Raw genomic sequence first — 56569 nt, 5'->3', positions numbered from 1 at the left:
CACCGATCTCTGAGCGAAAGTTTTTCACGTCATCGATGATCTCCCAAGTCCTCGTCTCGCGTAAAAAGAGCTCATAGCGGCTCATATCGATGCCCTTGAGCAAAGAGACAAAGGCGTTGACCACAAAAGCGTAGTGCTGCGAGGACACACTAAAGAGTTCACGGGTCTTGGTGTGACTCTTGTAGCGCTCTTCCAAAAGAGTGGTCTGTTCGATTACTTGTCTAGCGTAGGAAAGAAACTCCACCCCGTCCTTGGTCAGGGTGATACCTTTTGGGTTTCGGATGAAAATCTCTATGCCCATTTCTTTTTCCAATTCACGCACAGCGTGTGAAAGACTGGGTTGGGTGATGAAGAGCTGTTTGGCGGCTTCGTTGATGCTGCCGGTTTCGACAATTTTGATAATATAGTGTAGTTGTTGAATGCGCATGTTTTCATTTTAACATAAAAGCCGACCCCTAACATTGAAAAAAAGCTGTTTTTATGGTAAAATTGATAAAAAATAATAGACAAAGTGAAGAAAAAAAGGAAATTAATATGGCAAATAGACGGGGACAAAGACAGTCCCAAAAAGGTGTTCTAGGCATCGCCAATCTCTTGCTGCTTTTAGTCTATACAGTTTTGGCGGCCATTACCCTAGTCACCATGTACTCTTACCAGTTTTTAAATTTTCGTCATCTCAATCTGATTTTCACCGTGGTTTTGGGCGTGGTATTTGTCCTTTCGGTGCTGCTTTTGCTGATGAAAAAAGCGCAGAAAACCTTGGTTGCTCTGCTTTTCGTTTTTATAACGCTTTTAGGGGGGACTTTGTTTGTCTTTCGCTCCACCATTGATGTGACTGGAAAGCTCAATAGAACCGCTGCTTTTTCTGAAGTAGAGATGAGTATTGTGGTGCCAAAAGACAGTCAGATCTCTAGGCTTTCTCAGGTCAAGAAGCTGGCAGCGCCCTTGGATTTGGATAATAGCAATATCTCAACCCTGTTGGCACAGGCTAAAAAAGACCAATCTTTTGAGGTTCAACCAGATAAGGTATCCTCTTATGAGGTGGCTTATGACAGCATGATGAAGGGGGAGACGCAGGCCATGGTGCTAAGCAGTGGCTATGCCAGTCTCTTGGAGGTCAAGGATCCAGACTTTAGTCAAAAGACCAAGACGCTCTATCGCTACACCATTACCAAGCAGGTGGCAGAAGCCCCTAAAAATATCGGGGATAGTTTTAACGTTTATATCAGTGGGATTGATACTTATGGTCCGATCTCATCGGTGTCACGATCAGATGTTAATATCATCATGACGGTCAACCAAAAGACCAAGAAGATTCTTTTGACAACCACACCACGTGATGCTTATGTGCCGATCGCAGATGGGGGAAACAACCAAAACGATAAACTGACCCATGCAGGGATTTATGGTGTCGAGTCGTCCATGCATACCCTAGAAAATCTCTATGGTACTAAGATGGACTACTACGCCCGCATTAACTTTACCACTTTCTTAAATCTCATTGATGCCCTTGGTGGTATCGAGGTGGACAATGATCAAGCCTTTACAGTTGGGGAGACTTCATTCCCAGTTGGAAAAATTCAACTCAACTCCAGTCAGGCGCTTACCTTTGTCAGAGAGCGCTACTCTCTTGAAGGGGGAGATAATGACCGCGGTAAAAACCAAGAAAAGGTGATTGCAGCTATCATCAATAAGCTGGCGTCTGTGCAGTCTCTCTCTAACTACACAACCATCATTGACAATGTCGGCTCGTCCATTCAGACCAATGTGCCTTTGTCTAAGATGATGGACTTGGCAAATGCTCAGCTGGCCTCTCACGACCACTATCAAGTAACTTCTCAAGCTGTGATCGGAACAGGGTCAACAGGGGAGCTGCCGTCCTACGCTATGCCGGGGGCTAGTCTTTACATGATGTCGCTCAATCAAGAGAGTGTCGATCAAGCCAAAGCAGCCATTCAGGCAACCTTGGAGGGGCGCTAATCATGATTGATATTCACTCGCACATCATCTATGGTGTGGACGATGGCCCAAAAACTTTACAAGAAAGCCTAGATTTGATTGGTGAGAGCTACGCCCAAGGCGTACGAACCATTGTTGCGACTTCACATCGCAGAAAAGGCATGTTTGAAACACCCGAAGAAACGATTGCAGAGCATTTTGCTCAGGTAAAAAGAAAAGTCAAAGAACGCTTTTCTGATTTAACCTTGGTTTATGGGGGAGAACTCTTTTATTCCAGCCAAGTCCAAAAAGGTTTGGAACAAAAAAAGATGCCCACCATGGGAGAAACGCGCTTTGTCTTGTTGGAATTTAGCTCAGTCACTCCTTGGAAGGACATGCAACGTTCTGTCCAGCAGATTTTACTGCTCGGTTTGACCCCGATTATTGCGCATATTGAACGCTATGAGGTTCTAGCTTTTCAAAAAGAGCGGGTCAAAGAATTGACAGACCTTGGTTGTTATATGCAGGTCAATGCCACGCATCTTTTAAAGATTGGCTTTCTAGGAGATAGATACAAGGTCTTTAAAAAACGCGCACAATATTTTATGAAAGAAAATTTAGTGCATGTCATCGCTAGCGATATGCACAATCTGACCAAGCGCCCTCCACACATGAAAGAGGCTTATGAACTGGTCAAGAAACAATATGGTCACAGACGGGCAAAGCGCTTGTTTGAAATCAACCCTCGCATCTTATTAGAAAATGAATGGATATAGGAGACATTATGAAGACAGAATCTCAAATGGTAGAAGTCGATGTGCTTCACTTGTTTAAAAAACTGTGGAGCAGCAAATTTCTGATTACTTTGATTACCGTGATTGGGGCGACCCTGGGCTTAGTGACGAGCTTATTTCTCATCACGCCAGAGTATAGCTCAACAACACGGATCTATGTAATCAACCAAAATTCAAACGAAAATAATATTACCACCCAAGACCTCCAAGCCGGAAGTTACCTTGTAAAGGACTATAAGGAAGTCATCACCTCTAATGATGTGCTCTCAACCGTTATCTCTCAGAATAAACTCTCTGGGGAAGATGCCAAAGCTCTGCTTAAAAAGGTCAAGGTCACAACCCCGACGGATACCCGTGTCATCTCTATTACAGTGGAAAATAAGGATCCCAAAAAAGCTAGCCAACTTGCTAACTCGATTCGTGAAGTGGCAGCAGACAAGATCAAGTCTGTCATGAAGGTGCAAGAAGTCACGACCCTCGAAGTCGCCGAACCAGCTAACTCCCCATCTTCTCCAAATGTGAGACGAAATGTCCTCTTAGGGGCTCTTGCGGGTGCCGTTTTAGCGATTGTAGGCGTTGTAGTGGCTGAAATCATAGATGACCGTGTGAAACGTCCAGAAGACGTCGAAGAAGTCCTTGGATTAACTCTACTTGGAATTGTTCCAGACGACAAGAAACTGTAAGGATAAGGAGAAAAGATGGCAACCTTAGAACTTGTAAGAGATAAAGCCCTTGAAATAAAAAAATCAGAAGAATATTACAACTCGATTCGTACCAATATCCAGTTTAGTGGCACAGACTTGAAAACTGTTGTGGTTACTTCCGTTCAGCCTAATGAAGGGAAATCCACCATTTCGACTAACTTGTCGGTTTCTTTTGCGCGTGCTGGATTTAAAACCTTGTTAGTCGATGCAGATATGCGTAATTCCATCCTAACAGGGACTTTTAAGGCTAATCAGCGTGTGTCTGGTTTATCTAGCTACCTATCTGGAAAAAACCAGTTGTCCGATGTGATTTGTGAAACCAATGTGGATAACCTCATGGTCATCCCAGCTGGAAATATGTCTCCAAACCCAACCAGCCTTCTTCAAAATAATAATTTCAAAGTGATGATGGACACGGTGAGAGACTTGTTTGACTATGTTATCATCGACTCACCGCCGATTGGTCTGGTGATTGATGCTGCCATTATTGCTCGTCAAGCAGATGGTAGCCTTTTAGTCACGGCTACTGGTGAGATTAAGCGCAAATTTATCCAAAAAGCAAAAGAGCAACTGGATCAAGCCGGTGCACCGTTTTTGGGTGTCATCTTGAACAAGGTCGATCCAAAACAAGAGAGCTACGGCGCTTATGGCAATTACGGTGACTATGGCAAAGATAAGCCGAAAAAAGAAAAAAGTAAGAAAAAACGCAGCCGCAAGAAACAGTAGGGGAGAATTATGCACATCAGCAGGGCAAAAAAGAGACTCATTCTTATTATTTTAGACATGGTATTGATTGCCTTGAGTCAGGGATTAGCTTATTTCTTTATTGAGCAGTATGCGAATGTGACCGTTGTTATGGCTCTTGTGATCTATGGCTTGTCGCTTAGCATTTACTTGCTCTTGGCGAGCTATTTTAAGATTTTTTCCATCATCAATCGTTACACCGATTATCGGACTTTAAGTCGTATCGGTCTTGCTTTTTTGGTGGGGTATTTTTTAACCGATTTGGTTTGTGAAGTGGTTTTTCAAGACATTAGTCAACGATTTTTGCTGCTTAGTGGTCTATTTTCCATTCTTTTGACCATTTCTGCTCGTCTGTCTTGGCGGATGATTTATGAGTTGCAAGGCACGAGTGAGAAAACTTCCGAAAAAGAGCAAGTGAGAACCTTGGTGGTGGGTGCTGGTGACGGTGGTCACCTCTTTGTGCAAACTGCTCAAACGGACTTTCCAGAACTGCAGGTTATTGGGATTGTTGATCAAGACTTAAGAAAAAAGGGCTCCTACCTACATGGTGTCAAGGTTCTCGGATCAGATGAGGCTATTCCACATTTGGTAAGAGAGTACGAGATTGAAGAAGTGGTCATCGCCATCCCCTCCCTTTCTCCAGAAAATTATGAGCGGATTTTAGGTCTTTGTAAGGAAGCAGGGGTCAAGGTGCGGGTCATGCCTTACTATGAAGATGTCATCTCTGGTCATCTCAAGGTGGAAAAACTCCGTGAAATTGACATCGCAGACCTCTTAGGACGCAAGGAAGTTTTACTTGATCAAGCCAGCATCGCTAAAAATCTCAAAGACAAGATCATTATGGTTACAGGAGCAGGTGGCTCGATTGGTTCTGAAATTTGCCGTCAGGTCGCTCGATTTTCACCAAAAAGATTATTGCTTTTGGGACACGGAGAAAATTCTATCTACCTCATTCATAAAGAATTGGTAGGACTTTATGGGACCAACATTGAAATTATCCCAGTCATTGCAGATATTCAAGATAGAGAGCGCATATTCCATCTGATGGATAGCTATCGTCCTCATGTGGTCTATCATGCGGCGGCTCATAAGCATGTCCCCCTCATGGAGTACAATCCAACGGAAGCGGTAAAAAATAACATTTACGGAACTAAAAATGTAGCTGAAGCAGCGAAAGCTGCTGGTGTGCTCAAATTTGTCATGGTTTCTACGGACAAAGCAGTCAACCCACCAAATGTTATGGGGGCAACTAAGCGGATTGCTGAGATGATTGTGACCAGCCTCAATGAAGAAGGAAAAACGCGCTTTGCTGCCGTACGCTTTGGGAATGTCCTTGGTAGTCGCGGGAGCGTTGTGCCGCTTTTTAAAGAGCAATTAGCCAAAGGTGGTCCTCTTACCGTCACAGATTTTCGCATGACCAGGTATTTCATGACCATCCCAGAAGCCAGTCGCTTGGTCATCCAAGCTGGAGCATTGATGAAAGGGGGCGAGATTTTCGTCCTTGATATGGGAGAGTCAGTGAAAATTGTTGATTTGGCTAAGAAAATGGTCACTCTTAGTGGCTACAACGAGGGAGAAATCGAGATTGTTGAAAGCGGTATCAGACCAGGAGAAAAACTCTACGAGGAGTTGCTGTCTTCGTCTGAAAACACTAAAGAGCAAGTCTATGAAAAGATTTTTGTTGGCAAAGTCCATCCCAAATCCCCTCAAGAAGTCTCTGATTTTATCACGAGCATTCAGCACCTAGATGGTCAATCACTAAAAGAAGCCTTGGTTACTTTTGCAAGGCAGGAGGGGTAAAAACGTGAAGGAACAAGGATTTCAGATCACAACTGAAATGAAACCCTATGCAGATATCGTAGTGAGAAAAAAAGGATCATTACTCTTGAAAGCGATTTTCGATCGTTTACTGGCATTAGTGCTCTTAATTCTCTTTTCTCCACTCTTACTTTTTTTTGCCATTTGGATCAAGCTAGATTCTAAAGGAACGGTCTTTTATCGGCAGGAGCGCGTGACCAGATATGGCAAGGTTTTCCGGATTTTTAAGTTCCGTACCATGGTCATGGATGCTGATAAAAAAGGTAGCCTTGTGACCACCTCAAATGATAGTCGCATTACCAAGGTAGGTAAAGTCATCAGAGATTATCGCTTAGATGAAATCCCACAACTCATTAATGTTCTTTTAGGTGATATGAGCTTTGTAGGGGTTCGTCCTGAGGTGCCTAGGTATGTAGCTCATTACACTGATGAGATGAAAGCGACTTTGCTCCTTCCAGCTGGTGTGACTTCTCCAGCTAGCATTGCTTTTAAGGACGAAGATGAGCTTGTAGATAAATACCGCAAAGAAGGCCTGTCCACCGACGAGGCTTATGTGGAGAAAGTCTTACCTGAGAAAATGCGCTATAACCTTGACTATATCAAACATTTCTCCTTTTTAGGAGACATGAAAATTATGATAGAAACAGTTATTACAGTCATTAGATAGGAACGATTATGAAACAAATGAATATCCCTTTTTCACCACCAGATATTACAGAAAAAGAAATTGCAGAAGTTGTTGACACCTTACGTTCTGGTTGGATTACCACAGGACCTAAGACAAAAGAGCTAGAAAGGCGTCTGTCTGCCTATAACGGTACTCCAAAAACAGTCTGTCTCAATTCAGCAACAGCTGCACTTGAGCTGATTTTACGTGTCCTTGGGATTGGTGAGGGAGATGAGGTCATTGTACCTGCTATGACTTACACTGCTTCTTGTAGTGTGATTGTCCATGTCGGAGCGACACCTGTCATGGTGGATCTTCAAAAAGACTCTTTTGAAATGGATTATACCGCTTTAGAAAAAGCTATCACACCTCGTACCAAGGCGATTATCCCTGTGGATTTAGCTGGGATTATGTGTGATTACGACCGAATTTTTGCTATCGTAGAGGAAAAAAGAGATTTATTTAAAGCTAGGACTCCATTGCAGGAATTATTCTCAAGAATCATTGTGATTGCAGATAGCGCCCACGCTATGGGGGCGACTTATCATGGGTTAAAAGCTGGTCAGGTAGCTGACTTTACCTCTTTTTCTTTTCATGCAGTGAAAAATTTCACCACAGCAGAAGGTGGTGCGGCCACTTGGAAAAAAAGACAAGGGCTAGATGATGAGGCGCTTTATAAGGAGTTTCAAATTCTCTCCCTACACGGTCAGACCAAGGATGCGCTGTCTAAGACCAAGTTAGGCGCTTGGGAGTATGACATCTTAACCCCAGCATATAAGTGCAATATGACGGACATTATGGCAAGTATTGGCTTGGTGCAACTAGAGCGTTACCCAGAACTTCTTGAGAGAAGACGTGAGATAGTTAGTCTGTATGATGAGGCTTTTCGTGGGACGAAAATTAAGCCCCTCATTCATCTCAGTGAGGACAAGACGTCATCTTGCCACCTTTATATCACACATATCGAAGGGGCTAGTCTGGAGGAGAGAAATGCCATGATTGAGAAAATGGCAGAAAAAGGCATAGCAACTAATGTCCACTACAAACCCCTGCCTTTGCTTACAGCCTATAAACATCTAGGATTTGACATCAAAGACTATCCTAATGCTTATCACTATTATGAAAATGAGATGACCTTACCTTTGCACACGAAACTGAGTGATGAAGACGTTCATTTTATCGCAGAAAGTTTGAAAGGTCTTGTAGGATGAAAGAGCAAATCAGTGTACTTTTGTCCGTCTATAAAAAAGAAAATCCAAAGTATTTAGTAGAGGCAATAGAAAGTGTCATCAATCAGACCTATGCCCCAAGTGAACTTGTGATTGTCGAAGACGGTCCTTTAACGGATGCTCTTTATGAGATCTTGGATACTTTAGAAAAAACGTATCCAAAGCTCATTAAGCGGTATCCTTTAGCTGAAAATCAAGGCTTGGGTCTAGCGCTGAGGTATGGTGTAACCAAGTGCCAGTATCCTTTAATCGCTCGCATGGATACAGATGATCTTTCTGTCAAAGAGCGTTTCAAATGGCAAGTGGATGCATTTCAAGAAGACCCCAATTTAGCTATTGTAGGAGGGCACATTGCAGAGTTTGCTACGGATAAGGAGGATATTATTTCTTATCGAAAAGTCCCCTTGGAGCATCAGGCTATTGTGCAGTACCAAAGGATGCGTTCTAGCTTTAACCATATGACCGTGATGTTTAAAAAAGAAAATGTTCTAAAAGCTGGAAACTATGAACATGGGCTTTATATGGAAGATGATTTGCTTTGGCACAATCTGATTAGTGCGGGAGCTAAGATGAAGAATCTTGACGAAATTCTCTGTTTGGTAAGGGTTGGAAATGGAATGTATGAGAGACGAGGAGGTCTTGACTACTTTAGACACTATAAAGCAGCGAGAAAGACCATGTACCAGCGCCATCAAATTACCTATCTAGATTACCTGCTTAGTCTAGCGGCTCAGTCTGCTGTGGTTATTGTCCCAAATAAGCTAAGACAATGGATTTTTATGACAGTATTGAGAAAATAAAAAGGAAAAGCTGGATGAATCATTAAAAAAATGTAATCTTAAAAGATTTATTTGCTGCTCTAAAATTTATGGTAGATTTGCTTCCTTATGGTAGTTTGAAACACTAGATTTACTATTTGACAGCACAGGCCAATATCAGCTCACAAAAAAGCAGAAAACGAATACAGCTGTCTGCTATGTTTTGGAAGTGTTCGGTATTTTGAAAAATCACAGTTTTTTCTACAATACGGCATAATCCTAGATTTTTACATTACGATTAGTAGAAGATGAGCTCTTCCGCTATTGGAACAAATCTTGGATATCAATATGTTACAGAAGATTTTGGTGTTATGGAATTACTAAAAGGTTTTTATTGGAAAGATTGTTCTTATTTATAAAGAGATTGAAATGAAAGAAGAGTAGTTGATGAAGATATTACATATTGCTGCTATTAAAGATGATCCTCATAATGGCGTCTGTGTGGTAGTCCCTCAGCATATTCAAGCTCAGGTAGAGTTTACAGATACAAGTATTACTTTTATGAATATAAATGATGAAATAATTACCTCAGTCAAAAAGTATCAAATAGCGTATAAGCAGCCTTTTGATATGGAAGGTATAGATAAACCTGACTTGGTTGTTTTTCATGAAGTGTATCGACCAGAGTATTTACCTCTTGCCAAGCAATTTAAAAAACGCCAGATTCCCTATATCATCGTTCCTCACGGGGAATTAGGAAAGGAAGCCCAGCAAAAAAAGTGGTTGAAAAAGAAAGTAGCTAATATCTTGTTGTTTAATTCCTTTATAAAGAATGCTCTTGCCATTCAGTGCCTTTCTCAAAGAGAGGCAGATTATACAGCCTTTGGAAATAAGAAAATTGTTGCACCAAATGGAATGATGATTCCTGCTTTGCAAAAAGAGCATTTTCATCAAGAAACCACTTCGTTTGTCTATATCGGTCGCTTGGACGCCTATCATAAAGGCTTGGATTTGCTGATAGAGGCAATTGGTCAAAAGGCTTCCTTTCTTAGACAACACCAGTGTCAATTTCATATTTTTGGTCCAGATATTTTAGGGAGGGCTGAGCATTTACAGGTTTTGGTGAAAGAAGCGGGCGTTGAAGATTTGGTGCGGCAGCATGGAGTTATTTCTGGAAAGGAAAAAGAGGACGTATTACTCAAACAAGATCTATTTATTCAGACTTCTCGGTTTGAAGGATTACCTTTAGGGATATTAGAGGCATTAAGCTATGGTTTGCCTTGTCTTGTCACAAGAGGAACCACACTTGGAGAAGATATTTTGCAAGCAGAAGCAGGATGGATGGCAGAAACTAGTGCTAGCAGTATTGCAGAATGTTTAGAAAGAGCTGTTAATGAAAAGAACGCATATATTCGCATGGGAGCGAATGGAAGAAAATTAGTATCAGAGCGCTTTTCTTGGGAAAAGGTTGCTGTGGATACAATCCAAATTTACTGTGATTTGGTGACGGCAGATATTAAAGGACACTAACTATGTTTTTATACTTTATGTTAATGACAACACTAATCTTGTTTAGCATTGCCAATATCAAAGGACTTAATTCTAAAATCATTTTGATTGTTTTGATGTTTATGCTATGGTGTTTGTCTACTTTTAGAGCACTCACGGTAGGAAATGATACGCAAACCTATTACCGTTTGTTTACACATATATCAGAAACGCATCAAATAGCCTTGTATTCTTATCGATATGAGATAGGCTATTTGTGGTTGAATAATATCATTTCTTATCTGACTCATAATTTTTGGATTTTTTTATCCATTGTTAATACTGTAATTTATTATGCCTACTATCGATTTATTGAGCGGTATTCTAAGAATTATGGGTTATCAGTCTTTTTATTTTTCTGTTTAGGATTTTGGGGACATACTTTAAATATTATTCGTGTCCAGTTGGCTCTCTCCATGATGATATTTGCATTTTTATCAAAAGAGAAAAAACGTTGGTTTTGGTGTATAGTATTTACACTGTTAGCTGTAAGTTTTCAGCGTATCGCCATTTTCTATATATTAGGCATTTTCATTCCTAAATATATTTCTAAAAAAGTTTATCTGATAGCTATTTCGTTGGCGGTTTTCTTAACCTTTTTCTTTGGGAAAATTATGGTTTTGTGGGCAGGTTATTTTCCTTATTTTGGAGTATATTTAAAGAGTTCTAATTATGTCTTAGGAGATGCGAAACTAGCTACAGTGTTAGATTTTTTTGTTAAGGCATTTGTATTTTTACTTGCGATGTATATTTACTATAACAAGAAACAATTTGAGAACAAGGAAAAAAACAGTGACATGACGCTTCAGATTAACATGGTTTTTGTCTCAATGTTGGTTGTTTTATCATCTCTTCAGTTTAATTTATTAGATAGATGTGCTTACTTTTTCTGGATATTTTCTTTGGCATTACTTCCTAATATATTGAGTCATTTATCATTGAAAAGTAATAGGAGGATATTGTTGTTTACTATTTTGAGCTTATCAGCTGCATACTTTCTGGTGATTACTATTTTTCGGTCAAATTGGAATCACATTTATCCCTATGCCTCCATATTATTTCAGTAAGGTGGTCAGATTAAGTGGATAAATATAAAGTTTTAGTCAAAGATACAATTATTTTTGCGATTGGAAACATAGGATCAAAACTTATATTGTTTTTAATGGTTCCGATTTATACTGCCTACATGACCTCTGAGGAGTATGGTATCTCAGATTTGATATTTACTGTATCGCAGTTGCTTTTGCCTATCATATCCTTAGTGATATTTGATGGTGTCATTCGATTTGGTTTATCGAAAGATGCCAATAAACCCAACGTCTTGCTATGTGGCTATATCTCTGTTGTGTGTGGAAGCCTTATTTTGCTGCTTACTTCTCCGTTGTTGTCACTATATGCCTCTATTGCGCCGTGGAAGTGGTATTTGATTGCTTATACAATAGTGACATTTGCTTTATCTGTCCAGATGAATTATCTAAAAGTCAAAGATTTAAATAAACTATATTCTTTGATAAGCATTATACAAACCTTTGTTATGGCTATGATGAATATTCTCTTTTTAGTCATCTTTAGGACAGGCGTTGAAGGATTTTTATGGTCCAATATCATTGCTGTATTAGTTTCTCTGATTCTATCCTTTTTCTTTGGAAAACTGGGAAAAGAGTTACAAGCAGCTAGGTTTGATAAAGCTCTATATAAAGAAATGCTCTTGTTTTCAGCACCTTTAGTTTTAAATAATATTTCATGGTGGGTTGTCCAAGCCTCAGACAAGATAATGGTGGAGTCTTTTTTGGGAGCAGCAGCTTTAGGAATTTATACGGTATCATCTAAGATTCCTTCTCTTATTAATGTAGTCATCAATATTTTTTCACAAGCATGGGGACTCTCTTCTATAAGGGAGATTGAATCTTCGAATGATGGCACTTTTTATAGTCGAGTCTTTGATGTTTATGTTTTTTTCTCATTTGGACTTTGTATTGCGATTGTCTCTATCATTAAGCCTTTTATGAATGTGTATGTTGGGGAGAGGTTCATGAGTGCTTGGCAGTATGTTCCCTTACTTTTATGTGCCTCTACTTTTGCTTCGGTTGCTTATTTTTTTGGTTCGCTATATGGAGCATTGAAAAAATCCGTGAACAATATGTTAACGACCTTATCTGCTGCAGCCGTGAACATTCTTGTTAATTTATTGTTGTTAAATTATATTGGAATTTACGGAGCGGTGGTTGGGACCTTGGTTTCTTATATAGTCATGTCCACTGCCAGAATGTTTAATGTGAGAAGGTTTATTCCGATTCATATCGGATTAGGAAGATATGTATTGAATTGTAGCTTGATTTTAGCGCAGGCTCTAGTAGTGACATTTGATTATCACAGTTATAGTTGGTCTTTGCTGACGATAGTGGTTTACCTTTTTGTCAATAGGGTTAACCTCCAAAGAGTAGGTCAGTTGAAAAATGCATTCAAAGAAAGGGGAAAGTATGAAACGGATTGAGATAGATGAAATGAGAACCTTACAATTAGCTATTTTGCAAGATGTTGCTTCTTTTTGTGAGCAACAGGAGATTCGTTATTTTTTGACTGGTGGTTCTATGTTAGGGGCTGTTCGGCATAAAGGTTTCATTCCTTGGGATGATGATATTGATATTGCTATGCCGCGTCCGGATTATAACCGCTTTATCAAAGAATATACTCATAAGAACTATAAGGCATTGTGTTGGGAGAATAATAAAAATTTTATTTGTACCTATACTAAAGTAGCAGATCCTAGAACGATTGTGACAGAAAATGTTGATTTTGGTTTGGAGGTAGGTGTCAATATAGATGTTTTTCCAATTGATGGTTTGCCAGATGATCCGAAGAAAAGAGAAGCTTTTGTCAAGCATATGAAATTATTGTGGCGACTGGTTTCAAGCGCCTCAATCAAAGATTCATCAAAACGAAATTGGATGAGAAGGATTCAGATAGGTGTGATGAAATATTTTTATAAAATGAGTCACCTCCAAAGTTTTATGACGGGTTACACCATTCGAAAAGCACAAACCTATTCTTTTGATAGTACTCAATATGTTGCAGCTGTTGTTTGGGGCTATGGATTAAAAGAAATCACGGAAAAATCGGTAGTTTCGACTTATCAACTTGTCGATTTTGAAGGTCATCAGTTTCCTATTCTTGAATCGTATGATATTTACTTGTCCAACCTATATGGGGATTACATGAGTTATCCGCCAGAGAGTGAACAGGTTAATAAACATGATATGCTTGCTTTTTGGAAGTAGGTAGGAGGATTAGAAATAATTCACTAATATGGCGCATATTATAGACATATTAAAGCATACGTAAATCTTTTGGATTATCTTATTGTGTAGCTATCTTGATAGATGTGCTAAAAATTGGACGAAAAAGTTAAAAAGTTGCTTTACTAATGAACAACGTAATATATTAGTTAAGCTGATTCGCTATGTGGATTTGCTTACTCCAGAATAATCTTGTGAAAAAAGAAATTAGCTGTTCATGAATATTATGTTGATTTTCTAAAAGATGAAGGAGCAGAGATTTTCTCTCCTAAGCGAACTTTCGAGTTAGTACTACAAAGACTAAGAAAGATTTAACTCAAAGACCACTTAGATAGACTGCGAGTTTGTGATAATAAAAAGACTGATGTGAAAGGGAATAAGTTATATCAATGAAGTCTAGTAAAGAACTCTATTCAAAATGTTTTGCAGAGTATAGATTGAATGAAAATCAGATTCAACATTTGCAACGTGAATTATTACAGATGTTTTTAGATGTGAAGAAAGTATGTGACGAACATCATATTCAATATATGATGGCAGGAGGGTCATTGCTAGGAACGATTCGTCATAAAGGATTTATTCCTTGGGATGATGATATTGATATTATGATGTTACGATCCGAGTATGAGAAATTGAAAGTGATTCTTCAACAAGAATATTCAGCTGATTATTTATTGGCAGAACCTTTGTTTGATAAGAATTATTTTTACAAATCTCCTAAAATTTATAAAAAAGGAACTACTTATTTAGAAGTTGCTAATGCTGGTATGAATGCGTTTAGTATGTTGTTTATAGATGTGTTTATTGTAGAAGATATGCCTCAGAATGCTTTTGTTAGAAAAATTCAAGGTTTCATATATAATATGGCTTATAAATGTTCCAGCACTTGTATTGATTATCTATATCCATCACCTGTCATTGAACATGCAGCCAAAAAAGACAAGGAATTACATCGTTATTATCAATTAAGAAAACGACTCGGAAAGCTATTTAGCCATTTAGGTGGTATTCACTTTTATTTGTGGATGTGTGAGCGTTTATCTCATACTAGAAAACAGTCAAGTTTGTTAGGAATTCCTTCAGGAACTAGTTATGAGAAAGAAATATTTACTAGAGAAGTTTTTACAGAGCTAACGACAGGAATATTTTGTGGTTATGAGGTTTCTATACCTAAACATTATGATCGTTATTTGTCCAATCTTTATGGTGATTATATGATGATACCACCAGAAGATAAAAGAGAATTTCATGCAGCCTATAAAATAGAATTGTAGTGAATGAAGAGAGGAAATAATAATGAATATAGCAGTGATATTTGCAGGCGGATCAGGTACTAGAATGAATTCCAAAGATAAGCCTAAACAGTTTTTATTAGTACATGGTAAACCAATTATTGTGCATACAATTGAATTATTTGAGCGGCATCCAAATATAGATGGGATTGTGGTGGTTTGCATTGAAGAATGGATTCCATATATGGAAGAGATGAAATATCGTCATCGTTTAGATAAAATTGTGAAGATTGTTCCAGGAGGAAAGACGGGACAGTTATCGATTTACAACGGTCTACTAGCTGCTGAGGAACATTATGGACTCAACGACAACCTTGTCTTAATACATGATGGCGTACGTCCTCTTATAAATAGTGAGACGATTTCAGATAATATTTCATCTGTTTGTTTAAAAGGAAATGCAATTACTTGTACAGTTGCTAAGGAAACTGTGGTGTTAGTAAATGATACGGATAAAATCAATGAAGTTCCTAGTCGTGAACACTCTCGCTTTGCGAAAGCACCTCAGAGTTTTTGGTTAGCTGATATTTTAAATGCCCATAAAAAAGCACTTGATGAAGGAATAGATAATTTTATCGATTCTTGTACCATGATGAGACATTATGGACACTCCTTGCACGTGGTTAATGGACCGTATGAAAATATAAAAATAACTACACCAGATGATTTTTTCATATTTAGAGCTCTATACGATGCTAGAGAAAATCATCAGATAGATTTTTAAGCGCGCGATGGGGGAGGAATTGCTTGTCAAATTGCTTTATGATGGTAATTCTAGTTTAGTCCGAGCTTAGAAATGAGAAAGCGGGGTCCGTTTTATAATGGGAATGTAACTGATAGACATATCCACCGTGATAACTTTGACCTGTTTGCGAATCTTTATCGGGTACTTGTAGAAGTGGTTCTTGATGGAGGTTTGGCGGTTGTTTTGGAAGATGGCGATGATTTTCTTGGTTTCAAAATCTTGTGCAATGAAACTCATTTCCCCCTTCTTGAAGCTGTACTTGTCCCGAGACATTTTTTCTGGAATCCAGTTCAGGTCTATCTTAAATTGGAACTCTTTTAACTTTCGGATGACGGTTGATGTTGATACGGCTAGGCTTTCAGCGATAGCAGGAATTTGGTGATTTTTCTTAACCAGAGATGTTTCAGCAACCGTCATTTTCCCGCAGTCACGACAGCGAAAGCGACGCTTTCTGGCAGTCAGATTTAACCATTTGAGCTTGGTAATGTTGGCGTTTTGGAGCAGGATAGTTCAATTTAGCGATGATTTCCTTGTGCCTGCCAGTATCGAAAAGTTTTAAAATAGTGACGGTAGTGTCTTTTATTCCGAGTAGGTCTGTGATAAAATTGAATTGTTCCATGGTCGTCTTTCTAATGATGGTTTGGTTGCTTTCATTATAGATGATATGGGACTTTTTTCTACACTCAAAAGGCCCTATAATCTCCAGAGAGTGGGGTTACCCACTACAGGAATTATAGGACCGAATTTCTGCAGTATTGTGTCAAATATTGATGTGTATTATGCTATAATAATACCAACAGACACAGGAGGTTGGCATGCAGATTTTTGATACCCATACCCACTTGAATGTGGAAGAGTTTAGCAAAAGAGAACAAGAAGAGATTGCCTTTGCGCGTGAGATGGACGTGACACGTATGAATATCGTGGGGTTTGATGAGCCAACGATTGAGCGTGCCTTGTCTTTGGTGGAGACTTATCCTGAGCTTTATGCTACGATTGGCTGGCATCCGACCGAGGCAGGCACTTATGACGATAGGGTGGAGCGCTACCTTTTAGAGAAGCTCTGTCATCCTAAGGTGGTGGCGCTAGGCGAGATTGGGCTAGACTACCACTGGATGACAGCGGATAAGGCGACACAAGAGCGCGTGTTTCGCCGTCAAATAGCGCTTTCTAAAGAGTTGAATCTACCCTTTGTGGTGCATACGAGAGAGGCTCTTGAAGACACCTATGACATCATCAAAAGCGAAGGCGTGGGGCCTCGTGGTGGCATTATGCACTCTTTTTCAGGTTCTTTAGAAATGGCAGAGCGCTTTATAGAGCTTGGCATGCTGATTTCGTTTTCAGGTGTCGTCACTTTTAAAAAAGCCCTTGATGTGCAAGAGGCAGCAACTCATCTGCCTTTGGATAAAATCTTGGTCGAAACAGACGCCCCGTACCTAGCCCCCGTTCCTAAACGGGGACGTGAGAACCGTCCTGCCTATACTAGATATGTGGTGGAAAAAATCGCAGATTTACGAGCTTTACCGGTAGAAACTGTGGCAGTTGCCACTTATCAAAATGCGCTAGAGGTGTTTGGTCTTGGCAAATAAACCGAAAATTTCTCAAATCATCGTGGTGGAAGGAAAAGACGATACCATAAATCTCAAGCGTTTCTACGATGTGGAGACCTATGAGACGAGGGGGTCTGCCATTTCTGAGGAGGATTTGGAGAGGATCGAAAGACTCCATGACTTGCGAGGGGTCATCGTTTTTACCGATCCAGACTATAATGGCGAGCGTATTCGTAAGAAAATCATGCAGGCAGTGCCAAGTGTTCAGCATGCTTTTTTAAGGCAAGACGAGGCAGTGCCTAAGTCTAAGACCAAGGGTCGTTCTTTGGGGGTGGAGCATGCTTCTTTTCATGATTTGGAAAAAGCCTTGAGTGGCGTGACCGTACCTTTTGAGGAAGAGGACGTTTTTGACATCACACAAAGCGATCTGATCCGTCTAGGCTTGGTGTTAGCAGAAGATAGCAGAAAGCGTAGGGAATTTCTAGGAGAAACCTTACGCATCGGCTACTGTAACGGCAAAAATCTCCTTAAACGGCTCAAACTCTTTGGTATGACCTTAGAGGAAGTTGAAAGCGTGATGGAAGGATACCGAGCATGAAAAAAATTGCACTCTTGCGTGGTGTGACCCCAACTGGGAAAAATCGCATCCCTAAGATGTCCTACTTGGTGGAGATTTTGACTCAAGCAGGTCTAGAAAACGTAAAAACCTATATTCAAAGTGGCAATGTTGTTTGTGAAACGGATTTAGACGATGACGGTCTTTCTCGCTTGATTCATGATACCATTCAAGAAAAAATTGGGGCAGATTTGGCGGTGATTGTAAAAAGCCCAGCGCAGCTGGAAAGAGCTCTCTTTGAAAATCCTTTTGGGGAGTCTTACGATGTTTCTCGGGTTCATTTGGTATTTACGAATGCTTGTCTTGATAAAGACAAGCTAAATGAGCTAGCTAAGTCCGATTTTGGTGAGGAAGAGTTTCACACAGGTAGTGAGTGCCTCTACCTCTATCTGCCAAAAGAAGCTAAGAAAAAACGGCTTAATACTAATTTTTTGGAAAAGAAACTTCAAATCACGGCAACCATGCGAAAGGCTAGCAGTATTTTACGCTTGAAGCAGATGTAAAGAGAAAAAGAAAGATAAAGGAAAAACATGCGGATTTCAGATATGACAAGAACCCGAGCGATTTTAGAGCGTCATGGGTTCACGTTTAAAAAGTCCTTCGGGCAGAATTTTTTGACCGATGGCAATATTTTAGCAAAGATTGTAGAAACAGCTGAGATTGACGAGAAAGTCAACGTCATTGAGATTGGACCAGGTATCGGAGCTTTGACGGAGTTTCTAGCAGAAAAAGCAGCTGAGGTCATGGCTTTTGAGATTGATGACCGTTTGCTTCCCATTTTATCAGAGACACTGGGGCATTTTGACAATGTGCGTGTCGTTAATGAGGATATTTTAAAAGCAGACCTCAAAAGTCGGATAAACGAGTTTAAACAGCCAGACCTTCCCATCAAGGTGGTGGCGAATTTGCCTTACTACATTACGACACCGATTCTCATGCACCTTTTAGAAAGTGGTGTGGCTTTTAGTGAGTTTGTCGTCATGATGCAAAAGGAAGTGGCAGATCGCATCTCAGCCCATCCTAAAACAAAGGCTTACGGCAGTCTTTCCATTGCTGTGCAGTATTTCATGGAGGCAAAAGTCGCTTTTATCGTGCCACGCACGGTCTTTGTTCCAGCGCCAAATGTGGATTCTGCTATTTTAAAAATGACCAGAAGAGCCGAGCCTTTGGTCTTTGTCAAGGACGAGGATTTCTTTTTCAAGGTGACAAAGGCAGCTTTTGCGCAACGTAGAAAAACTCTTTGGAATAACCTTCTAGCCCTTTTTGGAAAGAGCGATGAGGTCAAAGAAAAGTTGACGCAGGCTTTAAAGAAGGCTGGGATTGCTGCCACAGCAAGGGGTGAAGCCTTGTCAATTGAGGAATTTGGATGTTTGGCAGATGCTCTTTTAGAGCAAGGATTGAGCTAAAATATATAGCCTAGTCAGTTTACAGTCGTGTAGGCTGGCTTTTTTGATGGACTTTCCAACTCTTTCAAGAGGGAAATGTGCGGAAAATATGATATAATGAAGCTATGAGAGCGCTAAAGAAGGTCGGAAAAAAAGTAAGATTTTATCCTTTAAAAGATCAAAGTCGCTTATTTTCTTTCTCGTGTAATACGGAGTTAATTACTTCAAAAAAAGATAGATTTTTTAACAGTCTTTGGGACTTTTTCAAAACCTCCTATTTTTCTTTTGAAGTTTTTGGGAATGCGAAACGCTCTCTTGTATCTTATTGTAACTGAACACGGGCTAAAATCCTAGAGAAAAAGAGTTCAGCTCTTAGACGCCAGTCGTCTTCATCGCTGCCCCTATTTTCTTACGGATTCCTTAACGCCCTTTGTATCTTATGAATTGAACACGTCGCTATTTTCTTCGAGAAAAAGATAAGTTTTCCTTTGAACTTGTGGTTTCGTCGTTAAACTTCCTTTTTTCTCATCGAAAATTTTGCTGACGCAAATCGCGACTTTGCATCTTAGAAAGGAAATGGACACGCCCTACGGTCTTTGAAAAATAGATAAATCATCCTAGAACGTCAGTCGTTCTTGGTCTGATTTCCTAATTTTTCTTTGTCCGTTAGCTGGGCTTTGTATCTTATGAGGGGAAAGATTATTCAGGCTTTGGCTGGTTTTTATGATGTAGAATGTGAGGGGGTCATTTACCGCACGCGTGCCAGAGGAAATTTTAGAAAGAAGGGGAAAACTCCTTATGTAGGGGATTTGGTGGAGTTTTCTGCGGAAAATCCGCAAGAAGGCTACATTCTTGCCATTCATGAGCGAAAGAATGCTTTGGTGCGACCTCCTATTGTCAATGTCGATCAGGCAGTGGTCATTATGAGTGCTAGAGAGCCTGATTTTAATGCCAATCTTTTGGATCGTTTTTTGGTCTTGTTGGAGTACAAGGACATTCACCCCATCATCTACATCAGTAAGATGGATTTGCTGGAAGATGAAGAGGTTCTTTTGGCTTATGCGGCGGTCTATGAGGCTATGGGCTATCCTTTTATCACCCAGATGTCGGATTTACTGCCTTATCTCAAGGATAAGATCACCGTTTTCATGGGGCAAACAGGGGTGGGAAAATCGACTCTGCTCAACAAAATAGCGCCAGATTTGGCGCTTGAAACAGGAGAGATTTCAGATAGTCTGGGACGCGGGCGTCACACTACACGGATGGTGAAGCTCTATCATGTGCATGGTGGTTTGATTGCCGACACACCGGGCTTTAGCGCCCTAGACTATGAGGTCAAAACAGCCCCTGATCTGAATAGCGCTTTTGTGGATATTGAAAAAGTATCCGCTAATTGCAAGTTTAGGTCTTGCACCCACACGCATGAGCCAGCTTGTGCGGTCAAGTCCGCAGCAGAGGCTGGAGAGATTGCTGCTTTTCGTTATGATGACTATCTCCAACTCTTGAGTGAAATTGAAAATCGTAGGGAAACCTATAAAAAAGTATTAAAAAGAAAGTAGGTCAGCTTATGGGAAATAAAATTGCACCCTCTATTCTTGCCGCCGATTATGCGCATTTTGCCGAAGAATTGCACCGCATCGAAGAAACTGGAGCAGAGTATGTCCATATCGATCTGATGGACGGGCAGTTTGTGCCCAATATCAGTTTTGGAGCAGATGTGGTAGCTAGTATGCGCAAGCACAGCAAGTTGGTCTTTGACTGCCATTTGATGGTGGTGGATCCGGAGCGTTATGTGGAGGCTTTGGCTCAAGCTGGGGCAGATATTATGACCATTCACGTTGAGGCGACGCGTCACATTCACGGGGCTTTGCAAAAAATCAAAAAAGCTGGCATGAAGGCTGGCGTGGTCATCAATCCAGGGACACCTGTTGCCATGCTAGAGCCTGTCTTAGACTTGGTGGATCAGGTCTTGATCATGACGGTCAATCCTGGCTTTGGTGGGCAGGCCTTTATCCCAGAAACGCTAGATAAGGTGAGACGGGTTGCGGCTTTGAGGAAAGAAAGAAATCTTTCCTTTGACATCGAGGTCGATGGTGGCATTGACCATGAAACTATTAAGCTGGCTAAGGCTGCTGGAGCCAACGTTTTTGTGGCGGGCTCTTATGTCTTTAAGGGCGATCTCAATGCTCAGGTGGCGCGCTTGAGAGAGGCGCTACATGATTAGAGTGGCGGTGGTCGCTGGCGGTACCTTTCAAGCCCCTGATGGCGCTTTTGATGTCATGGTTGGGGTTGACCGAGGGGGGCTTCGTCTTTTAGAGGCGGGGCTTCCCTTGGATTTGGCTGTGGGAGACTTTGACTCTGTGACAAAGGACGAGTGGGCTTTGTTGCAAGAAAAAGCAGGTGAAGTTTTGACCTCGCCTGCTGAAAAGGCAGATACGGACACGGAGTTGGCGCTTCAAATCGTTTTTGAGCGTTTTCCGACAGCCCAAGTGACGGTATTTTCCGCCTTTGGTGGCCGGTTAGACCATTTGTTGTCCAATCTTTTTTTGCCGAGCCATGAGGGGCTATTTCCTTATCTGGAGCAAATCGAGTTGGTTGACCAGCAAAATCATGTGACTTTTAAACCCAGAGGGCAGCACAGCATTTTGCCTATTTCTGGGATGACCTATGTCTCTTTTATGCCAGAAGGGGGCAAGGTCTTTATCAAAGGCGCCAAGTATGAGATGGATGAGCGTAATTTTTTTAGTCGCAAATCCTATGGTAGTAATGAATTTATCAATCAGCCCATCGACTTAGAGGTGATGGCGGATTATGTGGTCATCATTCAAAGTAAGGATAGGAGATAGGAAATGCTGTGGCTTATTTTTCTATTGGTCTTGGTGGGACTAGGAGGGATATTTGTTCTCTTTCAGGAGCAAAAAGAAACGAGAAAAGCTCTGTCTGATATTCTCGATAATCATGCCGACAATTTGTCTGAACAGTTGACCTATCAACTAGAAAAAGGCAACAAAGAGCAGGAGCTGGCGATTTTGACTCAGTTGAACCACTTACAACGCGATGTCTATCAAGAAGTCTCTGATTTGAAAGAGACCCTGCAAGAGCAGCTGACCAAGCAGCGTGACGTGAGTGATCAGCGCTTGGACCGTATCCAGCAAAGCCTTATGGAAGCGGTGGATCGCTTGCAGACCAGCAATGAAAAGCGCCTTGAGGAGATGAGGCGAACGGTGGAAGAAAAGCTAGAAGAAAGTCTAGAACGGCGCCTTCAGACCTCGTTTGAAACCGTTTCTAAGCAACTTGAAAGTGTCAATAAGGGGCTGGGTGAGATGCAGGTCGTGGCGCGTGATGTTGGCTCGCTCAACAAGGTCTTGTCTGGCAGTAAAACCCGAGGCATCTTGGGTGAAATCCAGTTGGGACAAATCATCGAAGATATGCTGGCACCTAACCAATATGAGCGAGAATTTTCAACCGTGACCGGATCTAGAGAGCGGGTGGAGTATGCCATCAAACTCCCTGGGGAAAACAAGGAAGGGCCAGTCTATCTGCCCATTGATGCTAAGTTTCCCATGGATCCCTATTACCGCTTAGAAGAGGCCTATGAGGACGGGGATAAAGATAGAATTGCGAAAGAGCGCAAGGTTTTGCTGTCTAGGGTCAAACAGTTTGCTAAGGATATTCAAAAGAAATACCTCAATCCTCCAGAAACGACGACTTTTGGGATTTTGTTTTTGCCGACGGAAAGCCTCTACGCTGAGGTGGTGAGGGATGCTGCCTTTATGGACGGGCTTAGACGTGAGGAGCAGATCGTGGTGGCAGGGCCGTCCACTTTAGCGGCACTCCTAAATGCGCTGTCTCTTGGTTTTAAGACCCTGACCATTCAAAAAAATGCGGCGGATATTAGCCAGCTGTTAGGGCAGGTCAAGACAGAGTTTGGAAAATTTGGCGGTCTCTTGGCTAAGACCCAAAAGCAACTCCAGACTGCTAGCACTAGCCTTGATAGCCTTATGACGACAAGAACCACGGCTATTCTTCGAGCGCTGGAACAAGCAGAAGACTACCAAGGAGAGGACTGGAGACAACTACGCGCTCTAGGTCAGATGGGAGAGGACGATGAAGATTAAACAAATGAAAAAAGATGAGCTGTTTGAAGGATTTTACCTGATCAAGTCAGCTGAAGTGAGAAAGACCAGAGCAGGTAAGGATTACCTCGCTCTAACATTTCAAGATAGGACGGGGGAAATCAACGGCAACCTCTGGGACGCTCAGCCGCATAATATTGAGAGTTTTACGGCGGGTCGAGTGGTCTTTATGAAGGGACGAAGAGAAACCTATAACGGCACTCCTCAGGTCAATCAGATTAGCCTGCGTTTGCCAAGAGAGGGCGAGCCGTCTGATCCGAGTGATTTTAAGGAAAAACCTCCTGTCAATCCCAAAGAGGTGCGTGACTATCTGGAACAGATGTTGTTTCGGATTGAGAATGCCACCCTGCAACGGATTGTGCGTTACCTCTATCGTGAGCATGAGGCGGCCTTTTTCACCTATCCAGCTGCAAAGACCAACCATCATGCTTTTGAGGCAGGTCTAGCCTATCACACAGCGACCATGGTGCGCCTAGCAGATAGCATCGGAGATATTTATCCAGACCTCAATAAAAGCCTGCTCTTTGCTGGGATTATGATTCATGATTTGGCCAAGGTCTTGGAACTTTCTGGCCCAGATCAGACCGAGTACACCCTAAAGGGCAATCTGCTTGGTCATATTTCCTTGGTCAATGAAGAAATCACCAAGGCTGTTTTAGCCCTTGGTCTGGATGAAGATAAGGAAGAAATCTTACTACTCCGACACATGGTTCTCAGCCATCATGGGCAGCTCGAGTATGGGAGTCCAGTGCGTCCTCATGTGATGGAAGCCGAGATTCTTCACATGATTGATAACATCGATGCGGAAATGATGATGATGACGACAGCCCTTTCACGGGTGGATGAAGGCGAGATGACCCCACGGGTCTTTCCACTAGACAACCGTTTCTTCTACAAGCCAAAGATGGATAAATAAAACGAAAAATTTTAGTTTTTTCAGAAAAAATGTTCGCTTTTTGTGGAGAATATGGTATAATAACAAGAAAAGAACTAGAAAGTGATTGCTTGTTATGAAATTAAGAAGAAGCGAACGGATGGTCGTTATCTCCCATTACCTCATCAACCATCCTTACCAGTTGACCAGTTTAAGTTATTTTGCTGAACGCTATGAATCCGCCAAGTCATCGATTTCAGAGGACGTGAGCATTATCAAAAAAGCCTTTGAAGAAGGTGGCATCGGTCATATCGAAACGGTGACAGGTGCTAGTGGCGGGGTAGTTTTTACCCCAACCATCTCAAAAGAAGAGGCCTATGATGTGCTAGAGGATTTGCGCAAGCGCTTATCTGAGAGTGATCGGATCTTGCCTGGGGGATATATTTATCTCTCGGATTTGTTGAGTACCCCGACCATTTTGAAGCAGGTGGGACGGATTATCGCTCGGAGTTTTCGTCATGAAACCATCGATGCCGTGATGACCGTTGCAACTAAGGGCGTACCGCTTGCTAATGCCGTGGCAGATGTGCTCAATGTGCCTTTTGTCATTGTGCGTCGTGACCTCAAGATTACAGAAGGCTCAACGGTTTCCGTTAACTATGCCAGTGGCTCTGCTGGGGATCGCATTGAAAAGATGTTTCTAGCTAAGCGCAGTCTCAAACCGGGCAGTCGCGTCTTGATTGTGGACGATTTCCTAAAAGGTGGAGGGACCATCACAGGGATGACCAGTCTTTTAAAGGAGTTTGATAGCTCACTAGCTGGAGTCGCTGTCTTTGCGGTCAATACGCTAGAAGAACATGGGGATTTGGATTATCAAGCTCTCTTGAAGGTGTCACAAATCGATGTGAAAACCAACCATGTTCAGGTTGAGATCGGCAATATCTTTGATAGCCTGTAAAGAAAAACGCAAATTCCCTTGAAAGACCGAGGGAATTTTGATATATTAGAAGCTAGAAGTCTTTGCCGTTTATCTTTTATAACGTTGTTCACTCGCCTTGTTTAACTTCAAGTTATGCCTGCTGTGAGTTGCTTCGTTCTAAAAGTAAACCGTGAAGATGACAGATATCGAGGAGGATACTATGAATTTAATGACATTGGTGATGTTTGGTTTTGTCGTCGTGATGATTGTCGTGATGCAACGTCAACAAAAGAAACAAGCTGAAAAAGCGCAAGAAGAACGCAGTAAACTGGGCAAAGGCGATGAGATCGTGACCATCGGTGGGATGTATGCGACTGTTGATGCGGTGAATTTGGAGAATAACACGGTTGACCTTGACGTGGACGGGGTTTACCTCACCTTTGAACTCGGAGCCATTAAGCGCGTGGTGAAAAAAGCTGAGGCTGTTGAAGTCATCGAGGAAGCAGTTGTCACAGATGCTGGTGAAGTCGAAGAAGCAGTCGTTGTTGAAGAAGTGGCAGATAAAAAAGAATAAGGAAAAAAGGTAGCTAGCACGTGTTAGCTTCTTTTTTGGTCTGTGGAAGGGCTTAATCATAAAAAAGCTACTCATTGGGAGTGGAAAAATTCTACATCGCTTATAACCTCTCTATGCCGGTTATTCTGTTCATCACATGCTGAGAAAGGGCTACTTCCTGAAATGGTGAGTCTCATTGATACATGTATCAGATTGAAAAGCCTAACCCTAAAATCAACCGCTAAAAACAGTTTAACGACAACTACTAAGCAAGATTTGACTCAGTTTTTCAAACATAAAAGACGAAGGAAAAGAAGTGGAAACCTTGCTGGAACTTTTCATTCAAGGAGAAAGCTGATAAAACTAGTCAAAAAGGGGTCATCTATGGTAAAATAAAAGGAATAGGAACAATTGTTAGGAAATATTATGATACCATTAACGAGACAAAAAATACAAAATCCGTTGATTCCCGTTCATGTTGGGATTATCATGGATGGCAACGGCAGATGGGCTAAGAAGCGCTTGAAACCTCGTGTGTTTGGGCATAAGGCAGGGATGGATGCTCTGCAAAAGGTCACGATTGAGGCGGCTAATCAAGGTGTCAAGGTCTTGACGGTCTATGCTTTTTCAACGGAAAACTGGAAACGTCCCAAGGATGAGGTGTCCTTTATCATGAATTTACCGGTCGAGTTTTTTGACCGCTATGTGCCGGAACTTCATAAAAATGGGGTGAAGATTGCAGTCATTGGTGATCGTTCAGCTCTTCCTAAAGCGACTTTGTCTGCTCTTGAGAGGGCTATGGAGGTGACCAAGGACAATACTGGCTTGGTGCTGAACTTTGCCCTTAACTACGGCGGACGTGCGGAGCTGGTGACGGCTATCCATAAAATCGTCCGTGAAGTGCAAGAAGGTGCTTTGAACGTTAATCAAATCGATGAGGATCTGGTGGGAGATTATCTCGAAACCGCTACTTTGTCAAAGGATTACCGTGATCCTGACTTGATTATCAGGACCAGTGGTGAGTTGCGTTTGAGTAACTTTTTGCCTTGGCAGTCAGCTTATAGCGAGTTGTATTTCACAGACACCTTGTGGCCGGACTTTGATGAGGCGGCTTTTAGAGAGGCTCTTGTGGCTTTTGGTCAGAGAAAGCGCCGTTTTGGTGGGGTGTAAAAGGAGGTTAAATTGTGAGAGAACGTGTGATTTATGGAACCATAGCTGGTGTGATTTTTCTTGCTTTTTTAGGACTTGGTGGGATTTTCTTCCATCTTTTAGCAGGGATTTTAGCGGTTATTGGGGTGTTTGAACTCTTTCGGATGAAGGGGCTGGAGCCCTTTACTTTTGAGGGAATACTAGCCATGCTAGGGGCTTTTGTCTTGACCCTTCCCTTGTCATCTTATCTTGCCTTTTTGCCCGTGGATGGGAGCTTAGCGACCTATACCTTGGTGGTCTTTCTCCTGCTTATGGGAACGGTCTTTAACCATGAGACTTACTCTTTTGAGGATGCGACCTTTGCGATTGCTGGCAGTTTTTATGTGGGTATTGGTTTTCAAAATCTCGTTTTGGCGCGTATGGCTGGTTTTGACAAGGTTTTGTTGGTCCTCTTCATCGTTTGGGCGACTGACATCGGCGCTTACGCGGTTGGACGTAGAATCGGCAAGCGCCACCTGATGCCTGCGGTTTCGCCGAATAAAACCATCGAAGGAAGTCTTGGCGGCATGGTGTCTGCCCTAGTGGTGTCTTTGATTTTTATGCTGATTGACCCATCCGTTTATGCGCCTTATCCTTTCTTTGTGATGCTATTATTGGTGCTGTTCTTTAGCATGTCAGCTCAGATGGGGGACTTGGTTGAAAGTGCTTTGAAGCGTCATTTTGGCGTCAAAGACTCTGGCCGCTTCATTCCTGGTCATGGTGGGGTTTTGGACCGCTTTGACAGCATGATTTTTGTTTTTCCTATCATGCATTTCTTTGGCTTGTTTTAGGAAAAGGAGAAGGATATGCTTGGAGTATTAACCTTTATTATCATTTTTGGGCTGGTGGTTGTGGTGCATGAATTTGGTCACTTCTACTTTGCCAAACGTTCAGGAATCTTGGTGCGTGAATTTGCCATTGGAATGGGTCCCAAGATTTTTTCCCATAGGGACAAGGACGGCACGCTCTACACCATTCGTATCCTGCCTTTGGGCGGTTATGTGCGCATGGCTGGCTGGGGCGATGACAAGGTCGAGATTAAGACGGGAACACCAGCGAGTCTGACCTTAAATGACGCTGGTGTGGTCACACGAATCAATCTGTCTCAAAAACAGGTCGATCAACGTAGCCTTCCCATGTCTGTCTTGCATTATGACCTAGAGGACAAGCTCACCATTACTGGACTGGTCCTTGATGAAGAAAAGACCTACTCAGTTGACCACGCTGCCACTATCGTCGAGGAGGACGGCACGGAGCTTCGGATTGCGCCGCTTGATGTGCAGTATCAAAATGCCAGTGTCGCAGGTAGGCTCATCACCAACTTTGCAGGGCCTCTGAATAACTTTATTTTAGGGATTGTGATCTTTATCCTCCTCGCCTTTGTGCAAGGTGGTGTGCAGGATTTTTCGACCAATCAGATTCGAGTGACACCAGACGGTGCCTTGGCTCAGGCTGGTGTGAAAAATGATGACCGTATTTTAAAAATTGGCTCCTACAAGATTACCAACTGGGAGGACCTCTCAAATGCAGTGGATAAGACCACAGCTAACCTCAAGGAAGGCGAGAGCATCCCTGTTGAGGTGGACTCAAAAGGACAGGACAAGACCGTGAAGGTCACACCCCAAAAGGTCAAGGGGACTTTTCTCATCGGCGCTCTCCCTGGTCTTAAAACAGGCTTTTGGAACAAGATTAGCGGTGGATTTGAGATGGCGGCAAACGGTGCCTTTGCCATTATCAATGCTCTGAGAGATCTCATCACCCACCCCAATCTTAATAAGCTGGGCGGTCCGGTTGCCATGTATCAGATGAGTAATACCGCAGCCAAGCAAGGTTTGGTGCAGGTGTTGAATCTTTTGGCCATGCTGTCTATTAACCTTGGTATTTTTAACCTCATTCCCATTCCAGCCCTAGACGGTGGAAAGATTGTCCTCAATATTTTGGAGGCCATCAGAAGAAAGCCGCTCAAGCAGGAAACAGAAACTTATGTCACCCTGGCAGGGGTTGCCATCATGCTAGTATTGATGGTGGCAGTCACTTGGAATGATATTATTCGTACATTTTTTTAAACCATAAGGAAAAGGAAGTTGATTTATGAAACAAAGTAAAATGCTTATCCCAACGCTTCGCGAAATGCCAAGCGATGCACAAGTGATTAGCCATGCGCTCATGCTAAGAGCAGGCTATGTCCGCCAAGTCTCAGCAGGAATCTACGCTTATCTACCGCTGGCTCATCGCACACTTGAGAAATTCAAGACCATCATGCGAGAAGAGTTTGAAAAAATCGGAGCGGTCGAGATGCTGACACCAGCGCTTTTGACTGCGGATTTGTGGCGTGAGAGTGGGCGTTATGAGACTTATGGTGAAGATCTCTATAAGCTTAAAAATCGCGATCAGTCTGATTTTATCTTAGGCCCGACACATGAAGAAACCCTCACAGTTTTAGTGCGTGATGCGGTCAAATCTTACAAGCAACTACCGCTCAACCTCTACCAAATCCAGTCCAAATACCGTGACGAAAAACGTCCTAGAAATGGTCTGCTTCGCACCCGCGAATTTATCATGAAAGACGGTTATAGCTTCCACCAAGACTATGATAGCTTGGATGTGACTTACGAGGATTACCGTAAGGCTTATGAAGCGATTTTTACCCGTGCGGACCTAGATTTCAAGGCCATTATCGGTGATGGCGGTGCCATGGGTGGTAAAGACAGTCAAGAGTTTATGGCGATCACGCCTGAGCGGACGGACTTGGATCGTTGGGTGGTTCTAGACAAATCCATCGCTTCTTTTGATGAGCTTCCAGAAGATGTTTTAGAAGCTATTAAGAAAGAGTTGACCTCTTGGTTGGTATCTGGTGAAGACACGGTAGTGTATTCAGATGGCTCTTCCTATGCCGCCAATCTAGAGATGGCAACAGATGCCTTTACACCAAGCACCAAGGTGGTAGCAGAAGAAGAGTTAGTCAAGGTCGCAACACCTGATTGCCATACCATTGACGAAGTTGCCGCCTTTTTAGAGGTCGCAGAAGAAAACACCATCAAAACTCTGCTCTTTATGGCGGACGAAAAACCTGTTGTGGCACTTTTGGTGGGGAATGATCAGGTCAATGATGTCAAATTGAAAAATTATCTCGGTGCCGATTTCTTAGAGCCAGCGACCGAAGAAGAGGCTAGGAGTGTCTTTGGCGCAGGCTTTGGTTCCCTTGGACCAGTGGGGCTGTCGCAAGATATCCGTATCGTGGCGGATCGCAAGATTCAAAACAGCCGCAATGCCGTAGCTGGAGCTAATGAAGATGGTTATCATTTGACGGGTGTCAATCCAGAGCGTGATTTTAAGGCAGAGTATGTGGACATCAGAGAAGTGCGTGAGGGAGAACAATCGCCTGATGGTCTAGGAACCTTGCAGTTTGCGCGTGGTATCGAGATTGGGCATATCTTTAAGCTCGGCACTCGCTATTCTGAAAGCATGGGAGCCATGGTCTTGGATGAAAATGGTAAGGCGATTCCGATGATTATGGGCTCTTACGGGATTGGGGTCAGCCGGATTCTCTCTGCTATCATCGAGCAACACGCAAGACTCTTTGTCACCAAGACACCAAAAGGTGAGTATCGCTACGCTTGGGGTATTAACTTCCCTAAAGAGTTGGCACCATTTGACGTACACTTGATTACAGTCAATGTCAAGGACGAAGCGAGTCAAGCCCTCACTGAAGCGGTCGAAAAAGACTTGATGGCAGCTGGCTATGATGTCTTGACCGATGATCGCAATGAACGGGTCGGCTCAAAATTCTCAGATAGTGATTTGATTGGTCTGCCAATTCGTGTGACGGTCGGTAAAAAAGCTGCAGACGGTATTGTCGAAGTCAAGATTAAAGCGACAGGTGATAGCATTGAAGTGCATCAAGACAACTTGATTGAAACCTTGCAGATTTTGAGCAAATAAAATAAGATGAGTTGAGGTTGATAGACGCTCAACTCTTTTATTTCGCTTGAAAATAGGGTATAATAGGGGCATGAAAAAAAGACGTTTGATGAAATGGTTGACAGGACTTGTCTTGGTGCTTTTTGGCATTTCTGTGGCAGCCAGTTTTTATTTTTTCCATGTGGCACAAGTCAGAGAGACCAAGAGTTTTATTAACAATAAACCAAGGGCCAAATCAGACCCCCTCTATCAAGAGGAACAGGCCTTTAACCAGCTGACCAAACAGACCATGACTATGACCAATCAAGGGCTAAAACAAGTGGCCTGGTATATCCCTGCCCAGACCCCAACTCATAAGACGGTTATCGTGGTGCATGGTTTTGGCGGTAACAAGGAAAAAATGGCGGTCTATGGCTGGCTCTTTCACGAAGAAGGCTACAATGTCCTCATGCCAGACAATATCGCAGCAGGAGATAGCCAAGGCCAGCTCATCGGCTATGGCTGGAACGATCGCTTGAACATCATCAAGTGGGCAGACCTCCTCGTTGACAGGGACCATGATAGCAAGATCACGCTCTACGGCTTATCCATGGGAGCAGCGAGTGTCATGATGGCCAGTGGTGAAAAGACGCTTCCTAAGGAAGTGACCACCATCATTGAAGATGCAGGTTACACCAGTGTTTGGGATGAGTTGCGCTACCAAGCCAAGGACATGTATAACCTCCCTGCTTTTCCCCTTCTCTATGAAGTCTCTGCCATTTCCAAGATTCGGGCAGGCTTTACCTACGGAGAGGCTAGTAGCGTCAAGCAGCTAGCTAAAAATACCCGCCCGATTCTCTTCATCCATGGGGACAAGGATACCTTTGTTCCGACTAAGATGGTCTATGAGAATTATGATGCCACCACAGCTCCCAAAGAACTCTATATCGTTAAAGGAGCAGGCCATTCTAAGACCTTTGGACAAGACAAGGAAGCCTACCGACAAAAAATCCATGATTTCTTAAAAAAATATGAGAAATAGGGTTGACAAGATCAACATAAACTGATAAAATAGTTTATGTTGTTAGCGGGGATGGCGGAATTGGCAGACGCGCAGGACTAAGGATCCTGTGACCGCTTTAGGTCGTGAGGGTTCAAGTCCCTCTCTCCGCAGAGGATAACCGAGCTTTGGCTCGGTTTTTTTGTTACTATTTTTGATAAAGAAGGTAAGGCTTCCTAGGATAAGAGAGGGAGACATTGTTTGATTGACAAGGGACTTTATCTCTTGCTATACTAAGTGGAGAAGAAGATAAAGGAGATAGCGATGACACACAGCGACCGGCCTGCTTTTGTCCTAGCAGGTGATTATGGCTATATCAGACAGTTAGAGGCAACCTTGAAGTCTATTTGTTACCATCATAAGGGGATAAAGGTTTATATTTTCAATCAAGATATTCCCCAAGAGTGGTTTATCGCAACCAGAAAGCGTATGGCTGCGATGGGCAGTCAACTGGAGGATGTCAAGCTCTTGGATGTGGGTCTTGATAGGGACTGGACGACACCAGATGATATTGACCTCAACTATATGGCTTATGCCCGCTATTTTATCCCGCAGTTTGTCAAGGAGGACAAGTCCCTTTATCTGGACGGGGATGTGATTGTCACGCGAAACCTAAAGGATCTGTTGGAGATGGATTTGGGTGAACACTATGTGGCAGCAGCCAAGGTGGTCTATGGTTTAGAGGAGCGGTTCAACTCAGGCGTGCTACTGATGAACAATGCGCTTTGGCGTAAAGACGGCATCACCCAGCAGTTGGTCTCTCTAACAGAAAAAGAGCACACCACGCTTCCAGAGGGCGATCAAACGGCTCTCAATCGCATTGTCGGTCATCAGATGATTCATTTAGAAGATACCTATAATTTTCAGATTGGCTTTGACACCAGAGCGGATGCTTGGGGGCATGATTTTATTTTTGAGATACCGCTTGAGCCTTTGCCTGCGATTTTGCATTATTTGAATGAAAACAAGCCTTGGCACACTCACTCATCTGGACGCTTACGTGAAGTTTGGTGGCAATATGCTATGCTAGATTGGTCAACGATTATCAGCCATCATCAGGCGGATTTAACATCGCTTTTTGAGCGGGATTGGGAGCTAGAATGTGTCATTATGACCAATTCTCAAGAGTTGGAGCATATTAAGGATTTGGTGGAGGCTCTTCCTAACTTTTGTTTTCATATTGTAGCTTGGACACCTTTTGGTGATAAGCTGGAGAGATTGAGCACCTTTGAAAATGTGAAACTCTATCCCCATGTCATCAGATGGCGGGCCAAGCAGTTAATGAAGCAGGCGGATGTGTATCTAGATATTAACCATGCAGATAAGCTGGAGGACTGGATTGCCCTCGCTCATGAGGAGGGACTTGCGATCTTAGCTTTTGACAATGTTAAAAATCAGCAGCATGTGGATCAGGTATTTTCAAAAGACCATCCAGAAGAGATGATCGCTTATCTGAAAGAAGCCTCAATAAGAAAGAGACGGTAAGAAATGGGAGAGAGCCAAAAACGAAAGCCAACGATTGTTTTAGCAGGCGATTATGGTTATATCAGACAGATTGAGACCACCATCAAATCGCTGTGTTATCACCAGTCTCGTCTGAAAATCTATGTGTTTAACCAAGATATTCCACCAGAGTGGTTTCATCAGCTGCGTGAGAAACTAGCTCCTTTGGGAGTGGAGTTGGTGGATAAAAAATTGGTTGACCCAAGACTCAATACCAACTGGACGGCTGGTTTTGCCCATATTAACCACATGGCATTTGCGCGTTATTTTATCCCCTTATTGGTGAAGGAAGATAAGGTGCTTTATCTGGATAGTGACTTGGTGGTGACGGGCGACATTACCCATCTGTTTGACTTGGATTTGGGGGATTATTACGCTGCGGCGGTCAAAGCACTCCATGGTCGAACACTTAATTTCAACTCAGGTGTCCTCTTGGTCAATAACCGCAAATGGAGAGAAGAAAATCTGTTTGAGCGCTTGATTGAAACGACTGAGCGTGAGTGGGAAAATGTAAACGAAGGCGATCAAACCATTTTAAATCAACTCTTTGACGGCAACTGGTTGGAGTTGGACGGAAACTATAATTTTCCGATTGGATTTGATTATGGGGCGCAATCCTTTAATGAGTTAGACATTTTTGAGATTCCGATTGATCCTCTTCCTTTGATTATTCACTATATCTCGCCAGATAAGCCCTGGAAGACTTTTTCTGCTAGTCGGTTGCGAGAGGTTTGGTGGTTTTACAATGGTCTTGACTGGTCTATCATTCAAGAAAAAATGACGGTACCCGTAGATGAGCAACTGGATTTAGCTGTTTTTTCTCATCATTTCTTCACCTTGACGGATAGTCAGGAGTTTGAACACCTCGAGTTTTTGATTACTTCCTTACCTGACTTTCAGTTTCATATCGCAGCTTATACGGTTATGGGACCCAAGTTGATTCGCTTATCTCAGTATGAAAATGTGACCTTGTATCCTCTGGCGCTTTCGGTAACCGTTCAAAGATTGATAGAGCAGGCTGATTTTTACTTAGATACGAATTACTTCAAGAAACCACAAGATTTATTGGAAGAATTTGAGCATTCTGGACGCATGATTTTGACCTTTGACACCACTTGCTCACCAGAGGTCAAAGAAAAGATCTTTCCTAGTGAAAACCCGCAGGAAATGGTCGATTGGCTCAAGGATTGGGCAAAGCTATCCTTTTAGTTGGTCTTGATTTAGTGGCGACAAAGATAAACAAAAAAGATAAACGCTTTCAAAACGTCTTGAGGCTAGAATTTTGCTAAAAAATGTGATAGAATGAACTTGTAATGGGAAAAATTCCCAAAATTTTAGAGGAGGCTATGAAACATGCCAATCGTTTCAGCAGAAAAATTTGTCCAAGCCGCTCGTGACAATGGTTACGCAGTTGGTGGATTTAACACAAACAACCTTGAGTGGACGCAAGCTATCTTGCGTGCAGCGGAAAGCAAAAAAGCTCCTGTGCTTATCCAAACATCAATGGGTGCCGCAAAATACATGGGTGGTTACAAGTTAGCGAAAAACTTGATTGAAAACCTTGTAGAATCAATGGGAATCACTGTTCCTGTTGCTATTCACCTTGACCATGGTCACTACGAAGATGCGCTTGAGTGTATCGAAGTGGGCTACACTTCTATCATGTTTGATGGAAGCCACCTTCCTATCGATGAAAACCTTGAAAAAGCGCGTGAAGTTGTTGAAAAAGCACATGCTAAAGGTGTATCTGTCGAAGCTGAAGTGGGAACTATCGGTGGTGAAGAAGATGGTATCATCGGTAAAGGTGAGCTTGCTCCAATCGAAGACGCTAAAGCAATGGTTGAAACAGGCATTGATTTCTTGGCTGCTGGTATCGGTAACATCCACGGACCATACCCAGAAAACTGGGAAGGTCTTGACCTTGACCACTTGAAGAAATTGACAGAAGCTCTTCCAGGCTTCCCAATCGTACTTCACGGTGGATCTGGTATCCCTGATGATCAAATCCAAGCGGCTATCAAACTTGGTGTGGCTAAGGTCAACGTTAACACTGAGTGCCAAATCGCTTTTGCTAACGCAACTCGTAAATTTGCAGCAGCTTATGAAGCTAATGAAGCAGAATACGACAAGAAAAAACTCTTTGACCCACGTAAGTTCTTGGCTGATGGGGTTAAAGCAATCCAAGCTTCTGTTGAAGAGCGTATCGACGTTTTCGGTTCAGAAGGTAAGGCTTAATTTTAGCTGATAAAAAGCTTCTCCATAAGGAGAAGCTTTTTTGCTTGGTGTTATGTCGATTACAAAAATCCCTTGTCCTTTAGCCAGTAATGGATAATGGCGAGGGTCTTGTCTTGGTATTTGCCGGATTCGTACATGTGGTCTGCGCCAGTCAGTGAGACGAGGACGGAGTCGGTGTAGTTTTTGGCGGTTTTTCGTGCGATGGCAGGGACGGTCATCTTGTCCTCGCTGCCTGTGATGACAAGGACAGGGCAGGAGATGCGGCTGAAATCCACATAGCCCGCTCGGCTCTTATCAAAAAAGGGGAAAGCCATCTGGGTATAGACCTTACCAGACTCAGGCACTAGCGTGGCAAAGAGGGGTTCTTTGAGGCTGTCCTCCTGTTGGTTGAGGCAATATCGGAAAAACTCCTCCTTGTATGGTGGCATGGCTTTTTTCCAAAAACCCCAGCGCAAGAAATGGCGGATAAAACACCGCACCATGCTGGGATAGAGAGCAAAGATGTCTGCTGTTGGGGCTGGTCCCATCAAGATCATGCCAGCTATTGGTGTGCGCTCTGCTACCATTTGCGCTAGTAAGCAGCCTAGGGAATGCCCCAAGAGTAGGGGAGGTCTGTCTAGGCTTTGGACCAAGGTCACTAAATCTTCCGTGTAGTCGGTCAGACTTAGGCTCCCTACTTTTTGGGTCACCTCCTCGTAGGGCAGGTCGTGGTAACGTAGGCTAGGGGTGTGGACGCGGATGTTCATGCTTTCTAGCTTGGTGGCAAAATCTCCCCAAACGGAGCCATCACACCAAGTGCCGTGGATTAAGACGATGTCGTACATGCTTGCCTCCTTTTCTTTTTTCCAGTACAACATAAGGTAGTTTGAAGTTCAAACTATAATGATAGCATGACACCTAAGTCACTTTGATAATCAAAGGAAATATGCTATAATAAATTTATCTTGAAGAGAAAAGAGGAATGCCTATGACCGCAGTCATCGAGGTTAGGGACTTGAGCAAGTCTTTTGGAAGCAAAAATGCCTTAAATGGGGTGAATTTTGCCATTGGTGAGGGAGAGATTTTTGGCTTTTTGGGGCCGTCTGGTTCTGGAAAGACCACGACCATCAACATTTTGACTGGACAGCTCCTGCCGGATAAGGGTGAATCCCTAATCTTTGGCAAGTCCTCGCAGGATCTAGCTCCAGAGGATCTCAAACGCATTGGGCTGGTGTCAGAAGACAGTGGCTTTTATGAAAAGATGACGCTGGAAAAGAATCTCCTCTTTTTCAGTAAATTTTACGGGGTAAAGACCGTGGATGTGGATGCTATTTTAGAGCGTGTGGGGCTTTTGGACAGCAAGAAAAAGGTGGCAGAAAAGTTATCAACTGGGATGAAACAGCGCATGCTTCTGGCACGGGCTCTGATCAATCGTCCGTCGGTTCTCTTTTTGGATGAGCCGACCTCTGGGCTTGACCCTTCTACATCACGGGGTATTCATGAACTCCTCCTTGAGTTAAAGGCGCAAGGAACCAGCATTTTTTTGACCACGCATGATATGCACGAGGCGACACTCTTATGTGATCACTTGGCGCTGCTCAATCAAGGGAGCTTGGTTGAAGAGGGAAATCCGCAGGCCTTGATTCAGAAATACAATACCGATAAGGCGGTCGAAGTAGCTTACAAGGATGGGCACAAGGAGCGTGTGCCGTTTGAGGAGTTATCTAGTCTTGGCCATGTGGAGGAGATCTTGACCATTCACTCTTGTGAGCCGACCTTGGAGGATATTTTCATTCAGTTGACAGGAGGAAAGCTCAATGTTTAAACGATTACAAGCTCTTGTTTGGTTGCGTCTGCAAATCATTTTATCCAATAAAACCATTCTCATTCAGGTGATATTCCCCTTTATCTTTGCCTGTATCTATCGGATGATTCTTGAGTTCAATCACGGTGGGCAAGATATGAGATTGTTCTTCTTGCTTTTGACCTTGTTGATATCTTTTAGCATAGCAGTTGGTGGGACGTTGAGTTTGCTTCTCGCTGAGGAAAAGGAAAAACGGACGCTGCGCACGCTTTTACTCAGTGGTGTTAGTCAAAAAGAATATATCCTTTCTTCCTTATTTTTCCCCTTGGTTTTGGCGATTTTAATCACGGTTTTGGTGCCTTTAATCTTGAGCGTTCAGGTTCCTCATTACGGGTCTTATTTTGTGGTTTCCCTTTTAACGGCCTTGGCTCTGGTCTTTCTCTACCTCTTTATCGGGCTAGTGAGTAAGAACCAGGTGGCCTATCAGGTCATCAGTATGCCTGTCATGTTTCTCATTATGTTTTTACCTATGTTTGCCCTCTCAGATGCCAGCCCTCTGGTGAAAACCCTCAACGACAGCTTTGTTACAGGTCTATTGACCTATGCCTTGGCGGAGAATCCCTTTAAACTCAGCAGCCATTGGCTTAGTTTAGGCGCTCTTTTTGTCTGGATGTTTATCTTTATTGGACTTAGCCTCTTGCTGATCCCTAAGATGAAGCGTCAGGCATCTTGATGTTAGAACCTGCTTGAGACAGAAGCAGGTTTTTTTATATAATAAACATAAGGAGGTGATAGCATGATTGAAAAAGAAGCGATCGGAAAGCGGATTAGAGAAACGAGAGAAGCAAAAGGTCTCTCGAGAGAGCAGGTCTGTGGCTTAGAAGACGAGCTCACTGTGAAACAGCTCATGCGTATTGAGCTGGGATATGATTTGGTTGTAAGAAAAACTGAAATAATGGTGAAAATAGGTATCAGAAAGGTTGGGAAACATAGTTTCCCAGTCTATTTCTGATTGGTGTGGAGGAGTTTCATGTTGATGTCTATAATGAGATCTTTTTGACTGAATAAGCTGTTTGATTCGTCTTTTTAAGAGTAAGTGATAGCGCTTTCTTTTATTTTTTGGTATAATAAAAATGAAAAAAAGAAAGGGGATCGACAATGGCTACAAAGGAGCAAATAGGTAAACGTATCCGTGATGAAAGAGAGTATCAACACCTCTCAAGAGAGCAAGTCTGTGGTTCTGAAGAAGAGCTGACAGTCAAACAACTCATGCGTATTGAGCTAGGACGTTCTTTGCCGACTTTACCTAAGTTAGAGTATCTAGCAAAACGGTTGGGAAAAAGTGTAGCTTACTTTCTAGGTGAAGATAGTCTCGCTCTCCCCCAAGGGTATTTGGATAAGAAATATCAACTGATTAAACTACCAAGTTATGGTGATGCAGAACGTATTGCTCAAAAAATGGAGATATTAGAGGAAATTTATGATAGTTATATAGCTGTTTTACCAGAGGAAGAGTTATTTGCATTGGATATTCTGGAGAAAATGTGGGATTTTAGAATGACGGGTGAAGGTGAGCTAGTTAACATTATGTTTGAGGAGTACTTTAGTCAACTGTTAATGAAGAAAGCTTATAGTCTCAATGATCTATTGTTAGTCAGCTACTTTTGTATGCAGTGTCAGCATTCTTCTGATTTTTATCATTTAGAAATTATTAGAGAGACAATTTTGAAGCAAGAAGTTGTTGGTGATGAACTTTATAATGTTGAGTTGCTGGGAGTTTTAACTTCTATTGCAGGAATATATGTTAGCTACTCTACCTATGAAGGAATGTTAGATATTGTAGAAAAAGGTTATGAAATTATTAAAAAAAGTCAGCAGTATAGTGCCAAACCTGTATTTTTAATGCTTGAGGCAAAGTATAATATATTTAAAAATAATGTTGAGATGTCTTCAGTTCTATATGATACAGCGTTATCACTCGCATATGAACTTGATGATCAAATTCTTTATCAAAATTTACAACTAGAAAGAAATAGGGATATTAGAGAAAAATAAAGTTAAGATAGTTAGGAAATAGGGATACAGGTGTCCTTGTTTCTTAATTATTTTTTTCTTATAATCAAGACGTATTAAAAATAAAAGAGGAGAGTAAATAATGAGAAATCTACTATCATTCTTATTTACAATTTTTACAGTATGGTTTATTATTGGTCAATAAATTTTGAAGCAGAGTTGTTATTTTATGTATAGTTTAATGGAGGAATCAATTATGTCACTAAGATATTTTGTAGAATATTTTTTATCATTCTATAATGCTAGATTATTATGATATTTAATTAGTGGAAAGAGGAGAGATATGGGAGTTATTGTTATGCCTGCTATTTGGTTATCCAATTGGTTGAGTCATCATCTAGGATAGAATAAAGGAGATATTAAAGATGATTGGTTTAAATATTGTCTATGAAAAGAGTGAATTATTACATTCTCTAAAATTAGATATGGATTTAAAAAATGATGACTATGTGTTAGATTTTTTAGACTTTGATAATCAAAGCTTCGACGATTGTATCGATTATTTAGATTTCATCGGTTTTGAACAGTATATCTTTGTTTCTCTTGGAGAATCAGAACGGTTGAGACGTGTGGTGAAATATCTTGGTCAACAGTTGAATATTTCGTTGTCTCTTGTAAAATTAGACCAGTTGGACACATTATTATCTACTTTTGAAGTTGAACAGATAGAACAGGCTATCTTTAATAACACGAATTATCAGCAATTGGTTGATTTGAATGTTGAACAAGTTTATCAGAATGGTTACATGGCTTCTTATATGGGGAGTTATCCGTATCAATTACCGAAAGGCCTGATAAAACATCTTTATGTAGATAACTTGTCTCATTTCTTGTCTGAAAATGAAAAGCTGATACCTTATTTTGCAATGAATAGTGCTATTTACATCATTGCTAATAATGAGAGTATAGTCCCGTCACTTCCAGTCATCCTCAAAGATTTAGATTCTTTTGATGCTTCAATCTTTACTTGTGTCCAAGAAGACGAACTAATGGAGAGACTCACCGTTTGTCAACAATCTGGACAAGTGCTTGAGACGGGGTATGTCATGGATTATGGAGTTTTAACAGGAAGTTCTTCCTTCCATTCTATGGTATTTGAAGAAGGACAGTTTTATTTAGATCACCAAAGGTTGCTTAAGATAGGTGATTCAGGACAAACTTATCATCAGTTGGTCAATGAAGCCAGTATGGTTTTAACAAAGCAAAGAGAAGAGTTCACTGAGATTAGTGAAGGGTTGAAGCAGCTTTATCCTTTACTGACGATAATCTCAAATCAATACGGTCAAGTTTCCTTTGTATCACCTTTTAATACCTGTCATCTTCCAGCTAAGTTAGAAAAGACTGCTCCTGTTGCTTGGCTAGGATTTGAGTCAGAAGTTGATTATTTTGCTTATAATTTAAATCAAGGGAAGCTGTACCGAGTAAGTCAAAAAGTTCTGGAGCATATGGAATTTATCATGAAGCATGAACAGCACCCTGATCAAGTGATGAAAAATCAAGTAATGGAGATGTTGAAACGTTATGCTTGAGAGACTAATTTATAAACCTTTTAGACAGAGAGCTAGACAGTTAAACATTGTGGAAAACCTTTATGATGATGAAGATTTCTCAAATTATTATCACTTGATGATGACTCAAGATAGTTTCTTGAAAGATGATAAGAAGATTTATCAATCTTGTATTGATAAGCAACAATCTATTTTAGAAGTTGGAAGTGGAACTGGGAGACTATTTAATCCTTTATATCAAGAAGGTTATAATATTTATGGAATAGAGCCTTCTGAGGAGATGTCACGTTTTATTGTTCCAGAGGGACAAAATCGTATCTTTTCTCTAACATTACAAGAAATAGATCAGTTACCATTAAAACAAATCGAAGCAGTCATTATACCAGCTACCTCTATTAGTTTATTTAGTCAAGCTGACTTCGGGCTGTTTTTGAAGAAGATCTGTCAGACACAAGTGAATTTGGATAGAATTGTATTTGATTTTTTGAAACCAGAATTTTTTATGAAACATATTAATGATGTTCAAGTTGATAAAGTCGGTGAGAATAAATACTATTCTGTGAATTTCTATGATGTAGATGAGAACAAAATCATTTATAATTTGGTTAATTCAGAAAAACTAGGAATATCTATTAAATATTTGTACTCATACAATGATTTAAAATTGATATTGGAAAGGTATGGATTTGCACTCAGAATTTTAAAAGATGAGGTCTTTTATATGATGGTAGAGGGAAGAAGACAGAGATGACAAGAAATATTTTAATAATAGGTTCTGAGAGTCATGTAGCTAAAGATTTTATTCAGCGTTATCGTCATCAGTACGATCACTTAGTCGGAGTGGATCTTAAAGATCAGTCTCAGTTAGAATACTATCAAAAAATTGATTTTAGTCAGAAAGAGAGCCAACATCAATTTCTACAATTTTTAAAGGAGGTCTCTTTACAGTATTCAGATATTGTATTTGCACTCGGAATTAATCGAATGAACAACGTGTTTAGTGTGACCGAAGAGGACTGGGATGATACGTTTACTGTTAATGTAAAGACAGCATTGTTTACAATGAAATCTCTCTATCCTTATTTTTCTGAAGTGGTTTCCATTGTCTTTCTCGCTTCCCAAAATGGAGTGGTTGCTCATGAAAAAAGGATTGATTATGGAACTTCTAAGTGCGCTCTTATTCACCTAGCAAAAAATTTATCTATTGACTATGCGCGCCTAGATGAAAAAGATATTAGAATTAATACAATATCTCCCTCCTATATCCTCAATGAAGATAATGAGTACATGTTAAAGTCTCCTATGGGTAAAAGATTATTATCTAAAATTCCTTATAGAAAATTTGTTAACCTCAGGGATGTTAGTCAATGTATGAATTTCTTATTGAGTAATGCGAGTCAAGCTATCCGAGGACAGAATATAATCTTAGATTATGGTTATACGATTGTGTAGATAAAGGAGGACGATATGTGTGCCATGTTAGTGGAAGATTATGAGGAATTCCAATATAGTTCTGCAAATGGGAAAGAGTGGCTTTATAATATCAAAAATGATCGTATGATTGTTTCTACTCAATCTTTGAAGCCCTATATCAATACAACATCTGACACTAGCAATCCTTTATATGATTTTGCTCATTCTGAATATCGTCGGGGGAATTGGACAAATTGGCATATTTTTAGGATAACATTAGATAGTCAGAAGATAGTTCCGTTATATAAGACAGTCTTATTTTTGAATCACTGGTATATTATTTGGCCCATGTTAGCAATTAGTTTGTTTTTACTTAGTCAATTGGATATAGCTCAGATACAGACCTACAATCACATCTCATTATTTGAGGGAATTGTATTGTATAGTTTGATGATAGGGGTCATTATACCTTTTCATGAGTATTCACATTTTGCTATTTATTATTATTATCTTCGTCCTAAAAAAGTCACTTTTGGTTTTTCATTAAGGTATTTATCTTTACCGATGTTTTTTATCAAAGTTCCTTTCTATCAATTACTTGAGAAAAAGGAGAAAAAACGTCTAATATTAGCGGGCATTAAGTTTCAAATCGTTATTTGGTTTTTACTAGCGATTTGGAATTTAATATTTCCGTCCTTATTTGTTACTCATCTGATTATGTTTAATTTAGGCGTTATATTAACTAACTTGTTACCTTTTTTGAAATTAGATGGATACTGGTATTTGAGTACTTTGTTAAATGTTGATAGTTACATGCCTTATCTACAGTTGATGTTAAAAAGAGAGAAGCCATTTAGAATTGATATTTTCATATTAGGTGTATTCAACATCTTGTTAATTATAGTATCAATAGTGAGCTTGATTTATAAAATTCTAGTAATAGGTGGAAAAGTATGAAATCATATGCTTTATTAAATGGAAAATATACAGATAAAACAATTTGTGGTATTGAATTAGTTGAGGCTAATGGTACTTTTCTGTATGACAAGTATGGCAAAAAGTACTTGGATCTAAGAAGTGGTTTATGGAATACAAGCTTAGGCTATCAAAAAGAATTATATGACGAAGTATCTCATCAATTTCAAATGATTATGGACAAAAGGATGCCCTATTTAGATAATCATTCATTTTCTTACTCACTTTATGAGGGTCTAGCGAAAAGGATATTATCATTAGTGGGAAATCCGTTTAGACGTGTATTTTATACCAATTCTGGTTCTGAAAATACAGAAGTCGCCTTGAAGATAGCAGGATATATCAACAAGAAAGGAAAAAACAACAAAATTTTGGCTTTCAAAGATTCTTATCATGGTAGTTTCTTTGGCGGTGTTTCGGTCAGTGGCATAGATCAAGAAATCAATCAGATCTTTTCTCCTAAGTATGGTGAAGTGACTTTCTTACCCTTTCCTAAATACTCTTATCAGGAAAAAGAAGTACTAGATGATGTAGCTTTACTCGCAGAAGAATATGATGTGATGTTTATTGAACCGATTTTAGCATCGGCTGGTATTTATTACGCAAGTGTAGATTTTTTTAATCAGTTGTTAAAGATACTAAAACAAAACAATGTTTTAGCCGTTTTCGATGAAGTTGCCACAGGATTTTTTAAAACAGGGAAGCCGTTTTATTTTCACCATTTATCAGAACAGCCGGATATAATTTGTTTGAGTAAGGCTATTAATAATGGCATTACTCCATTTGGTTGCCTTTGCTTGAGTGAGCAGGTAGATGCCAGACTCAGGGAATCCGAAAGTATGAAAGAACATTTTTCAACGCAAAATGGGAATATCTTGGGAATTGTGGCAACAAATTTGGTGTTAGACTATTATGTAGAAAATGATGAGTGGTTATCTGCTAGAACAGAGACTATTGGTGAAATCATATCATCTGTTTGTGATCGACACCAGCTTTCTTATCGTAGAAAAGGATTGATGACTGCGATCAAAACAGAGGTGGGACGATCTCATTCTATTTTATCTGTTTTACAGAATTTAGGAATTTTAGTTTATCTGTATCAGAATGATGAGGAAGAGGGGATTACTATTATTCCTCAATTTATAGTAGATGATAAAACTTTGGAGAAATCTTTATCATTAATTGCTAAAAAATGCTGTTCTTAATTATAAACTTTGAGAGGGGTGATGAGCCATGAAAGCATGATTTAAAAGTCGGTGTACTTTATATTTTTACCTTGTGGGTATATTTTGGAGAAGTCGACTCAAATGAATTGTACAGTTGGTAGGGCATTGCTGCAGGTATTGCAGTTGCTACTGCTATCGTTCTCACTTAGTTAGTTTAGTATAAATTATAAATGGAGGTAGATCTATGTTTGATGATACTATGAAATCAGATGTTCTTTATTTTGAAGAAGTAAAAACTGAAGAGTTAGCAGGTAATGTAACAGATGGTCTGACGGGATTTGCACTAGGAATTGGATCTGTTGCGGCTGCTGCAACGATTGTTGCCTTAACTTAAAGAATTGTGAGGGAAGTATTCATGGAAGTAGTGAAAGATTATTACAAAGAAGATAATAAGTTGATTTTTGAAGAATTAAGCTCTATTGAATTAAATGGAGATGCTGCATTTGCAGCAGGATTTGGTGCAGGTGTTGTAACAGGTGGAATTATCTGGGGAGCTGTACTCCTAACTTAAACTTATATGTATAAATTAAATAACTTCTCTTTTTTATACGATAAAATAGAAAGGGAGTAAGATGAAAACAAAACAAAATCAATTTTTAGTTTCTGGTTTTTTGACTTTAATGATGGGGTTATTTGTACTGAGTAGGAGTATCGGGGAGTCTTCAGTGTCTTACGTCAAAGTAGGCGCTAGTCTTTTCCTAGTCTTCCTTAGTCTAGTTATCTTAATTCTTTCTTATAGAGCATCTAGAAAATAAAAAAACTAAATCAACTGTTGTATAGGCAGTTGATTTTTCTATCAAAAAAGAGTACACTGATGGTGAGCAGTTGAAAAGGTTTTCCTTTCGTGTGGTGAATAAGGAGGTTCGCTATGTTTAAGCCCATCTTTGTTGTAGCTATTTATCTGATCGCTCTTTTTTGTCTTCGGTCCTTGCATCTGGTGGATAATAATGAGACGGTTTTGTTGACGGTTGTCTTTTTACTGGTGACGATTTTTGTGACGAGGCTTAGCCGAAAAAAGGAAGGATAAGAGAGAAGTCCTAGATGGTGTCGTGCCCAATCACTCATAACCTTGTAAAGGAGTCAGAAATGGAAAAACAAAAACAATATTTAGCCGCTGGTTTTATAACTTTTTGGTTGGGAATCGTGACGCTCATATATGCTATGAGAGCTGAAACCATTTCTTACCTAAAGGTTGGTGTCAGTATTGTCTTGTTCATGGTGAGTGTGGCGATTCTTGCCCTGTCTTATCGTGCGATTAAGAAATAGAAACGAGGTTATTCGGATGGATAAAAAGATGACTGGTCTTTATCAAACTTTGGTCTGGGTCTTGGTCTTAGGATTTGGCGTAGCTCTTTATGTGCGTTCGCAACAGCACTTAGAGGCTTGGCAGTGGCTACTTGTTGGCTGTGCTCTTCTTTTGGCGACCATTTTGTCGGGTGGCATAGTGGCTAAGGTCTTGCAGCTCAAAAAAGGGTAGAGCTAGCTACTCTCTTGTAAAGAGGCTGTTGGCAGATTTTTCTAGACAAATCCTATTGCCAAATGAGCAAGAGTGTGGTATAATGCTATGGTATGTGGTGAATCTCACCTAAATCTAAGGAGGAGGAAGACTGATTATCATGGCTAAAGTATGTTATTTCACAGGTCGTAAGACACAATCAGGTAACAACCGTTCACACGCGATGAACAAAACAAAACGTACAGTGAAACCAAATCTTCAAAAGGTTACGGTTCTAATCGATGGTAAACCAAAAAAAGTTTGGGCTTCAGCTCGTGCGCTTAAATCTGGTAAAGTAGAACGCGTTTAATCGATAACAGAGTGAAAGCTGAGGACTCTTGTTCTGCGGCTTTTTCTTTTCGTCTATTATATGATGGTAGATGGGCTTGTCTTTTTTTACAAGTTCTGCTGAATATGATAAAATGAAAACAAAAGAAACACAGACGAGAGGTTATTTATATGACGGTGAAAATCAATACAAAAGACGGTCAAATCGAACTCACCGATGATGTGATTGCAACAGTGGTGGGTGGAGCTGCGACTGAGATTTTTGGTGTGGTCGGTATGGCTAGTAAGAGCGCCATTAAGGATAATTTTAACGCCCTGCTTCGTCGGGAAAACTATGCTAAGGGTGTGGTCGTCACAGCTGCTGAGGCTGGCATCTGCGTGGATGTCTATACGGTCATGAGCTATGGTGTCAAAATCAGTGAGGTCTCAAAAAATATCCAAGAGCGCGTGAAATTTAACCTAGAACACCAGTTAGGCATTTCAGCCGATGTGGTCAATGTGTATGTGCAAAATATTAAGGTCGTAGGAGAGTAAAATGGCAAAGATTACAACAAGTTTATTTCAAGGAATGGTGCAAGCAGCCGCGACGCGCCTTGGAAAACAAGCTGAGTACGTCAATTCTCTTAACGTCTTTCCTGTTCCAGATGGAGACACTGGAACCAATATGAGCATGACCATGGATAATGGAGCGAAGGAAGTTGCAGATAAGCCAGCTAAAAGTGTTGGTGAGGTGGGGCAGATTCTTTCTAAAGGGCTTCTCATGGGAGCGCGTGGGAACTCTGGTGTTATCACCTCTCAGCTTTTTCGTGGATTTGGTCAAGCCATCAAGGACAAGGATGAACTAGATGGTCGTGAGCTCGCTCAAGCTTTTCAATCTGGTGTTGAGGTGGCCTATAAGGCGGTCATGAAACCAGTTGAGGGAACGATCCTAACGGTTTCGCGTGGAGCCGCAGTCGCTGCCATGAAAAAGGCAGAAAGCACAGATGATGCAACAGAAGTCATGCAGGCAGCGCTTGATGGGGCTAAGGCAGCCCTCGCCAAGACTCCAGATCTGCTCCCTGTCCTCAAAGAAGTGGGCGTGGTGGATTCTGGTGGTCAGGGCTTGGTCTTTATCTATGAAGGTTTCTTGTCTGCTCTCACAGGTGACTATCTAGCCAATGAGGACTTTAAAGCGACTCCTGCTAACATGGCGGAGATGGTTAGTGCCGAGCATCACAAGTCTGTCATGGGACATGTGGCGACTGAGGACATCACCTATGGCTACTGTACGGAAATCATGGTAGCCTTGGGACAAGGACCAACTTATGTCAAAGAGTTTAACTACGATGAGTTTCAAGGTTATTTGAGTGGTCTTGGGGATTCCCTTCTTGTGGTGAATGATGATGAAATTGTCAAGGTGCATGTGCATACCGAAGATCCAGGTCTTGTCATGCAAGAAGGGCTTAAATATGGTTCCTTGGTCAAGGTCAAGGTCGATAACATGCGTAACCAACACGAAGCGCAGGTAGAAAAAGAAGCTCAAGCTGAAGTAGCTCGAGAAGAAAAAGACTATGGCGTGATTGCAGTGGTGGCTGGTGAGGGTCTTTCTGAGATTTTCAAATCCCAAGGAGTGGACTATGTCATCTCTGGTGGTCAGACCATGAACCCATCGACGGAGGATATCGTCAAGGCGATTGAGGAAGTTCATGCCAAGAATGTCATCATCCTACCAAACAATAAGAACATCTTTATGGCAGCCCAGTCTGCGGCAGATGTGGTGGAGATCCCTACGGTAGTGGTTGAATCAAGAACGGTCTCACAAGGTTTGACCAGTCTTTTAGCCTTTGATCCAAGCCGTAGCTTAGAGGAAAATGCGGTGGCCATGACAGCGAGCTTGTCTGAGGTGGTGAGTGGTAGCGTGACCTTGGCAGTTCGTGATACCACCATTGATGGTCTTGAGATCCATGAAGGAGATATCCTTGGCATGGTGGATGGTAAGATTAAGGTCTCTAATCCAGACATGATGACGGCGCTTTATGCGGCCTTTGATCACATGGTGGATGAAGATAGCGAGATTGCAAGCATCTACATTGGTGAAGAAGGCGATTCGGAAACAGCGCGTGCACTGGCGAGCTACCTTGAAGATACTTATGACGATCTAGAGGTGGAAATCTACCAAGGAGATCAGCCAGTCTATCCTTACCTCATGAGTGTGGAATAATGAAAAGAGAAGTTAGGAAACCTATCCTAGCTTCTTATTTTTCCTTGTATTTTACCATGAAAACGGTATAATAAAGGAAACAGTAGGGAGGTAAAGATTGATGGAGTTGATTTTTATGTTAGTGGGTGCTTGGCTTGTATTTTTCATTATCATTAGCATCTTGAGCAGCATTTATGTGGTTAAGCAGCAAACAGTGGCGATTATTGAGCGATTTGGTCGCTATCAGATGACGGCAACGAGTGGGATTCACCTACGCGCTCCTTTTGGGATTGATCGGATTGCTTCGCGTATCCAGCTACGGCTTTTACAAAGTGAGTTGGTGGTGGAGACCAAGACCCGTGACAATGTCTTTGTCACCCTCAATGTAGCGACCCAGTATCGGGTCAATGAGGCCAATGTCACAGATGCTTACTATAAGCTCATGCGTCCAGAGGATCAAATCAAGTCTTATATCGAGGATGCGCTCAGATCGTCTGTGCCTAAGCTAACCCTCGATGAACTCTTTGAGAAAAAGGATGAGATTGCCTTAGAGGTGCAACATCAGGTGGCAGAGGAGATGTCCACTTATGGTTATATCATTGTTAAGACCTTGATCACACGTGTCGAGCCAGATGCTGAGGTCAAGCAATCCATGAATGAAATCAATGCTGCCCAGCGTAAACGGGTAGCGGCTCAAGAACTAGCTGAAGCAGATAAGATTAAGATCGTCACAGCAGCAGAAGCCGAGGCTGAAAAAGACCGTCTGCACGGGGTGGGGATTGCTCAGCAACGTAAGGCTATTGTGGATGGTTTAGCCGAGTCTATTGAGGAGCTAAAAGCATCAAATGTTAGTCTCAGTGAGGAAGAGATTATGGCGATTCTTCTGACCAATCAGTATCTTGATACTCTCAATACCTTTGCTAGCAAGGGCAATCAAACAATCTTTCTTCCCAACTCACCAGATGCGGTCAATGACATGAGGACACAGATTTTATCTGCTCTTCAAGTGAAGGATCGTCACTAAAAAATGATGAAAAGAGGCGGTTGCCTCTTTTTTGTGAGATAAAGGTTATTTCGTTATGCTCAACTCCTCTAGTTGCTTTTGCACGCCCTCTAGGCCGACACCAGCTTCTAAAAGAGCTGCTGCAGTATAGCTGCCTTCAATGAGAGGAGTGGGTGAGAGGATAAGGGTTTTATCTGAAAACTCAGCTGCCATCTCAAGGTTCATCTTGCTACTGCCCAGGTCAAAAAAGCAAAGGAGGGTATCAGCAGAGTGGGTGTTGACGGCTTCGAGCACTTGATCGAAGCTACTACCTAGCCCCTCGTTTAGTCCGCCTGTTGCGACAATCGGCACTGTTTTGGCGACTTCAAAGAGGAGTTCACGAAGACCGTTTGCGATTTTTTCAGAGTGGGAAACGATGAGAATACCAAGGGTCATAGGTCTTCTCCTGTTTCTAAGAGGGTCCTAAAGAGCAGACCAGAAGAGTAAGAACCGGGGTCTAGATGACCGATGGAGCGCTCTCCTACATAAGAAGCCCGTCCTTTCTTGGCTTTTAGATCCTTAGTGGCAAGGACCGCCTCATCGATGACTTCTGGGGTTAGTTGTTTTTGTTTGAGGGCTTGGATAGTAGGCTCCCAGACATCTACCATGGTTTTGTCACCGCGCTCTGCTTTTCCTCGTTTTTTGATGAGGTCAAGCCCAGCTTCTAGGCTTTCTACGAGAGAAAGGCCTTGGCTTTCAGCTTTCATCATGCCCATAAAGGCAGATCCATAAAGGGGGCCAGATGCTCCGCCGACCTTGCTGAGGAGCTGCATGGAGATGATTTTAAAGCTGTCGGTACTAGAGAGGTTGTCCTTGCTGTCTAGTTCTGTCATGACCGCCGCCATGCCGCGTGCCATATTGCTGCCGTGATCACCATCACCAATGGGGGTATCGAGTTCATTGAGGTAGTCTTTATGATCTTGGATGGCTTGGTTAAAGCCTTGCATCCATGTTTTAATCTGTTTTGCTTCCATTAGTTTCTCCTTACCATGCTGGGGTCTTGACTGGGGCTTTGAGGGCTTCTAACCAATCTGGTTCATCCAGTTTAAAGAGGGTGAGGGAAAGGCCTGCCATATCAAGAGAGGTCATGAAATTTCCTAATTTTTGATAGCTGACCGTGATGCCAGCTTCTTCTAGTAAATGCGCCACGTCTCTAGCAAAGATATATTGTTCCATGAGGGGAGTAGCTCCTAGACCATTGACGAGAAGAGCGTAATTTTCTCCTTCTTTGGCTGAAAAGGACTGCAGGAGCTTATCGACCAATTCTTTGGCGAGGTGTTGAGAAGACTTGAGTTGCTCCTTGCGGTAGCCAGGCTCACCGTGAATACCGACACCGTACTCGATTTCATCATCAGAAAGGACAAAACCAGGTTCGCCAATCTCAGGGACGGTTGCTCCACTAAGAGCCAGACCGATGGTATGGATATTGGGAATAATAGCTTGGGCAAGGTCTTCGATTTCAGAAAGGCTTGCTCCATTTGCAGCAGCATGTCCTAGAATCTTGTGTACAAAGAGGGTACCTGCTACTCCACGTCTGCCTTGGGTATAAAGGCTATTTTCCACAGCGATGTCATCATCGACGACGATACTTGAGACCTTGATGCCTTCCATCTCAGCTAGTTCTTGTGCCATTTCAAAATTCATGAGGTCACCAGAATAATTTTTGATGATGAGAAAGACACCTGCTCCCTCGTCAGCTGCTTTGATAGCAGCGAGAATCTGGTCAGGAGTTGGTGAGGTAAAGACAGCCCCACAAACAGCAGCAGATAGCATGCCTTCTCCGACAAAACCAGCATGGGAGGGTTCGTGTCCGCTCCCTCCTCCTGAGATGAGGGCGACCTTGCCTGCTTTTGAAGCTGTTTTTTGAATCACGTCTGCATCTGGCAGTTTATGAACCAAATCTTGATGAATAAAGCAAAAGCCCTCTAGCATTTCAGGGACCACATCTGTGGCTTGGTTGATGATTTTTTTCATGGCTATTCTCCTTTTAGGTTTTTTCTTTATTGTAGAGAAAAGCTGAGAAAAAAAGAAGGGACAAATTTTGCGCTTTGTCCCTCTTGATTTTGAGAAAACGTGATAGACTAAGAGTAGTGGGATGAAAAGGAGGAAGATGATGCTGCCATCCATTTTGACCAAGAAAAAGATTGCCAAAGCCTTTAAGCATCTGCTCAGCCTAGAGGCGTTTGAGAAGATCTCTGTGACCGATATCATGGAAGAAGCAGGAATGCGTCGTCAGACCTTTTATAGTCACTTTCTGGATAAGTATGCGCTTTTGGAGTGGATTTTTCAGACGGAGTTAGAGGAGCAGATCACGGATAATTTGTCCTATATTTCTGGGATTGGGCTCTTGTATGAGGTGTTTTATTTCTTGGGTCAGAATCGTCATTTTTACAGGGAGCTTTTTGCCATTCAGACGCAAAATGATTTTACCTCTTATTTTCAAGCCTATTGTGTGCAGCTGATGGAGAAGATTGTGAGCGAAGAGGAAGAAAAGCGAGGAATAGTGTTAGAAGCGGACCAAAGAAGCTTTTTGGTGTCTTACCACGCTGCTGCCCTCACTCAGGTGATCAAAAGTCAGCTGAAAAAAAGAGAGAGTGATTTTTTACAGCTCGCTGGGCAGATTGAGCAAGTGATTTTGAGTTTTTTTGTAGAGAAAAGATAGGAGGTTATCATGTTATTTTTTAATGGGCATCGAACACCTGTGGAACAGGCACTGGACACCTTGGAGGGGCTTTATCCGCACTTGGAGCGTTTGGGGGATTTGCCTGCTCTTTTTTATCAAAAGCGAGAAGCCAATCAAGTGCCTATCTTATCTGGAGGTGGGAGTGGTCATGAGCCGGCTCACTTTGGTTATGTGGGAGGAGGAATGCTTGCAGGTGCCATCGCTGGTCCGATTTTTACACCACCTTCTTGGCAGGAGCTCTTGGCAAGTATTCGCTATCTCAATCAAGGGCTGGGTGTTTTTGTTATCATCAAAAACTTTGAAGCGGATTTAGCCGTCTTTTCAAAAGCAATTTATCTAGCGAGGCAAGAGGGCATAGCAGTGCGTTATATTGTGTCTCATGATGATATCTCGGTTGAGGGGACGAGTTTTCACAAGCGCCACCGTGGAGTGGCTGGCACCCTATTTTTGCATAAAATCTTAGGAGAGGCCGCCAGACGAGGAGCGAATCTTGTGGAGTTAGAGCAGCTGGGTTTGTCTTTAGCACCGCAGATTGCCAGTCTTGGTGTGGCTAGGCTGCCGAATTTGGATGACGGTCAGATTTCTTATGGGATTGGTATTCATGGAGAGGCAGGATACCAGCAAGTTCCCTTTAGGTCCACTGAAAAACTAGCTGTGGAGTTGGTTAATAAATTAAAGAGGCATTTTCGTTTCGAAGAAGGAGAGCGCTTTGCTGTTTTGGTCAACAACCTCGGTGGTTGTAGTCAACTAGAAGAATGGGTCTTGGCAGATGATGTGCGATCACTTCTTGAGATTGAGGGAGTTGATGTTCGTTTTCTAAAGACGGGGCGCTTGATGACCAGCCTTGATATGGCGGGCCTGTCTCTTAGTCTGTGCCGTCTAAAGGAGGCTGAGTGGGAGGCTTATCTCAAGGCTGAAACGGATGCCTTTGCTTGGTAGTCCCTTTTTAAAGCTGAGGCAGGGTCTTCCCACTTTTGGGAGGACTTTTTATCGTCCAGCTCAAGAAAGCAAGCCAGGTTTTGGTTTTGAGAGTCTTTTTTTGTTATAATAAAAGCGTATTCATAAACAGGAGGAAGCCAAAATGGTATCGGGTGTCTTTTTCTTTTCCGTCTTTGTCGCAGGTGTCTTGTCTTTCTTTTCTCCGTGTATTTTGCCCGTGCTTCCGGTCTATGCTGGGATTTTACTGGATGAAAAAGGGGGAAGAGAAGCGACTCTCTTTGGTCGGCGTTTTGCCCTTTCTGGTCTTTTTAGGACCTTAGCCTTTATCTTGGGCTTGTCCTTGGTCTTTATCATTCTAGGTTACGGGGCTGGTTTTCTCGGAGAGGTGCTCTATGCCAAGTGGTTTCAGTATGTCTTAGGTGGGCTGGTCATCCTCATGGGACTCTACCAAATGGGGCTGTTTTCTGTTTCGGCTTTTCAAAAGGAAAAGCGCGTGTCCTTTAAGCGTCAGGGAGACCATGCTTATCTCAATGCGTTTTTGCTAGGGCTGTCCTTTAGTCTAGGCTGGACCCCTTGTATTGGACCTATTCTCAGTTCGGTTTTAGCCATTGCGGCTTCTGGCGGGGCTGGAGCGCTGCAAGGCGGTTTGTTGATGCTGGTTTACACGCTAGGGCTTGCTATTCCCTTTGTCCTCTTGTCTTTGATGTCGTCTTGGCTCCTCACCTATACCAATAAGGTCAAATCTTATTTGGGACTGCTCAAGAAAATCGGTGGTTTTTTGATTGTCCTCATGGGAATTTTGCTGGTCTTTGGTCAATTAAATGCCCTATCTTCTTGGTTTGGTTAAGCCGTTTGGAAATTGAACACGTCACTATTTTCTCATCGAAAATGTCTGCCAGAGGCAAAATCGCTCCTTTGTATCTTATGAATTGAACACGGGCTAAAATCCTAGAGAAAAAGAGTTCAGCTCTTAGACGCTAGTCGGTCGTCTTCATCGCTACCCCTATTTTCTTACGGATTTCTTCACGCCCTTTGTATCTTATGAAACTGAACACGGGCTAAAATCCTAGAGAAAAAGAGTTCAGCTCTTAGACGCCAGTCGGTCGTCTTCATCGCTACTCCTATTTTCTTACGGATTTTTTCACGCCCTTTGTATCTTATGGAATTGAACACGGAGCTAACTTCTTCAGAAAAAAGATAGATTTTTTTAAAAGTCTTTAAGCCTTTTTCAAAAATCTCCTATTTTTCTTTTGAAGTTTTCGCTGATGCGAATCGCTCCTTTGTATCTTATGAAACTGAACACGGGCTAAAATCCTAGAGAAAAAGAGTTCAGCTCTTAGACGCTAGTCGGTCGTCTTCATCGCTGCCCCTATTTTCTTACGGATTTCTTCACGCCCTTTGTATCTTATGAGAGGAATGTTTGTCATGAAACGGTTTAGGATTGGGATATGGTTTGCTTTATTGGGTTTAGTGATAGGGACTGTCTGTATCTTTTCTCCTGCATGGGCTAAGGAAAAAAGTCCTCAATCTCTCACGCATCAGAGATTGGAGGGTCTAGATGGCAAGACTTATCGTTTGTCCGATTTTAAAGGGAAAAAGGTCTATGTCAAATTTTGGGCATCTTGGTGTTCGATTTGCCTATCAACTCTGCCTGATACGGATGAGTTGTCCAAGGAAGCAAAGGGAAAAGACTATGTGGTGGTGACGGTGGTGTCTCCAGATCACAAGGGAGAGCAGTCAGCCAGCGCCTTTAAAAAATGGTACAAGAGCCTAGACTATCAGCATACACTGGTACTCATGGATTCAAAAGGGGAACTTATCAAAGACTACGGGGTCAGGGCCTATCCGACATCGGTTTATTTTAAAAAGAATGGCAAACTCGCACAGGTCCATCCCGGTTTTCAAGATAGGGAGAGCATTGAGAAAACCTTGACCTCCCTCAAGTAAAGGAGAAGAGCATGGAACAAAAAACAAAATGGCTAGTGGTGGCAATTGGCCTCGTGCTTCTTTTGCTTTTGGTCTTTGTGCATCGTTTGACCACAAGTCAAAAGAGGGTGGCTGACATCAAAACCGCTGCCGTCAGTCAAAAGATAAGCAACAAGAAAACGCAGAAAAAGCCAGTTGATCCCAAGAATGTCCGTGACATTTATCTAGCTGGGGGCTGTTTCTGGGGAGTGGAAGAGTATTTTTCACGGGTTCCTGGTGTGGTGGATGCGGTGTCTGGCTACGCTAATGGCAGAGGTGAGACAACCCAGTATGAGCTGGTGGCACAGACGGGACATGCAGAAACCGTTCATGTGACCTATGACAGCAGCCAGATTTCTCTTCGGGATTTGTTGCTGCATTATTTCAGAATTATTGACCCTTTGAGTAAAAATCAGCAGGGCAATGACCGTGGCACCCAGTATCGGACGGGGGTGTATTACACCCAGCCAGAGGATGAAGCGACCATTGCTCGTGTCTTTCAGGAAGAAAGTGATCGCTTAGGGAAGCCCATCGCGGTGGAAAAAGAGCCCCTTAAAAACTTTATCGTTGCCGAGGACTATCATCAAGATTATCTAAGGAAACACCCTAATGGTTATTGTCACATCGATGTCAATCAAGCTAGTTACCCTGTCATCGATGAGAAACGCTATCCAAAACCGAGTGATGAAGAGATTAAGCAAAAACTGACCAAGGAAGAGTACGCCGTGACGCAGACCAATGAGACGGAAAAAGCCTTTTCCAATCGCTACTGGGACCAGTTTGAGGATGGGCTTTATGTGGACATTGTGACAGGCGAACCCCTCTTTTCCTCACGTGATAAGTTTGAGTCGGGCTGTGGTTGGCCAAGTTTTACTCGTCCCATCAGTCCAGATGTTCTGGTTTATAAGGAGGACCATAGTTTTCACATGAACCGCACAGAAGTCAGAAGTAGGAGTGGCAATTCTCATCTCGGGCATGTCTTTACCGACGGTCCCAAGGATAAGGGGGGCTTGCGCTACTGCATTAACAGCCTCTCCATCCGCTTTATCCCTAAAAAGGATATGGAAAAAGAAGGTTATGCTTATTTGCTAGATGATGTTTAGGAGATAAGAAAAGCTCTGGAAAGATTGTACTGACCCCCAAAAGTTGGACATTTTATTTATCTAAAGGATTTAGTTCTGTACCCCACAGGACTAAGTCCTTTTAGTTTTGCTTTGATTCGTTTGTTGTTGTAGTAAAAAATGTAATCTGTGATAGCTTGCTCAAGGTCATCAAGGGATTGATAAGACTTCTCAAATCCATAAAACATTTCAGATTTGAGAATGTCAAAGAAGGACTCCATCATCCCATTATCTGGACTATTTCCCTTGCGAGACATAGAGGAACGAATTCCTTTGGTTTTCAAAAAGTGATGATAAGACTGGTGCTGGTATTGCCAGCCTTGATCGCTGTGAAGAATGGTTCCGCTATATGAATCTGCTGGAAAAACCTTCTCAAGCATGGTTTTAATCTGTTTCAAGTCAGGGGAGCGAGATAGGGTAAAATCAA

The 56569-nt window shown here is 41.9% G+C and carries 61 protein-coding genes, 1 tRNA gene and 2 pseudogenes (2 of these 64 running past the window's edge); 57 read left to right on the top strand and 7 right to left on the bottom strand.

Annotation, left to right across the window (positions count from 1 at the left end; genetic code table 11):
- Positions 1–427: the beginning of a LysR family transcriptional regulator gene (locus ACZ49W_RS08670; RefSeq protein WP_464814885.1), read on the bottom strand. The gene continues 485 nt to the left of window position 1, outside the view; 427 of the gene's 912 nt are visible here — the first part of the coding sequence; it begins with the start codon at positions 425–427; the stop codon falls past the left edge of the window.
- A gap of 107 nt (positions 428–534) precedes the next feature.
- Between ACZ49W_RS08670 and cpsA the strand changes: the two genes are divergently transcribed.
- The 14 genes from cpsA (at position 535) to ACZ49W_RS08600 (ending at position 15512) form a co-directional block, all read left to right on the top strand.
- Positions 535–1980 (top strand): LCP family glycopolymer transferase CpsA, encoded by a 1446-nt coding sequence (gene cpsA, locus ACZ49W_RS08665; protein ID WP_464814884.1) that lies wholly within the window; start codon positions 535–537, stop codon positions 1978–1980.
- A 2-nt stretch (positions 1981–1982) separates the two neighbouring features.
- Complete coding sequence (gene cps4B, locus ACZ49W_RS08660; RefSeq protein WP_464814883.1) at positions 1983–2714, top strand: capsular polysaccharide biosynthesis protein Cps4B; 732 nt, start codon at positions 1983–1985, stop codon at positions 2712–2714.
- Between the two features lie 8 nt (positions 2715–2722).
- Positions 2723–3415 carry a Wzz/FepE/Etk N-terminal domain-containing protein gene (locus tag ACZ49W_RS08655; RefSeq protein ID WP_464814882.1) on the top strand — a complete coding sequence of 231 codons (693 nt, stop codon included), beginning with the start codon at positions 2723–2725 and terminating at the stop codon, positions 3413–3415.
- 15 nt (positions 3416–3430) lie between these two features.
- The gene (locus ACZ49W_RS08650) at positions 3431–4162 is read left to right on the top strand and encodes a tyrosine-protein kinase (RefSeq protein ID WP_464814881.1); all 732 of its coding nucleotides are present in this window, start codon (positions 3431–3433) and stop codon (positions 4160–4162) included.
- Between the two features lie 15 nt (positions 4163–4177).
- Complete coding sequence (locus ACZ49W_RS08645) at positions 4178–5980, top strand: polysaccharide biosynthesis protein (protein ID WP_464814983.1); 1803 nt, start codon at positions 4178–4180, stop codon at positions 5978–5980.
- Positions 5981–6017: 37 nt separating this feature from the next.
- On the top strand, positions 6018–6665 hold the full coding sequence (locus ACZ49W_RS08640) for a sugar transferase (protein WP_464814982.1): 648 nt from the start codon (positions 6018–6020) through the stop codon (positions 6663–6665).
- A gap of 8 nt (positions 6666–6673) precedes the next feature.
- On the top strand, positions 6674–7876 hold the full coding sequence (locus ACZ49W_RS08635; RefSeq protein ID WP_464814880.1) for a DegT/DnrJ/EryC1/StrS family aminotransferase: 1203 nt from the start codon (positions 6674–6676) through the stop codon (positions 7874–7876).
- Complete coding sequence (locus ACZ49W_RS08630) at positions 7873–8694, top strand: glycosyltransferase (RefSeq protein ID WP_464814879.1); 822 nt, start codon at positions 7873–7875, stop codon at positions 8692–8694. The genes ACZ49W_RS08635 and ACZ49W_RS08630 overlap by 4 nt, the downstream gene beginning before the upstream one ends.
- Positions 8695–9099: 405 nt before the next feature.
- Positions 9100–10182, top strand: a complete 1083-nt coding sequence (locus ACZ49W_RS08625) for a glycosyltransferase family 4 protein (RefSeq protein ID WP_464814878.1) — start codon at positions 9100–9102, stop codon at positions 10180–10182.
- 2 nt (positions 10183–10184) lie between these two features.
- Complete coding sequence (locus tag ACZ49W_RS08620; protein WP_464814877.1) at positions 10185–11267, top strand: EpsG family protein; 1083 nt, start codon at positions 10185–10187, stop codon at positions 11265–11267.
- Positions 11268–11281: 14 nt separating this feature from the next.
- Complete coding sequence (locus ACZ49W_RS08615; RefSeq protein ID WP_464814876.1) at positions 11282–12694, top strand: lipopolysaccharide biosynthesis protein; 1413 nt, start codon at positions 11282–11284, stop codon at positions 12692–12694.
- Positions 12681–13478, top strand: coding sequence for a LicD family protein (locus tag ACZ49W_RS08610; protein WP_464814875.1), 798 nt, complete (start codon positions 12681–12683; stop codon positions 13476–13478). Before ACZ49W_RS08615 ends, ACZ49W_RS08610 begins: the two co-directional genes overlap by 14 nt.
- 407 nt (positions 13479–13885) lie before the next feature.
- Positions 13886–14770: a LicD family protein gene (locus ACZ49W_RS08605; RefSeq protein WP_464814874.1), complete on the top strand. Its 885-nt coding sequence runs from the start codon at positions 13886–13888 to the stop codon at positions 14768–14770.
- Positions 14771–14789: 19 nt separating this feature from the next.
- Complete coding sequence (locus ACZ49W_RS08600) at positions 14790–15512, top strand: IspD/TarI family cytidylyltransferase (protein WP_464814981.1); 723 nt, start codon at positions 14790–14792, stop codon at positions 15510–15512.
- 105 nt (positions 15513–15617) lie between these two features.
- On the opposite strand, the pseudogene ACZ49W_RS08595 reads toward ACZ49W_RS08600, so the two are convergent.
- Positions 15618–16152 (bottom strand): annotated as a pseudogene (locus ACZ49W_RS08595) (transposase); the annotation flags it as partial.
- Positions 16153–16348: 196 nt separating this feature from the next.
- Between ACZ49W_RS08595 and ACZ49W_RS08590 the strand changes: the two are divergent.
- The 20 genes from ACZ49W_RS08590 to ACZ49W_RS08495 all read left to right on the top strand — a co-directional run bounded on the left by ACZ49W_RS08590 (position 16349) and on the right by ACZ49W_RS08495 (position 35452).
- Positions 16349–17122, top strand: coding sequence for a TatD family hydrolase (locus ACZ49W_RS08590; protein WP_464814873.1), 774 nt, complete (start codon positions 16349–16351; stop codon positions 17120–17122).
- Entirely contained in the window at positions 17112–17681 is a 570-nt protein-coding gene (gene rnmV, locus ACZ49W_RS08585; RefSeq protein WP_464814872.1) for a ribonuclease M5, read from the top strand. The genes ACZ49W_RS08590 and rnmV overlap by 11 nt, the downstream gene beginning before the upstream one ends.
- Complete coding sequence (locus ACZ49W_RS08580) at positions 17678–18202, top strand: DUF1697 domain-containing protein (RefSeq protein WP_464814870.1); 525 nt, start codon at positions 17678–17680, stop codon at positions 18200–18202. Before rnmV ends, ACZ49W_RS08580 begins: the two co-directional genes overlap by 4 nt.
- A gap of 27 nt (positions 18203–18229) precedes the next feature.
- Positions 18230–19105, top strand: a complete 876-nt coding sequence (gene rsmA, locus ACZ49W_RS08575) for a 16S rRNA (adenine(1518)-N(6)/adenine(1519)-N(6))-dimethyltransferase RsmA (protein ID WP_464814869.1) — start codon at positions 18230–18232, stop codon at positions 19103–19105.
- A gap of 665 nt (positions 19106–19770) precedes the next feature.
- On the top strand, positions 19771–20643 hold the full coding sequence (gene rsgA, locus ACZ49W_RS08570) for a ribosome small subunit-dependent GTPase A (protein WP_464814868.1): 873 nt from the start codon (positions 19771–19773) through the stop codon (positions 20641–20643).
- Positions 20644–20651: 8 nt separating this feature from the next.
- A complete protein-coding gene (rpe, locus tag ACZ49W_RS08565; RefSeq protein WP_464814867.1) occupies positions 20652–21308 on the top strand; it encodes a ribulose-phosphate 3-epimerase in 657 nt (218 codons plus the stop codon).
- Positions 21301–21930, top strand: a complete 630-nt coding sequence (locus tag ACZ49W_RS08560) for a thiamine diphosphokinase (RefSeq protein WP_464814866.1) — start codon at positions 21301–21303, stop codon at positions 21928–21930. Before rpe ends, ACZ49W_RS08560 begins: the two co-directional genes overlap by 8 nt.
- 3 nt (positions 21931–21933) lie before the next feature.
- The gene (locus ACZ49W_RS08555; RefSeq protein ID WP_464814865.1) at positions 21934–23202 is read left to right on the top strand and encodes a DNA recombination protein RmuC; all 1269 of its coding nucleotides are present in this window, start codon (positions 21934–21936) and stop codon (positions 23200–23202) included.
- The gene (locus ACZ49W_RS08550; protein ID WP_464814864.1) at positions 23192–24136 is read left to right on the top strand and encodes a 3'-5' exoribonuclease YhaM family protein; all 945 of its coding nucleotides are present in this window, start codon (positions 23192–23194) and stop codon (positions 24134–24136) included. Before ACZ49W_RS08555 ends, ACZ49W_RS08550 begins: the two co-directional genes overlap by 11 nt.
- Positions 24137–24230: 94 nt before the next feature.
- Positions 24231–25052 carry a pur operon repressor gene (purR, locus tag ACZ49W_RS08545; RefSeq protein WP_464814863.1) on the top strand — a complete coding sequence of 274 codons (822 nt, stop codon included), beginning with the start codon at positions 24231–24233 and terminating at the stop codon, positions 25050–25052.
- A 181-nt stretch (positions 25053–25233) separates the two neighbouring features.
- Positions 25234–25587 carry a preprotein translocase subunit YajC gene (locus ACZ49W_RS08540; protein WP_464814862.1) on the top strand — a complete coding sequence of 118 codons (354 nt, stop codon included), beginning with the start codon at positions 25234–25236 and terminating at the stop codon, positions 25585–25587.
- A gap of 405 nt (positions 25588–25992) precedes the next feature.
- Positions 25993–26736: an undecaprenyl pyrophosphate synthase gene (locus tag ACZ49W_RS08535; protein WP_464814861.1), complete on the top strand. Its 744-nt coding sequence runs from the start codon at positions 25993–25995 to the stop codon at positions 26734–26736.
- Between the two features lie 14 nt (positions 26737–26750).
- Positions 26751–27545 carry a phosphatidate cytidylyltransferase gene (locus ACZ49W_RS08530; RefSeq protein WP_464814860.1) on the top strand — a complete coding sequence of 265 codons (795 nt, stop codon included), beginning with the start codon at positions 26751–26753 and terminating at the stop codon, positions 27543–27545.
- 15 nt (positions 27546–27560) lie between these two features.
- The gene (gene rseP, locus ACZ49W_RS08525) at positions 27561–28820 is read left to right on the top strand and encodes an RIP metalloprotease RseP (protein ID WP_464814859.1); all 1260 of its coding nucleotides are present in this window, start codon (positions 27561–27563) and stop codon (positions 28818–28820) included.
- 25 nt (positions 28821–28845) lie between these two features.
- Positions 28846–30696 carry a proline--tRNA ligase gene (locus tag ACZ49W_RS08520; RefSeq protein WP_464814858.1) on the top strand — a complete coding sequence of 617 codons (1851 nt, stop codon included), beginning with the start codon at positions 28846–28848 and terminating at the stop codon, positions 30694–30696.
- A gap of 70 nt (positions 30697–30766) precedes the next feature.
- Positions 30767–31696, top strand: coding sequence for an alpha/beta hydrolase (locus ACZ49W_RS08515; protein ID WP_464814857.1), 930 nt, complete (start codon positions 30767–30769; stop codon positions 31694–31696).
- Between the two features lie 45 nt (positions 31697–31741).
- Positions 31742–31827, top strand: a tRNA-Leu gene (locus ACZ49W_RS08510).
- A 151-nt stretch (positions 31828–31978) separates the two neighbouring features.
- A complete protein-coding gene (locus ACZ49W_RS08505) occupies positions 31979–33199 on the top strand; it encodes a glycosyltransferase family 8 protein (RefSeq protein ID WP_464814856.1) in 1221 nt (406 codons plus the stop codon).
- Positions 33200–33202: 3 nt separating this feature from the next.
- Positions 33203–34426: a glycosyltransferase family 8 protein gene (locus ACZ49W_RS08500; RefSeq protein WP_464814855.1), complete on the top strand. Its 1224-nt coding sequence runs from the start codon at positions 33203–33205 to the stop codon at positions 34424–34426.
- 144 nt (positions 34427–34570) lie between these two features.
- Positions 34571–35452, top strand: coding sequence for a class II fructose-bisphosphate aldolase (locus ACZ49W_RS08495; RefSeq protein ID WP_464814854.1), 882 nt, complete (start codon positions 34571–34573; stop codon positions 35450–35452).
- Between the two features lie 59 nt (positions 35453–35511).
- Here the strand turns inward: ACZ49W_RS08495 and ACZ49W_RS08490 are convergent, their stop codons facing one another.
- Complete coding sequence (locus tag ACZ49W_RS08490) at positions 35512–36276, bottom strand: alpha/beta fold hydrolase (protein WP_464814853.1); 765 nt, start codon at positions 36274–36276, stop codon at positions 35512–35514.
- Positions 36277–36419: 143 nt separating this feature from the next.
- On the opposite strand from ACZ49W_RS08490, the gene ACZ49W_RS08485 reads away from it, so the two are divergent.
- The 18 genes and pseudogenes from ACZ49W_RS08485 to ACZ49W_RS08400 all read left to right on the top strand — a co-directional run bounded on the left by ACZ49W_RS08485 (position 36420) and on the right by ACZ49W_RS08400 (position 49416).
- Entirely contained in the window at positions 36420–37256 is an 837-nt protein-coding gene (locus tag ACZ49W_RS08485) for an ABC transporter ATP-binding protein (protein ID WP_464814852.1), read from the top strand.
- Complete coding sequence (locus ACZ49W_RS08480) at positions 37249–37968, top strand: ABC transporter permease (protein WP_464814851.1); 720 nt, start codon at positions 37249–37251, stop codon at positions 37966–37968. The genes ACZ49W_RS08485 and ACZ49W_RS08480 overlap by 8 nt, the downstream gene beginning before the upstream one ends.
- Before the next feature lie 63 nt (positions 37969–38031).
- Positions 38032–38202 (top strand): annotated as a pseudogene (locus tag ACZ49W_RS08475) (helix-turn-helix domain-containing protein); the annotation flags it as partial.
- A 191-nt stretch (positions 38203–38393) separates the two neighbouring features.
- Positions 38394–39290, top strand: a complete 897-nt coding sequence (locus ACZ49W_RS08470) for a helix-turn-helix domain-containing protein (RefSeq protein WP_464814850.1) — start codon at positions 38394–38396, stop codon at positions 39288–39290.
- Positions 39291–39673: 383 nt separating this feature from the next.
- A complete protein-coding gene (locus ACZ49W_RS08465) occupies positions 39674–40837 on the top strand; it encodes a hypothetical protein (RefSeq protein ID WP_464814849.1) in 1164 nt (387 codons plus the stop codon).
- Positions 40830–41567, top strand: a complete 738-nt coding sequence (locus tag ACZ49W_RS08460) for a methyltransferase domain-containing protein (protein WP_464814848.1) — start codon at positions 40830–40832, stop codon at positions 41565–41567. The genes ACZ49W_RS08465 and ACZ49W_RS08460 overlap by 8 nt, the downstream gene beginning before the upstream one ends.
- Positions 41564–42268: an SDR family NAD(P)-dependent oxidoreductase gene (locus ACZ49W_RS08455; RefSeq protein WP_464814847.1), complete on the top strand. Its 705-nt coding sequence runs from the start codon at positions 41564–41566 to the stop codon at positions 42266–42268. The genes ACZ49W_RS08460 and ACZ49W_RS08455 overlap by 4 nt, the downstream gene beginning before the upstream one ends.
- Before the next feature lie 24 nt (positions 42269–42292).
- Complete coding sequence (locus tag ACZ49W_RS08450) at positions 42293–43186, top strand: hypothetical protein (RefSeq protein ID WP_464814846.1); 894 nt, start codon at positions 42293–42295, stop codon at positions 43184–43186.
- The gene (locus ACZ49W_RS08445) at positions 43183–44409 is read left to right on the top strand and encodes an aminotransferase class III-fold pyridoxal phosphate-dependent enzyme (protein ID WP_464814845.1); all 1227 of its coding nucleotides are present in this window, start codon (positions 43183–43185) and stop codon (positions 44407–44409) included. Before ACZ49W_RS08450 ends, ACZ49W_RS08445 begins: the two co-directional genes overlap by 4 nt.
- Before the next feature lie 205 nt (positions 44410–44614).
- Positions 44615–44764, top strand: coding sequence for a hypothetical protein (locus ACZ49W_RS08440; RefSeq protein ID WP_464814844.1), 150 nt, complete (start codon positions 44615–44617; stop codon positions 44762–44764).
- Positions 44765–44785: 21 nt separating this feature from the next.
- On the top strand, positions 44786–44941 hold the full coding sequence (locus ACZ49W_RS08435) for a hypothetical protein (RefSeq protein ID WP_464814843.1): 156 nt from the start codon (positions 44786–44788) through the stop codon (positions 44939–44941).
- 357 nt (positions 44942–45298) lie between these two features.
- Positions 45299–45457, top strand: a complete 159-nt coding sequence (locus ACZ49W_RS08430) for a hypothetical protein (protein WP_464814842.1) — start codon at positions 45299–45301, stop codon at positions 45455–45457.
- Positions 45458–45516: 59 nt separating this feature from the next.
- Entirely contained in the window at positions 45517–45696 is a 180-nt protein-coding gene (locus tag ACZ49W_RS08425) for a hypothetical protein (RefSeq protein ID WP_464814841.1), read from the top strand.
- 16 nt (positions 45697–45712) lie between these two features.
- Positions 45713–45907, top strand: coding sequence for a hypothetical protein (locus tag ACZ49W_RS08420; RefSeq protein ID WP_464814840.1), 195 nt, complete (start codon positions 45713–45715; stop codon positions 45905–45907).
- A 139-nt stretch (positions 45908–46046) separates the two neighbouring features.
- Positions 46047–46235 carry a 50S ribosomal protein L28 gene (rpmB, locus tag ACZ49W_RS08415; RefSeq protein ID WP_464814839.1) on the top strand — a complete coding sequence of 63 codons (189 nt, stop codon included), beginning with the start codon at positions 46047–46049 and terminating at the stop codon, positions 46233–46235.
- 149 nt (positions 46236–46384) lie between these two features.
- Complete coding sequence (locus tag ACZ49W_RS08410; RefSeq protein WP_464814838.1) at positions 46385–46747, top strand: Asp23/Gls24 family envelope stress response protein; 363 nt, start codon at positions 46385–46387, stop codon at positions 46745–46747.
- A 1-nt stretch (position 46748) separates the two neighbouring features.
- Positions 46749–48413 carry a DAK2 domain-containing protein gene (locus tag ACZ49W_RS08405; protein ID WP_464814837.1) on the top strand — a complete coding sequence of 555 codons (1665 nt, stop codon included), beginning with the start codon at positions 46749–46751 and terminating at the stop codon, positions 48411–48413.
- A 100-nt stretch (positions 48414–48513) separates the two neighbouring features.
- Entirely contained in the window at positions 48514–49416 is a 903-nt protein-coding gene (locus ACZ49W_RS08400; protein ID WP_464814836.1) for an SPFH domain-containing protein, read from the top strand.
- 45 nt (positions 49417–49461) lie between these two features.
- On the opposite strand, the gene dhaM is transcribed toward ACZ49W_RS08400, so the two are convergent.
- From dhaM to dhaK, 3 genes are read right to left on the bottom strand one after another with little or no spacing between them, the layout of a single operon-like run.
- Complete coding sequence (gene dhaM, locus ACZ49W_RS08395; protein ID WP_464814835.1) at positions 49462–49830, bottom strand: dihydroxyacetone kinase phosphoryl donor subunit DhaM; 369 nt, start codon at positions 49828–49830, stop codon at positions 49462–49464.
- A complete protein-coding gene (dhaL, locus tag ACZ49W_RS08390; protein ID WP_464814834.1) occupies positions 49827–50408 on the bottom strand; it encodes a dihydroxyacetone kinase subunit DhaL in 582 nt (193 codons plus the stop codon). Before dhaL ends, dhaM begins: the two co-directional genes overlap by 4 nt.
- 10 nt (positions 50409–50418) lie before the next feature.
- Positions 50419–51408, bottom strand: a complete 990-nt coding sequence (dhaK, locus tag ACZ49W_RS08385) for a dihydroxyacetone kinase subunit DhaK (RefSeq protein WP_464814833.1) — start codon at positions 51406–51408, stop codon at positions 50419–50421.
- Positions 51409–51547: 139 nt separating this feature from the next.
- On the opposite strand from dhaK, the gene dhaS reads away from it, so the two are divergent.
- The 5 genes from dhaS (at position 51548) to msrB (ending at position 56124) form a co-directional block, all read left to right on the top strand.
- Positions 51548–52096, top strand: coding sequence for a dihydroxyacetone kinase transcriptional activator DhaS (gene dhaS / locus ACZ49W_RS08380; RefSeq protein ID WP_464814832.1), 549 nt, complete (start codon positions 51548–51550; stop codon positions 52094–52096).
- 9 nt (positions 52097–52105) lie between these two features.
- Complete coding sequence (gene dhaQ, locus ACZ49W_RS08375; RefSeq protein WP_464814831.1) at positions 52106–53056, top strand: DhaKLM operon coactivator DhaQ; 951 nt, start codon at positions 52106–52108, stop codon at positions 53054–53056.
- Between the two features lie 142 nt (positions 53057–53198).
- Positions 53199–53903 (top strand): thiol-disulfide oxidoreductase-associated membrane protein CcdA2, encoded by a 705-nt coding sequence (gene ccdA2, locus ACZ49W_RS08370; RefSeq protein ID WP_464814830.1) that lies wholly within the window; start codon positions 53199–53201, stop codon positions 53901–53903.
- A gap of 578 nt (positions 53904–54481) precedes the next feature.
- On the top strand, positions 54482–55003 hold the full coding sequence (locus ACZ49W_RS08365) for a TlpA disulfide reductase family protein (protein ID WP_464814829.1): 522 nt from the start codon (positions 54482–54484) through the stop codon (positions 55001–55003).
- Positions 55004–55014: 11 nt separating this feature from the next.
- Entirely contained in the window at positions 55015–56124 is a 1110-nt protein-coding gene (gene msrB, locus ACZ49W_RS08360) for a peptide-methionine (R)-S-oxide reductase MsrB (RefSeq protein WP_464814828.1), read from the top strand.
- A gap of 56 nt (positions 56125–56180) precedes the next feature.
- Here msrB and ACZ49W_RS08355 read toward each other — a convergent pair.
- Positions 56181–56569 (bottom strand): IS3 family transposase gene (locus tag ACZ49W_RS08355; RefSeq protein ID WP_464814827.1); it runs 954 nt beyond the window's last position. Within the gene, positions 56181–56569 belong to an annotated coding region that runs on past the window's edge; the region does not span the whole gene.

It is taken from the genome of Streptococcus sp. STR1/CE/0325 (assembly GCF_055386095.1).
The sequence above is the reverse complement of the archived record's forward strand: the minus strand, read 5'-3'. Positions and strand labels throughout refer to the sequence as shown.

Coding starts and splice junctions, on each gene's coding strand:
- cpsA (WP_464814884.1), top strand. CDS start 535: ATGGCAAATAGACGGGGACAAAGACAGTCCCAAAAAGGTGTTCTAGGC.
- cps4B (WP_464814883.1), top strand. CDS start 1,983: ATGATTGATATTCACTCGCACATCATCTATGGTGTGGACGATGGCCCA.
- ACZ49W_RS08655 (WP_464814882.1), top strand. CDS start 2,723: ATGAAGACAGAATCTCAAATGGTAGAAGTCGATGTGCTTCACTTGTTT.
- ACZ49W_RS08650 (WP_464814881.1), top strand. CDS start 3,431: ATGGCAACCTTAGAACTTGTAAGAGATAAAGCCCTTGAAATAAAAAAA.
- ACZ49W_RS08640 (WP_464814982.1), top strand. CDS start 6,018: ATGAAACCCTATGCAGATATCGTAGTGAGAAAAAAAGGATCATTACTC.
- ACZ49W_RS08635 (WP_464814880.1), top strand. CDS start 6,674: ATGAAACAAATGAATATCCCTTTTTCACCACCAGATATTACAGAAAAA.
- ACZ49W_RS08630 (WP_464814879.1), top strand. CDS start 7,873: ATGAAAGAGCAAATCAGTGTACTTTTGTCCGTCTATAAAAAAGAAAAT.
- ACZ49W_RS08625 (WP_464814878.1), top strand. CDS start 9,100: ATGAAGATATTACATATTGCTGCTATTAAAGATGATCCTCATAATGGC.
- ACZ49W_RS08620 (WP_464814877.1), top strand. CDS start 10,185: ATGTTTTTATACTTTATGTTAATGACAACACTAATCTTGTTTAGCATT.
- ACZ49W_RS08610 (WP_464814875.1), top strand. CDS start 12,681: ATGAAACGGATTGAGATAGATGAAATGAGAACCTTACAATTAGCTATT.
- ACZ49W_RS08605 (WP_464814874.1), top strand. CDS start 13,886: ATGAAGTCTAGTAAAGAACTCTATTCAAAATGTTTTGCAGAGTATAGA.
- ACZ49W_RS08590 (WP_464814873.1), top strand. CDS start 16,349: ATGCAGATTTTTGATACCCATACCCACTTGAATGTGGAAGAGTTTAGC.
- ACZ49W_RS08580 (WP_464814870.1), top strand. CDS start 17,678: ATGAAAAAAATTGCACTCTTGCGTGGTGTGACCCCAACTGGGAAAAAT.
- rsmA (WP_464814869.1), top strand. CDS start 18,230: ATGCGGATTTCAGATATGACAAGAACCCGAGCGATTTTAGAGCGTCAT.
- rsgA (WP_464814868.1), top strand. CDS start 19,771: ATGAGGGGAAAGATTATTCAGGCTTTGGCTGGTTTTTATGATGTAGAA.
- rpe (WP_464814867.1), top strand. CDS start 20,652: ATGGGAAATAAAATTGCACCCTCTATTCTTGCCGCCGATTATGCGCAT.
- ACZ49W_RS08560 (WP_464814866.1), top strand. CDS start 21,301: ATGATTAGAGTGGCGGTGGTCGCTGGCGGTACCTTTCAAGCCCCTGAT.
- ACZ49W_RS08555 (WP_464814865.1), top strand. CDS start 21,934: ATGCTGTGGCTTATTTTTCTATTGGTCTTGGTGGGACTAGGAGGGATA.
- ACZ49W_RS08550 (WP_464814864.1), top strand. CDS start 23,192: ATGAAGATTAAACAAATGAAAAAAGATGAGCTGTTTGAAGGATTTTAC.
- purR (WP_464814863.1), top strand. CDS start 24,231: ATGAAATTAAGAAGAAGCGAACGGATGGTCGTTATCTCCCATTACCTC.
- ACZ49W_RS08540 (WP_464814862.1), top strand. CDS start 25,234: ATGAATTTAATGACATTGGTGATGTTTGGTTTTGTCGTCGTGATGATT.
- ACZ49W_RS08535 (WP_464814861.1), top strand. CDS start 25,993: ATGATACCATTAACGAGACAAAAAATACAAAATCCGTTGATTCCCGTT.
- rseP (WP_464814859.1), top strand. CDS start 27,561: ATGCTTGGAGTATTAACCTTTATTATCATTTTTGGGCTGGTGGTTGTG.
- ACZ49W_RS08520 (WP_464814858.1), top strand. CDS start 28,846: ATGAAACAAAGTAAAATGCTTATCCCAACGCTTCGCGAAATGCCAAGC.
- ACZ49W_RS08515 (WP_464814857.1), top strand. CDS start 30,767: ATGAAAAAAAGACGTTTGATGAAATGGTTGACAGGACTTGTCTTGGTG.
- ACZ49W_RS08505 (WP_464814856.1), top strand. CDS start 31,979: ATGACACACAGCGACCGGCCTGCTTTTGTCCTAGCAGGTGATTATGGC.
- ACZ49W_RS08500 (WP_464814855.1), top strand. CDS start 33,203: ATGGGAGAGAGCCAAAAACGAAAGCCAACGATTGTTTTAGCAGGCGAT.
- ACZ49W_RS08495 (WP_464814854.1), top strand. CDS start 34,571: ATGCCAATCGTTTCAGCAGAAAAATTTGTCCAAGCCGCTCGTGACAAT.
- ACZ49W_RS08490 (WP_464814853.1), bottom strand. CDS start 36,276: ATGTACGACATCGTCTTAATCCACGGCACTTGGTGTGATGGCTCCGTT.
- ACZ49W_RS08485 (WP_464814852.1), top strand. CDS start 36,420: ATGACCGCAGTCATCGAGGTTAGGGACTTGAGCAAGTCTTTTGGAAGC.
- ACZ49W_RS08480 (WP_464814851.1), top strand. CDS start 37,249: ATGTTTAAACGATTACAAGCTCTTGTTTGGTTGCGTCTGCAAATCATT.
- ACZ49W_RS08470 (WP_464814850.1), top strand. CDS start 38,394: ATGGCTACAAAGGAGCAAATAGGTAAACGTATCCGTGATGAAAGAGAG.
- ACZ49W_RS08465 (WP_464814849.1), top strand. CDS start 39,674: ATGATTGGTTTAAATATTGTCTATGAAAAGAGTGAATTATTACATTCT.
- ACZ49W_RS08460 (WP_464814848.1), top strand. CDS start 40,830: ATGCTTGAGAGACTAATTTATAAACCTTTTAGACAGAGAGCTAGACAG.
- ACZ49W_RS08455 (WP_464814847.1), top strand. CDS start 41,564: ATGACAAGAAATATTTTAATAATAGGTTCTGAGAGTCATGTAGCTAAA.
- ACZ49W_RS08450 (WP_464814846.1), top strand. CDS start 42,293: ATGTTAGTGGAAGATTATGAGGAATTCCAATATAGTTCTGCAAATGGG.
- ACZ49W_RS08445 (WP_464814845.1), top strand. CDS start 43,183: ATGAAATCATATGCTTTATTAAATGGAAAATATACAGATAAAACAATT.
- ACZ49W_RS08440 (WP_464814844.1), top strand. CDS start 44,615: ATGTTTGATGATACTATGAAATCAGATGTTCTTTATTTTGAAGAAGTA.
- ACZ49W_RS08435 (WP_464814843.1), top strand. CDS start 44,786: ATGGAAGTAGTGAAAGATTATTACAAAGAAGATAATAAGTTGATTTTT.
- ACZ49W_RS08430 (WP_464814842.1), top strand. CDS start 45,299: ATGTTTAAGCCCATCTTTGTTGTAGCTATTTATCTGATCGCTCTTTTT.
- ACZ49W_RS08425 (WP_464814841.1), top strand. CDS start 45,517: ATGGAAAAACAAAAACAATATTTAGCCGCTGGTTTTATAACTTTTTGG.
- ACZ49W_RS08420 (WP_464814840.1), top strand. CDS start 45,713: ATGGATAAAAAGATGACTGGTCTTTATCAAACTTTGGTCTGGGTCTTG.
- rpmB (WP_464814839.1), top strand. CDS start 46,047: ATGGCTAAAGTATGTTATTTCACAGGTCGTAAGACACAATCAGGTAAC.
- ACZ49W_RS08410 (WP_464814838.1), top strand. CDS start 46,385: ATGACGGTGAAAATCAATACAAAAGACGGTCAAATCGAACTCACCGAT.
- ACZ49W_RS08405 (WP_464814837.1), top strand. CDS start 46,749: ATGGCAAAGATTACAACAAGTTTATTTCAAGGAATGGTGCAAGCAGCC.
- ACZ49W_RS08400 (WP_464814836.1), top strand. CDS start 48,514: ATGGAGTTGATTTTTATGTTAGTGGGTGCTTGGCTTGTATTTTTCATT.
- dhaM (WP_464814835.1), bottom strand. CDS start 49,830: ATGACCCTTGGTATTCTCATCGTTTCCCACTCTGAAAAAATCGCAAAC.
- dhaL (WP_464814834.1), bottom strand. CDS start 50,408: ATGGAAGCAAAACAGATTAAAACATGGATGCAAGGCTTTAACCAAGCC.
- dhaK (WP_464814833.1), bottom strand. CDS start 51,408: ATGAAAAAAATCATCAACCAAGCCACAGATGTGGTCCCTGAAATGCTA.
- dhaS (WP_464814832.1), top strand. CDS start 51,548: ATGCTGCCATCCATTTTGACCAAGAAAAAGATTGCCAAAGCCTTTAAG.
- dhaQ (WP_464814831.1), top strand. CDS start 52,106: ATGTTATTTTTTAATGGGCATCGAACACCTGTGGAACAGGCACTGGAC.
- ccdA2 (WP_464814830.1), top strand. CDS start 53,199: ATGGTATCGGGTGTCTTTTTCTTTTCCGTCTTTGTCGCAGGTGTCTTG.
- ACZ49W_RS08365 (WP_464814829.1), top strand. CDS start 54,482: ATGAAACGGTTTAGGATTGGGATATGGTTTGCTTTATTGGGTTTAGTG.
- msrB (WP_464814828.1), top strand. CDS start 55,015: ATGGAACAAAAAACAAAATGGCTAGTGGTGGCAATTGGCCTCGTGCTT.